The organism is Pseudoflavitalea sp. G-6-1-2, from assembly GCF_012927185.1.
Lineage (GTDB): Bacteria > Bacteroidota > Bacteroidia > Chitinophagales > Chitinophagaceae > Pseudobacter.
Genome location: NZ_JABBGB010000002.1, coordinates 865071 through 922741, shown reverse-complemented (window position 1 = coordinate 922741; position 57671 = coordinate 865071). Strand labels below are relative to the sequence as shown.

The 57671-nt window shown below is 45.1% G+C and carries 45 protein-coding genes (1 of these 45 only partly in view); 30 read left to right on the top strand and 15 right to left on the bottom strand.

Annotation, left to right across the window (positions count from 1 at the left end; all coding sequences use genetic code 11):
• The 9 genes from HHL16_RS13355 to HHL16_RS13315 all read left to right on the top strand — a co-directional run.
• Positions 1 to 1106 carry the 3' end of a SusC/RagA family TonB-linked outer membrane protein gene (locus HHL16_RS13355; RefSeq protein WP_169425697.1) on the top strand. It extends 2296 nt beyond the left edge of the window, so only the last 1106 of its 3402 coding nucleotides appear in the window; the start codon falls outside the window, past its left edge; it ends in the stop codon at positions 1104 to 1106.
• Positions 1107 to 1132: 26 nt separating this feature from the next.
• Positions 1133 to 2605, top strand: coding sequence for a RagB/SusD family nutrient uptake outer membrane protein (locus tag HHL16_RS13350; protein ID WP_169425696.1), 1473 nt, complete (start codon positions 1133 to 1135; stop codon positions 2603 to 2605).
• 18 nt (positions 2606 to 2623) lie between these two features.
• A complete protein-coding gene (locus HHL16_RS13345) occupies positions 2624 to 3325 on the top strand; it encodes a DUF4843 domain-containing protein (RefSeq protein ID WP_169425695.1) in 702 nt (233 codons plus the stop codon).
• Between the two features lie 17 nt (positions 3326 to 3342).
• On the top strand, positions 3343 to 4866 hold the full coding sequence (locus HHL16_RS13340; RefSeq protein WP_169425694.1) for a PKD-like family lipoprotein: 1524 nt from the start codon (positions 3343 to 3345) through the stop codon (positions 4864 to 4866).
• 82 nt (positions 4867 to 4948) lie between these two features.
• On the top strand, positions 4949 to 5878 hold the full coding sequence (locus tag HHL16_RS13335; protein WP_169425693.1) for an ABC transporter ATP-binding protein: 930 nt from the start codon (positions 4949 to 4951) through the stop codon (positions 5876 to 5878).
• Positions 5879 to 5910: 32 nt separating this feature from the next.
• On the top strand, positions 5911 to 8199 hold the full coding sequence (locus tag HHL16_RS13330) for a Gldg family protein (RefSeq protein ID WP_169425692.1): 2289 nt from the start codon (positions 5911 to 5913) through the stop codon (positions 8197 to 8199).
• Positions 8200 to 8217: 18 nt separating this feature from the next.
• On the top strand, positions 8218 to 9567 hold the full coding sequence (locus tag HHL16_RS13325) for a DNA mismatch repair protein (RefSeq protein WP_169425691.1): 1350 nt from the start codon (positions 8218 to 8220) through the stop codon (positions 9565 to 9567).
• Entirely contained in the window at positions 9539 to 10915 is a 1377-nt protein-coding gene (locus HHL16_RS13320; RefSeq protein ID WP_169425690.1) for a DNA mismatch repair protein, read from the top strand. Before HHL16_RS13325 ends, HHL16_RS13320 begins: the two co-directional genes overlap by 29 nt.
• Before the next feature lie 17 nt (positions 10916 to 10932).
• Positions 10933 to 13767, top strand: a complete 2835-nt coding sequence (locus HHL16_RS13315) for a M16 family metallopeptidase (RefSeq protein ID WP_169425689.1) — start codon at positions 10933 to 10935, stop codon at positions 13765 to 13767.
• Between the two features lie 94 nt (positions 13768 to 13861).
• On the opposite strand, the gene HHL16_RS13310 is transcribed toward HHL16_RS13315, so the two are convergent.
• Entirely contained in the window at positions 13862 to 14329 is a 468-nt protein-coding gene (locus tag HHL16_RS13310; RefSeq protein WP_169425688.1) for a DUF2269 family protein, read from the bottom strand.
• Positions 14330 to 14419: 90 nt separating this feature from the next.
• Between HHL16_RS13310 and HHL16_RS13305 the strand changes: the two genes are divergently transcribed.
• The 6 genes from HHL16_RS13305 to HHL16_RS13280 all read left to right on the top strand — a co-directional run bounded on the left by HHL16_RS13305 (position 14420) and on the right by HHL16_RS13280 (position 18947).
• Entirely contained in the window at positions 14420 to 15397 is a 978-nt protein-coding gene (locus HHL16_RS13305; protein WP_169425687.1) for an AraC family transcriptional regulator, read from the top strand.
• A gap of 103 nt (positions 15398 to 15500) precedes the next feature.
• The gene (locus HHL16_RS13300; RefSeq protein ID WP_169425686.1) at positions 15501 to 16037 is read left to right on the top strand and encodes a sigma-70 family RNA polymerase sigma factor; all 537 of its coding nucleotides are present in this window, start codon (positions 15501 to 15503) and stop codon (positions 16035 to 16037) included.
• Between the two features lies 1 nt (position 16038).
• Positions 16039 to 16818 (top strand): anti-sigma factor, encoded by a 780-nt coding sequence (locus HHL16_RS13295; RefSeq protein ID WP_169425685.1) that lies wholly within the window; start codon positions 16039 to 16041, stop codon positions 16816 to 16818.
• 129 nt (positions 16819 to 16947) lie between these two features.
• Positions 16948 to 17664, top strand: coding sequence for a ferritin-like domain-containing protein (locus HHL16_RS13290; protein WP_169425684.1), 717 nt, complete (start codon positions 16948 to 16950; stop codon positions 17662 to 17664).
• Between the two features lie 10 nt (positions 17665 to 17674).
• Positions 17675 to 18514 carry a ferritin-like domain-containing protein gene (locus HHL16_RS13285; protein WP_169425683.1) on the top strand — a complete coding sequence of 280 codons (840 nt, stop codon included), beginning with the start codon at positions 17675 to 17677 and terminating at the stop codon, positions 18512 to 18514.
• Positions 18515 to 18545: 31 nt separating this feature from the next.
• A complete protein-coding gene (locus HHL16_RS13280; RefSeq protein WP_169425682.1) occupies positions 18546 to 18947 on the top strand; it encodes a hypothetical protein in 402 nt (133 codons plus the stop codon).
• A 78-nt stretch (positions 18948 to 19025) separates the two neighbouring features.
• Here the strand turns inward: HHL16_RS13280 and HHL16_RS13275 are convergent, their stop codons facing one another.
• On the bottom strand, positions 19026 to 19778 hold the full coding sequence (locus HHL16_RS13275) for a hypothetical protein (RefSeq protein ID WP_169425681.1): 753 nt from the start codon (positions 19776 to 19778) through the stop codon (positions 19026 to 19028).
• Positions 19779 to 19847: 69 nt separating this feature from the next.
• The gene (locus HHL16_RS13270) at positions 19848 to 20822 is read right to left on the bottom strand and encodes a PD40 domain-containing protein (RefSeq protein ID WP_169425680.1); all 975 of its coding nucleotides are present in this window, start codon (positions 20820 to 20822) and stop codon (positions 19848 to 19850) included.
• Between the two features lie 163 nt (positions 20823 to 20985).
• On the opposite strand from HHL16_RS13270, the gene HHL16_RS13265 reads away from it, so the two are divergent.
• The 3 genes from HHL16_RS13265 to HHL16_RS13255 all read left to right on the top strand — a co-directional run bounded on the left by HHL16_RS13265 (position 20986) and on the right by HHL16_RS13255 (position 24008).
• Positions 20986 to 22980: a sensor histidine kinase gene (locus HHL16_RS13265; RefSeq protein WP_169425679.1), complete on the top strand. Its 1995-nt coding sequence runs from the start codon at positions 20986 to 20988 to the stop codon at positions 22978 to 22980.
• A complete protein-coding gene (locus HHL16_RS13260) occupies positions 22961 to 23602 on the top strand; it encodes a response regulator transcription factor (RefSeq protein WP_169425678.1) in 642 nt (213 codons plus the stop codon). The genes HHL16_RS13265 and HHL16_RS13260 overlap by 20 nt, the downstream gene beginning before the upstream one ends.
• Before the next feature lie 238 nt (positions 23603 to 23840).
• Positions 23841 to 24008 carry a helix-turn-helix domain-containing protein gene (locus HHL16_RS13255; RefSeq protein WP_169425677.1) on the top strand — a complete coding sequence of 56 codons (168 nt, stop codon included), beginning with the start codon at positions 23841 to 23843 and terminating at the stop codon, positions 24006 to 24008.
• 65 nt (positions 24009 to 24073) lie between these two features.
• Here the strand turns inward: HHL16_RS13255 and HHL16_RS13250 are convergent, their stop codons facing one another.
• The 6 genes from HHL16_RS13250 to aqpZ form a co-directional block, all read right to left on the bottom strand.
• Positions 24074 to 24442 carry a hypothetical protein gene (locus tag HHL16_RS13250; RefSeq protein WP_169425676.1) on the bottom strand — a complete coding sequence of 123 codons (369 nt, stop codon included), beginning with the start codon at positions 24440 to 24442 and terminating at the stop codon, positions 24074 to 24076.
• A gap of 165 nt (positions 24443 to 24607) precedes the next feature.
• Positions 24608 to 24958, bottom strand: a complete 351-nt coding sequence (locus tag HHL16_RS13245; RefSeq protein ID WP_169425675.1) for a hypothetical protein — start codon at positions 24956 to 24958, stop codon at positions 24608 to 24610.
• A 105-nt stretch (positions 24959 to 25063) separates the two neighbouring features.
• Positions 25064 to 25432, bottom strand: coding sequence for a hypothetical protein (locus HHL16_RS13240; protein ID WP_169425674.1), 369 nt, complete (start codon positions 25430 to 25432; stop codon positions 25064 to 25066).
• Positions 25419 to 29993 carry a DUF6443 domain-containing protein gene (locus tag HHL16_RS13235; protein WP_169425673.1) on the bottom strand — a complete coding sequence of 1525 codons (4575 nt, stop codon included), beginning with the start codon at positions 29991 to 29993 and terminating at the stop codon, positions 25419 to 25421. Before HHL16_RS13235 ends, HHL16_RS13240 begins: the two co-directional genes overlap by 14 nt.
• Positions 29994 to 30337: 344 nt before the next feature.
• The gene (locus HHL16_RS13230) at positions 30338 to 32119 is read right to left on the bottom strand and encodes an alpha-L-fucosidase (RefSeq protein ID WP_169425672.1); all 1782 of its coding nucleotides are present in this window, start codon (positions 32117 to 32119) and stop codon (positions 30338 to 30340) included.
• 177 nt (positions 32120 to 32296) lie between these two features.
• Positions 32297 to 32998 carry an aquaporin Z gene (gene aqpZ / locus HHL16_RS13225; RefSeq protein ID WP_346766839.1) on the bottom strand — a complete coding sequence of 234 codons (702 nt, stop codon included), beginning with the start codon at positions 32996 to 32998 and terminating at the stop codon, positions 32297 to 32299.
• A 115-nt stretch (positions 32999 to 33113) separates the two neighbouring features.
• Between aqpZ and HHL16_RS13220 the strand changes: the two genes are divergently transcribed.
• The 4 genes from HHL16_RS13220 (at position 33114) to HHL16_RS13205 (ending at position 44883) form a co-directional block, all read left to right on the top strand.
• The gene (locus tag HHL16_RS13220) at positions 33114 to 35012 is read left to right on the top strand and encodes an AAA domain-containing protein (protein ID WP_169425670.1); all 1899 of its coding nucleotides are present in this window, start codon (positions 33114 to 33116) and stop codon (positions 35010 to 35012) included.
• Between the two features lie 279 nt (positions 35013 to 35291).
• Entirely contained in the window at positions 35292 to 38717 is a 3426-nt protein-coding gene (locus HHL16_RS13215) for a hypothetical protein (RefSeq protein ID WP_169425669.1), read from the top strand.
• A 10-nt stretch (positions 38718 to 38727) separates the two neighbouring features.
• Positions 38728 to 44262 carry a DUF6443 domain-containing protein gene (locus HHL16_RS13210; RefSeq protein WP_169425668.1) on the top strand — a complete coding sequence of 1845 codons (5535 nt, stop codon included), beginning with the start codon at positions 38728 to 38730 and terminating at the stop codon, positions 44260 to 44262.
• A gap of 57 nt (positions 44263 to 44319) precedes the next feature.
• Entirely contained in the window at positions 44320 to 44883 is a 564-nt protein-coding gene (locus tag HHL16_RS13205; protein ID WP_169425667.1) for a hypothetical protein, read from the top strand.
• An 89-nt stretch (positions 44884 to 44972) separates the two neighbouring features.
• Here the strand turns inward: HHL16_RS13205 and HHL16_RS13200 are convergent, their stop codons facing one another.
• A complete protein-coding gene (locus HHL16_RS13200; protein ID WP_169425666.1) occupies positions 44973 to 45164 on the bottom strand; it encodes a hypothetical protein in 192 nt (63 codons plus the stop codon).
• Between the two features lie 48 nt (positions 45165 to 45212).
• Between HHL16_RS13200 and HHL16_RS13195 the strand changes: the two genes are divergently transcribed.
• Positions 45213 to 46418, top strand: a complete 1206-nt coding sequence (locus tag HHL16_RS13195) for an NAD(P)-dependent oxidoreductase (protein ID WP_169425665.1) — start codon at positions 45213 to 45215, stop codon at positions 46416 to 46418.
• Positions 46419 to 46483: 65 nt separating this feature from the next.
• On the opposite strand, the gene HHL16_RS13190 is transcribed toward HHL16_RS13195, so the two are convergent.
• The 3 genes from HHL16_RS13190 to HHL16_RS13180 are packed head-to-tail and all read right to left on the bottom strand — an operon-like array spanning position 46484 to position 49526.
• Positions 46484 to 47197: a methyltransferase gene (locus HHL16_RS13190; RefSeq protein WP_169425664.1), complete on the bottom strand. Its 714-nt coding sequence runs from the start codon at positions 47195 to 47197 to the stop codon at positions 46484 to 46486.
• A gap of 25 nt (positions 47198 to 47222) precedes the next feature.
• Positions 47223 to 48227, bottom strand: a complete 1005-nt coding sequence (gene tsaD, locus HHL16_RS13185; RefSeq protein WP_169425663.1) for a tRNA (adenosine(37)-N6)-threonylcarbamoyltransferase complex transferase subunit TsaD — start codon at positions 48225 to 48227, stop codon at positions 47223 to 47225.
• Between the two features lie 45 nt (positions 48228 to 48272).
• On the bottom strand, positions 48273 to 49526 hold the full coding sequence (locus tag HHL16_RS13180; protein ID WP_169425662.1) for an ABC transporter permease: 1254 nt from the start codon (positions 49524 to 49526) through the stop codon (positions 48273 to 48275).
• A gap of 100 nt (positions 49527 to 49626) precedes the next feature.
• On the opposite strand from HHL16_RS13180, the gene HHL16_RS13175 reads away from it, so the two are divergent.
• From HHL16_RS13175 to HHL16_RS13160, 4 genes are all read left to right on the top strand, one after another.
• Positions 49627 to 50496, top strand: coding sequence for an aldose 1-epimerase family protein (locus HHL16_RS13175; protein WP_169425661.1), 870 nt, complete (start codon positions 49627 to 49629; stop codon positions 50494 to 50496).
• 184 nt (positions 50497 to 50680) lie between these two features.
• Entirely contained in the window at positions 50681 to 51058 is a 378-nt protein-coding gene (locus HHL16_RS13170; RefSeq protein WP_169425660.1) for a hypothetical protein, read from the top strand.
• A gap of 178 nt (positions 51059 to 51236) precedes the next feature.
• Positions 51237 to 51488, top strand: coding sequence for a hypothetical protein (locus HHL16_RS13165; RefSeq protein ID WP_169425659.1), 252 nt, complete (start codon positions 51237 to 51239; stop codon positions 51486 to 51488).
• The gene (locus HHL16_RS13160) at positions 51485 to 51787 is read left to right on the top strand and encodes a type II toxin-antitoxin system RelE/ParE family toxin (RefSeq protein ID WP_169425658.1); all 303 of its coding nucleotides are present in this window, start codon (positions 51485 to 51487) and stop codon (positions 51785 to 51787) included. Before HHL16_RS13165 ends, HHL16_RS13160 begins: the two co-directional genes overlap by 4 nt.
• 3 nt (positions 51788 to 51790) lie before the next feature.
• On the opposite strand, the gene HHL16_RS13155 is transcribed toward HHL16_RS13160, so the two are convergent.
• Positions 51791 to 52639: a YitT family protein gene (locus tag HHL16_RS13155; RefSeq protein WP_240966134.1), complete on the bottom strand. Its 849-nt coding sequence runs from the start codon at positions 52637 to 52639 to the stop codon at positions 51791 to 51793.
• A gap of 194 nt (positions 52640 to 52833) precedes the next feature.
• Between HHL16_RS13155 and HHL16_RS13150 the strand changes: the two genes are divergently transcribed.
• A complete protein-coding gene (locus HHL16_RS13150; protein ID WP_169425656.1) occupies positions 52834 to 54429 on the top strand; it encodes a peptide chain release factor 3 in 1596 nt (531 codons plus the stop codon).
• A 190-nt stretch (positions 54430 to 54619) separates the two neighbouring features.
• Positions 54620 to 55240, top strand: coding sequence for a GNAT family N-acetyltransferase (locus HHL16_RS13145; RefSeq protein WP_169425655.1), 621 nt, complete (start codon positions 54620 to 54622; stop codon positions 55238 to 55240).
• On the opposite strand, the gene purB is transcribed toward HHL16_RS13145, so the two are convergent.
• Positions 55213 to 56559, bottom strand: a complete 1347-nt coding sequence (gene purB, locus HHL16_RS13140) for an adenylosuccinate lyase (protein ID WP_169425654.1) — start codon at positions 56557 to 56559, stop codon at positions 55213 to 55215. The genes HHL16_RS13145 and purB overlap by 28 nt on opposite strands.
• A 65-nt stretch (positions 56560 to 56624) precedes the next feature.
• Between purB and HHL16_RS13135 the strand changes: the two genes are divergently transcribed.
• The gene (locus tag HHL16_RS13135) at positions 56625 to 57392 is read left to right on the top strand and encodes a menaquinone biosynthesis protein (RefSeq protein ID WP_240966132.1); all 768 of its coding nucleotides are present in this window, start codon (positions 56625 to 56627) and stop codon (positions 57390 to 57392) included.
• The last annotated feature ends 279 nt before the right edge of the window (positions 57393 to 57671 follow it).

Here is a 57671-nt window from a genome sequence, read left to right as displayed (position 1 = left end):
CCAATTTCCCTCCTTACGCGGCAAAAGGTTTGTTCACTTATCAGGACAAATGGTATGCAACCGGTAACGGCGCTTTCCTTATGGGCATGGAATCTCCCGCGCTGACCTGGGAAAAAACAACCACCTACGACCTGATACTCGATGTAGGGATCTTTAAAGACCTGCTGTCTGTGAACATCGATCTCTACAACAAGATCACCAACAATCTTGTGAACGATGTAGACCTTCCACTTTCTTCCGGCTTTACCAGTTACAAAGACAATATCGGTAAGGTGCGCAACAAAGGTTTCGAAGTATTTGTGAGAGCGAATATCATTCGTGAAAAAGATTTTCAGTTTTCAGTTTATGGGAACTTCGCACACAACAGGAACGAATTACTGGAATTATCCAACTCTCTGAAAAAATACAACGACCTCGTAAATACACAGTACGATGGCTTTACAGGAAACACTCCTACCAGCCCTCAATTCCTCGGTAAATATTCCACGCCGTATACCAAGTATGTAGAAGGAGGATCTCTCACTTCCATTTTCGGAATGCGATCGCTTGGCATTAATCCTATGGACGGTAAGGAAGTGTATGTTCGTCCTGATGGTACCATTACCTACGACTGGGCAGCCTCCGATCAAACTATCATTGGAGATTATTCTCCAAAAGGCCAGGGTTCATTCGGATTCAATATCGGCTATAAAGCTTTTTCACTTTTTGCATCTTTCCTGTATCAGTACGGTGCGCAGGAATACAACAAAACGCTGGTAACTAAAGTGGAAAACGTAGACCTCTACAATAAGAATGGCGATAAAAGGATCTTGCTGCAAAGATGGGTGAAACCGGGCGACATCACTCCCCTGAAAGACATAGCCAGCCGGAGTTTCACCACAAGACCCAGCTCAAGGTTCATACAGGATAACAATTTTGTGCGGTTCAATTCGCTGAGCCTCGCTTACGACCTGGTGTCGAAAAAACTGCAAAGATTCGGCATCTCGCGATTGAAAGTGCAGTTGTCGTCCAATAACCTGGCCACCTGGTCGACCATCATGCAGGAGCGGGGAACTTCTTATCCTTTCGCAAGGAACTATGATTTAACTGTAAAGATCGTATTGTAAGTGGTGCTCGTTTAAAAATCAGAAACATGAATACATTCATTAAACATATAGCAGTAGTACTTTGTGTACTTGTTTTTTCCGGCTGTAATAAATGGTTGGATGTTAAGCCTACGGATCAGATCACACAGGAACGACTTTTCAGTGAAGGCATCGGATTCCGGAATGCATTGAATGGAATATACCAATACATTGCTGAAGGGAACCTGTATGGAAGAAATCTCACATGGGGCCTCAACAGTGCGCTGGCACAGGATTATATCGGCAATGATATTTCACAGGAATACCAAAATGCCGCCACCACTTTCGTTCAGACAGATCCCACTGTGCTCGCACTGGGAACAAGTATCTGGGGCAACGCCTACAAAGCTATTGCCAACAGCAATAAACTGATCACTGAAATAAAGAATAAGGATACCGGGCTGTTCCAGTTTGGCAATGTGGAGAAAAAACTGATCATGGGAGAAGCGATGGCCTTGCGTGCATTGCTTCATTTTGAGTTGGTAAGACTTTTTGCGCCTTCTCCTGCGCTGGACCTGTCGGGAAAATACATCCCTTACGTAGACAAATATCCATCCTATTACACGGCACCATCACCCACTTCCACTGTGCTGCAAAACATTCAGCGCGACCTGGAAGAAGCGAAGAACCTGGTAGCAGAGAACGATACCATTCTCAACAGAGCCTCGCTCAGCGGCAAACTCGCCAGCCGTTTGGTGGGCAGCATTATTCCGGAAGAACGTTTTTTCTCATTCCGCATGATGCGATTGAACCATGTTGCCATCGCAGGTCTGCTGGCTAAAGTAGCATTGTATGCAGGTGATGCGGAGCGCGCATTGAATGAAGCAGCCTATGTGTATAGCTACGGACCTTCAGGCACTAAAAAATGGTGGGAGTTCACTTCTTCTGCCAATGCAGCAGGCGCAAACATCTATACCAAGTTTGCGGATGATGTGTTGTTTGGCTCATTCAACACAGATCTGGTAACCGATATTACCACATACAAAGGCACCACTGTAAGGTATAGGATCAATAAACAAGTATCTGCCTGGTTCCCGTCTTCCGAAAGAGATTACCGGCTCAACCTGCTGATTCCGGATGCTGCAGTATCTACCGATATGGTAAGCCAGAAATGGGTAGCTACCAGTTCAACCGCCACATACAGGCCTCAGCAGAATACCTTCGTTCCTGTGCTTCGCCTGAGTGAGATCTGTTATATCTACAGCGAAGCATTATACCGTAAAGGACTAACCGCAGATGCTCTTGCTATTCTCAATCAGGTGCGTGTAGCAAGAGGTAAGATCAACATTTTCAGCGACCAGTCGGAAACCGGTTTCTATAACGAGTTACTAAATGAATATCGGAGGGAATTCCTGACAGAAGGACAAACCATCTTCGCTTACAAAAGACTGGGAAGAGGAATACAGGCCAGCAGCACCCAGCTGATTCCCATGGATGAAAGGTTCACATTCAAAATTCCGGAAGGAGAAGTCATTTACTAATCATCGAAATCAGCACTCATGAAACAATTGGCAATAATATTATTGGGATTTACCGGGCTCTTTGTACAAAGTTGTTCAAAGAGGGACATCCCTACTTATAAAGGTGATCATTACATACAGTTCACCACTGCTTTTACAGACACTACGCAGTTCTCTTTTTTCTTCCATCCCGGAAAAACTGCAGTGGATCTGGCAATGCCCGTGAAACTGACAGGCACTATGCCTCAAAAAGATCTGAACTATATGATCGAAGTGGTGCAGGATAAGACCAATGCGCCTTCCACTACCTACACGCTGCCCACTGTATTCAGATACAGGGCAGGGTTTACGCAGGATACTGCACATATCGTTTTCAGAAATATTCCTCAGCTGGCCACTGAAGCCGTGCTGCTCACTATCAGAATAAAGGATACGGAAGAAGTGAAAGCCGGGCAGACCAATTATGCCTACCGCGTTTTCAGGATCAGTGATCTCATTGCCAAACCAGGCTGGTGGAATGCAGATATGGACAGGTTCTATTTAGGCATTTATTCGGAAAAAAAATTCAGGGCTTTCATGGATGTTACTGGCGTGGGGGATCTCGATGCATATGATCCCAACGAACAACGCGTGCTGATGCTTCGCTTCAAATATCACCTGATAGAAATGAAGGAAAACGGAACGCCCCTCTTGCTGGAAGATGGATCGGATATGCTGGCCAGTCTTCCCTTAATTGGTTAATCTCTAATCTGAAAACAATGAAAGTACGATCTTCTGTATATGCTGTTGCAGCCACACTGCTCATTTCTTTACCGGGATGTATCAAAGACAGGGGCAATTATTCCTATAAAGACGGAAGCCCCGTTACTATTAGGTTTCAGGCTCCCAATATGGATGCACTCATCGACATGCCGGTCACTATCGATGCTATCAGAGTATATAGCGACCCATCCAAAACAGCAGCGGATTACAATCATGAATGGTATGTGAGTGATCAGCTGGTGGGTACCGATTCCATTCTGGTATTCACAGCAGCGGCGCCCGCAACTTTGCCGGTCAACTATTGCATGGTGGATAAAACAACAAAGGTCAAATACTTCTCTTCAAATCTGATGCTGAAGATGGCCTCTCCCTATCAGAACGGCTACGGGATCCTCTATGAAAAAGATGGAGAATCGGAGCTGGCGCATATTCGTTACGATGCCACTCAAAAACTGTATGTAGACGACCGGGACATCTATAAAAGAAAAAACAATGGGGAATCCCTGGGAAGCAAACCCATAAAGCTGAAGAACTATCCGGTAACAGGTGTATGGAGCCTGGTGGTAATGCAGCAGGGAGGTCAGGGTACAGTGGAACTGGATTCCTACAGCCTGCAGAAGAGGTTGCGGCTCAAAGATGCTTTCGCCGGCAGCGCGCCTGCCAATACCGATGCCGTAAATATGGGCTTCTATCCTAATGCACATCTGCTGGTGAATACCAACGGAGAGGTATATCCCAGATTATTCTCCAATTCGCCTGTACCATTTTCGATGCCCTGGTTGAATTTTCCAATGACCACATTGCATGGAATGAAGATCACCGATCTGTGGAATTCCCACTCCATGGCAACCCTCATGAACTTCATGTATGACTCTTTGAATAACAGGATACTTTTCCTTTCGTTGAACGGCCTTCATTCAACCGGTGGTTATGTGGTTATCGATACATTGCCGAATCCGGCAGCAGCCACACCATATCCTGCAGATCATGTAAACTTCAATCATATGGGAGACTGGCAATATGTATGGGGCGGCTCTTTCAATGAGTCTGGCAGTAGCCTCAGCTCCGATGGAGTGGTGCTGATGAGAAAACCGGGAGAAACGCAGATCTATATGCAGTCGTTTACCATGCGCAATGTGAATCGTGTGATGAGCTTTTCTCCTAAAGCCAGAAAACCATTTACCGGCAGCAGCCTGGTAAATTCTGAATCAAAGTACATTGGCATCAAGAGCAGAAATTTCATTTTCTTCTCCGGCGGCGCTGGTAATACCGATCTGTATTATTATGATATGATCACGGGTAGTGCAGCCAAACTCTTCACTTCTTACGGAAGCAAGATCACTGCCATGTGCCAGTCGGACAATTCCCTTGAACTGGCGGTGGGTCTGGAAGATGGCACCGTTATGCTCTATAATATTTCCGATGCTTCCCTTACATTGCCCGCCCCTGTTGAGTTACATCGTATGACGGGTCTGGGTCGCATTGCAGATATAACCGTTAAAAGCGGTATTATGCGTTAATCCTCCAACTACATAAATGCTATAGGTACAGTCGTCTGAACAGACGATACAGGGTATCATTTTTTAAAAACTTTCAGGATTTATGAGCGAATCTATTGTAAAAGTGGAACAGCTATCCCATCGGTACAGTGTACAATGGGCCATCAAAGACATCAGCTTTGAACTAAAGGAAAAAGGGATCTACGGATTGCTGGGTGCTAACGGAGCAGGGAAGTCCACCATCATGAATATCATGTGCGGCGTATTGAAACAAACAAAAGGCAATGTATACATCAGAGGATACAATCTGGATACACATCCCGTGGAGGCAAAGAAAAAGATCGGATTTCTTCCGCAGATGCCTCCGGTACAGCCTGAGCTGACGGTAGAGGAATATCTTACCTATTGCGCTCACCTGCGCATGATACCCAAAGCAGACATCCCTTCTGCAGTAAAGAATGTAATGGAGTTATGTAATCTTTCGCACTTTAGAAAGAGGCTGATCAAAAACCTTTCAGGAGGATACAAACAAAGGGCAGGCATTGCTCAGGCCATCATTCACAAACCGGAGTTCGTGATCTTCGATGAACCTACAAACGGCCTCGATCCCAATCAGATTCTGGAAGTAAGGAAACTGATCAAAAGCATCGCAGAAGAAAGAACAGTGATCCTGTCTACACATATCCTGCAGGAAGTGCAGGCGCTTTGCGAACATATCTGGATGATCAATGAAGGACAGATGATCTTTTCCGGCCCCATGGAAGATTTCGACACGTATCTCCAGCCCAGCTCACTTTCCGTGAGTCTGGCGCAACTTCCCGGCCTGCAATATTTAACTGCCATCGATGGAGTGGTGGATGCCGTTCATACCGGTGGCATCGACTATACCGTCAACTATGCTGCCGGTTCAAGAGAAGTGATCTCCCGTATCGTAAAAAGCGCTGTGGAGAACAACTGGGAGCTGTTGCATATCTCACAAAACAAAAATTCACTCGACAATATTTTTGCCGAACTCTCAAAGAAAAAGTCCTGATCTTCTAAAGCTGTCAAACAAAAGAACATTCAATGAAAACAACATATAGGATTGCAAAGGCGGAATTGCAGGTTTTGTTTTATTCTCCGGTTGCCTGGCTGGTGCTGGTGATCTTTGCATTGCAGACAGGTATTGTGTACACCAATCTTTATGGTGCTCTTGCGCACAAGGATATTGTGGGACAGGCTACCCGGAATATCACACAGAATATTTTCAATAATCCGATTGATGGCTTCTTTGCCAATATTCAGAGCTATCTCTATTTATACATTCCATTGCTGACGATGGGTGTTATCAGCCGCGAGTTCAACAGCGGATCCATCAAACTCCTGTATTCCTCACCGATCAACAGCTTTCAGATAGTGCTGGGAAAATATCTGGCGCTGATCGTTTTTGCATTTGCACTGATCGGGATATTGGGTATGTTTTGCCTGCATGGCGCATTCACCATTGAGCACTTTGATTATCCCGCTGTACTCTGTGCACTGCTGGGATTGTTTCTGCTGATCTGTGCGTATGCTGCAGTGGGCCTGTTCATGTCGTCCATCACTTCCTATACCGTAGTGGCAGCCATCGGTACACTGGGCATTCTGGCATTGCTCAATCTGATGAAAAGCTGGTGGCAGGAGATCGCATTCGTGAGGGATATAACGTATTGGATCGCTCTCGCCGGAAGAAGCAACACTTTCATTTCAGGTTTGATCACATCGGAAGACCTGCTCTATTTTATCATGGTGATACTGCTCTTTGTTTCATTCACCATCATCAAACTGCAGGTGGAAAGAAAGAAAACGGCTGCCTGGGCTACTTTTTCAAGGTATGCAATAACGCTGATAGTGGTTTGCATGGTAGGTTATGTGAGTGCATTGCCTTCGTGTAAGGTCTACTACGATACCACTTACTCAAAAGTGAATACCATCAGCGAGAACAGCCAGAAAGTGGTTGACATGCTGAAAGGACCATTGACCATTCATACGTACGTGAATATGCTTGACAGGCATTACAGCTATGGCTTGCCGAAATTCTACAAGCGCGAAGCACAGCGGTTTGAGAAATATCTCCGTTTCAAAACCGATCTCACATTAAAACAAACACTGTATTACCATCGTGCCAATTTTCCCTATCTGGAAACCCGGTTCCCGGAACTGTCCGACTCTGAAAGAATGGACTCTCTGAAGATCCTGAACGACTGGTCGTTCGATGTGAAGTCCTATGATGAGATCAGTGATAAAGTAGATCTGTCAGGAGAGGATTACCGTTATGTGCATGTACTGGAAGCAGCGAACGGACAAAAAACATTCCTGCGCATCTTCAATGATATGATGGTGCATCCGAACGAAGCAGAAGTAACGGCAGCTTTTAAACGCCTGGTGATGGAATTGCCCAAAGTGGGTTTTGTGGAAGGCCATGGAGAACGGCAGAGTAATTCCAACCAGGACAGAGGATACAATATGGTGACGCAGGAAAAAACTTTCCGTCATTCCATGCTCAATCAGGGATTTGATTTTACGAATATCTCCCTCTTGTCCGAAGTGCCCAACGATATTCAGATAATGGTGATTGCAGAGCCGAGGAAAATGTATTCACCGGTGGAGCTGCAAAACCTGGAAAAATATATCGCCAGAGGTGGAAACCTCATCATCGCAGGTGAACCGGATGTTGCAGCACAGATGAATGAGATCACCAAAGAGATCGGAGTGAAATTCCTCCCTGGTACGCTGGTGCATGCCAATAAAGATCTTCAACCCGATGTTATTGCGTTGCGTCCATCCGATGAAGCTGCTAAATTTTCCTTTCAACTGGAAGAAATGAAGAAGCAGAATTATTCACTTGCGCTGGCAGGAAGCGCTGTGCTGCAGTTCGATCCGTCGAAAGGATTCGAGGCCACCACACTTTTCAGAACGCCTGCATCAGGCATCTGGATTGAAAAGGACAGTTTCAATACTATCGATAAACTGCCTGTGCTGGATGTTGAAAAAGACGAATCCGAACAGGAGTATCCTGCAGTAATGGCCCTGAGCAGAACGGTGAATGATAAGCAACAGAAAATACTGGTTACAGGTGATGCAGATTGGCTCAGCAACAAAGAACTCGGCATCAACAGACCGAAACTGAGAGCCGCCAATTATTACCTGATCGCGGCCGCATTCTTCTGGTTGAGTGATGGCAAAGCGCCCATCGATATGCGTCTGGCGCCACCCATCGACAATAAACTCAGTTCCGGATCATGGAAGTTGATGGGAGGATTGCTAAAGATCGGATTCCCGCTGGTGCTGGCTTTGGTGGGTGTATTTATTTGGATGAGAAGAAAGGCCAGATAACGCTAAAAAGGAACAGTTATGATCTGGAATACAGATAAACAAACACTGGATGATCTCAACATCTTCGGTAAAAAAGGAAAGGATTCTGTTTATGCTCTCTTTAACCGTACCTGCACAACAGGCGGTGCGGAGAAGCTGGAACATATCTTCCATTATCCCACCACCGGTGCGGATGAGATCAGAGAGCGTACTCAAACCATTCAATTCTTTTGCAGCACTTCGGCCACCTTCCCGCTGGAAGCTGTTTGGATTGAGGTGATGGTAGCTTATTTATCCGATCGCGACAGCAGAACCCTGCTGAGAGCGGATGGTGAAACCATGGAAAGTAAGCTGAACAAATGGTTGAAGGCAGACACACAACTGAACTTCACTCAAAAAGCCCTGAAAGCAATAGGAGAGTGCCTGACGCGATTGAACAGTTTTCTGGAACAAACCAATGAGAATGGACAATCTTCTGCGTTTCAAAAAATGCAGAAAGAGGTAAAGAGCATCCTGAATAATCAGGAGTTCAAAGCCGCCTATTCCTCGTTGGTGGGAACACGTTTGAGTTTTGAACAGATCGCTTCCGGCGACAGATTCTTCCGCTTTACCCATTACGATCAGCTGCAGCATATCTTAGAGTATGTATACTGGTTAGATCTGTATATTTCTGTTGCCACCGTTGCCCGCGAAAGAAAGCTGGCCTTTGCTGAAGTACTGCCCGATGGCGATCAGCAACTGCACATTCAGGGCTTTTACCATCCGCTGGTACCCGGTGCATTGGGGAACAATATAGAAATGAACGCATCACAGCGGGTGTTGTTCCTTACCGGAGCTAATATGGCAGGAAAGTCTACCCTGATGAAATCCTTTGGTATCACGGTTTTTCTGGCGCATATCGGTTTGCCTGTCCCTGCCTTATCTATGAAGTTTACGGTGAGTGATGGCCTGTATACCACTATCAATCTTTCCGATAATATTCAAATGGGGCATAGTCATTTTTATGCCGAAGTATTGCGGGTGAAAAAAGTATCCATGGAACTGGCTGCCGGTAAAAAGCTCATCATCATATTCGATGAATTATTCCGCGGAACCAATGTGAAAGATGCACATGAAGCTACCGTTGCCGTTACTGCACTTTATTCAGAACTGGAGAACAGCCTGATGCTGGTATCAACCCATATTGTGGAAGCTGCGGATGATCTCCGCCATCAGTGCCGGAACATCCGGTATGCTTATATGCCAACCGTGATGAAAGATCATCAACCTGTGTACACCTATGTCTTAACAGAAGGAGTAACGGAGGATCGTCATGGTATGCTGATCATCCAGAACGAAGGCATTCTCGACATATTAGCGAATGGAAAGAAAGAAAAAATCTATGAATAAGGAAGCGAGATCGTTTTGTACCGACAGGCAAACTACGGAAGACCTCAACTTATTGGGTAAGTATAAGACCGATTCAATTTTCTCCCTGTATAACCGTACAAGAACGAAGGGGGGAGAGAAGTTGCTCGAAACGTATTTTCAACATCCACTTACAGAGGCAGCTGCTATAGAAGAAAGGCAGCGCAGCATCAGTTCACTGGTGAGCAAAGCGCTTGCTTTTCCGGTGGAGGAAAAAGAATTGGAGGCGTTGGAACAATATCTCACCAGCTTCGCACCGGTAGGCAAGGTGAAGTTGTTCACAGAGGTACTCAAAAGAAGATCCGTTGCGCTGGCAGGTATGAAAGAAGAACAGGATCATGTGTATACGCTGCTCACTGAAGGTTTAAAAGCATTGCTGAAACTGCGTGACTGGTTCAGGGGCACATTAACGGGTATGGAGTCCGGCTATCTGCAAAAACTAACCGGCCGGTACAGTGCCTTGCTGGAGAACAAATTGCTGGACCAGTTTGAAGCGCATATTGCTGGTGACAGATTATCGGTTATGCAACAAAGTAAATATGAATCATTCCTGCGTGGCGATAACCATGAAACATTCAATTCCCTTCTCCGTGATTGTTATGAGCTGGATGTTTTTCTGGGTGTTGCACAATTGATGGAGGAGAATAATTATTGCTGTCCGGTGATCCTTCATGGAAAGGCGCTGCTGAAGCTGAAAGGAGCGTATCATCCCGGTTTGAAAAAGGCCATTGGAAATGATCTGCAGCTGGATGCCCGGCAAAACATGCTGTTCCTTACAGGAGCTAATATGGCGGGGAAATCCACCTTCATGAAAACCATTGGGATTTGTTGCTACCTCGCTCATTTGGGATTTCCTGTTCCTGCTAAGGAGATGGAAACTTCGGTGTATGATGGTTTGTATTCTTCCATCAATCTGCCCGATAATATCAGTAAAGGTTACAGTCATTTTTACGCTGAAGTATTGCGTGTAAAAGAGGTGGCGAAAGAAGTGGCAGCGGGAAAAAAGTTGCTCATCATTTTTGATGAGTTGTTCAAGGGTACCAATGTAAAAGATGCCTTCGATGCTACTTCCGGAGTGGCCAGAGCCATGCTGGATTATAAGCAGAGCCTGTTTGTGCTTTCAACCCATATTGTTGAAGTTGGCGCTCTGCTGCAAAAGGAAGCAGTTGGCATACAGTATAAATACATGCCCTCTCTGCTGGAAGCCAATGCAACCCGCTACACCTATACGTTGCAGGAGGGTATTTCGGATGATCGCCATGGCATGATGATCATCCGGCAGGAAGGGATCTTCGATCTCTTTCCATCAAAGAAATTGCGTTACAGTTAATCACTTTATTTTTTATTATGAGCATCCTTATAAAAAGAAGAGCAGGCATCTTAGTGTTGTTATTGCTGATCCTCGGCGTAGTGTCCTGCAAAGACGATAAAGTATCCCTCACAGGATTAGAGAAAAAGATCTTACCGAATGACTCAGCTGTTATTACCGGTGAACTGCCGAATGGTTTGAAATATTATATCCGCAGGAACAAGAACCCTGAGAACAGGGCGGTGTTCTACCTGGTGAATAAGATCGGTTCAGTACATGAAACTAATGAACAACGTGGGCTGGCTCACTTTGTTGAGCATATGGCGTTTCGCGGAACCAAAAATTTTCCGGGAAATAATGTGATTGACTTTCTGGAAAAAGCAGGTGTAAAATTCGGGGCCGACCTGAATGCGTATACCAGCTATAATGAAACAGTATACCAGCTTCCCATTCCTACACAGGATAGCAGTTTGCTGGGAACCGGTCTGGCCATTCTGAAAGATTGGGCTCAGAATATCGAGATCACAGAAGCCGGTGTAAATACAGAACGGGGCATTGTTCTGGCGGAAAAGCGCCAGCGGCAGGGATTGGAGCAGCGCATCAGAGAACAAAGCCTGTTCAATCTGTTGAATGGTGCTAAGTATGCAGAGCGCGCACCCATCGGCATCGATTCTGTATTGAAGAATGCAAAGGCTGCCGATCTTCAGAAATTCTACCAGAATTGGTATCGCCCCGATCTGCAGTCGATTATTGCCGTAGGTGATTTCGATGCGGCTGAGATGGAAAAGAAGATCATCGCTCTTTTCAGTGATCTGAAAAAGGAGGCGAATGGTGCACAACCGGAAGAGGTGAAAATACCTCAGATAGAACGGGAACATTATCAGACTGTGTTAGACGAAGAGATCGCCAATGCCACTATTCAGGTGCTGCATAAATATCCAACCAGAGACAAGATAGAATCCGAGCTGGATCTGAGAAATTCGATGATCGCTTCTCTGTTCAATACCATGCTGGCCAACCGGATCAATGATATGCGGAGAGGCGCTGAGATGCCCTTTCTGAGTGCAGCCATAAAAATTGAATCTTTGTTTGCCGGCCTTGGATCAGCTTCCGTAAATGTAACGGTGAACCTGGGTGAATATGAAAAAGGATTCAAGACCATCATGCGTGAGCTACGTAAGATAAAAGAGCAGGGCTTTAATCAGCATGAGCTGGATCGTGCAAAAGCCTCCTTCATAGAGAAAAAAGATTATCAGTTTGGTGAACGGAACAAGGTCACTTCTCAGAATTATGTAACAGTGTATGTGAATGCATTTTTGAAGAATGTGCCTTATCCCGCTGCTGAATTTTACAATGAATTCTACAACCTGCATATCAGGAATATCGGGCTGGAAGAAGTACAGTCCCTCATAGAGAAATTCTACAACAATAAGAACCGCGACGTGTATGTGATGGCTCCGTCCACTGAGCGTGACCAGCTTCCCGGTATAGAAGAACTGGAGAAATGGACAGAAGAAGTAGGAAAAGAGGAACTGGTTGTTCAGGAAGAAAAGAAAGTGAATAAGAAACTGATGAATGAGTTACCAAAGGGAGGCAGCATCGTTTCTGAAACAACCAATCAGGAGATGGGGATCACTACCTGGCAATTAAGCAATGGAGCGAAAGTGATACTCAAACCAACTACTTTCAGAAATGACCAGATTTTGATCTCTGCATTCAGTCCGGGCGGAAGTTCGCTGTATCCTGATAAGGATTATCAGTCTGCGATCGATGCTGTTGGAATACTGTCCAGAGGAGGCGTTGGTGAGCTGGACGCTAAAACATTATCGAGAGTGCTAACGGGCAGGACCATGACAGTAAACCCATTTATCAGTGAGAATTATGAAGGAGTGAATGCAAGCAGCAGTAAGAAAGATCTGGAATCTGCTTTTCAACTGATGCACCTCTATTTTACGCAACCCAGGCTGGATAAGGAATTGGTGGCCGGCATACTCAAAGAGGCCAAAGACCGGGCACAGAAACGATACAGTAAACCGGCGAACGTATTTGCTGACACAATCAATGCTGTAATGTTCAATCACCATTTCCGCAAAAGAGCGGTCCAGGCAGAAAGAGTGGATATGATCAATGCAGATACGGCGCTGAAGATCTATAAGGAAAGATTTGCTGATTTCTCGGATTTCACTTTTGTACTGGTGGGTAGCCTGGATCTCAATACCCTCAAACCTATGGTGCAGCAATACCTGGCCAGTCTTCCCGGCCTGAACAGAAATGAAGGAACAAAATACATTCAGTATACATATCCTGAAGGCGGATTTACCAAATTGATCCAAAAAGGGAAAACCGATAAGTCTACTGTAACGATGATCCTGGATGGAACATATCAGGAAGAACCTAACCTCGCAGGAAATATGACGGCGTTAAGGGATATTGTACAACTAAAAATGACTGAAAGACTTCGCGGAACTGAACATGAAGTGTATTCGCCAGGTATTTCAATGAGCATGCTGGAAAACAGCAAACGGTATGAATTGCGCATAGGATTTACCTGTTCTCCGGGCATGGTAGAAAAATTGACGATGGCTGCCAAAGATGAACTGAACAAACTGGTTACAAACGGTGCCTCTGCCGGGGAGTTGACCAAATTCAAAGCTGAGTTTGCAAAGAGCATGGAAGTGCAGCTGAAGCGCAATGAATACTGGCTTAGCCAGATCTGCGCCAAACTGCAGGTAGGAAAGGATCTTCAAGAGATCACTGAAGTGGCCAGTAAGATGGAGGCCGTAACTGCGCAGAGCTTTAAGGAGACTGCAAAAAAATACCTGCATACAAACAGTTTGAAAATATTTGTATTGTCGCCTGAGAGCGGGCAATAATCTGAGTTGCCATTTTGGTAAGACAATTCATCGACAACGTGCCGGCAATTCCGGCATGTTGTCGATAAATCTTACCTCAATGTCTATAAAATACTCAGTTGATCTTAAGCACACCCAGCGCAAATATGAAAAAGAACAGCACCAGCTGAACAACGAAAAATACCTGCACTCTCGATTTCAACGTAAGGGCCCTTGCAGACAAGGCGCTGCCCTGCGTTTCAGCTAAAGCAATATTCACGCGCTTTTCCAGCGACCGGCCTACAACGGCATTTACGATGGTCAGCAATACCAGTATCATTTTAACTCTGAACCAAAGTTGCTCTGCATATACGCCATGCGTTTGCACCATTAATGTTACACCGGAGCTGATGAGCAACACCATTCCAATTCCGATAACCACGGAGAATTTCTTAGTCAACGCAACTATTCCCAATGCCTGCTGGCCATTATCCGGATAAAGCTTCCAGAACCTGCGATTGGCAATAAAAGCAATCAATGTTGTGCCTGCAACAAGGGTTAATCCAACAATATGCACTAATACAATTAATAAGTAAGGATTCATATTCATTATGTTTTTACAACCCTGCTAAATTCATGAATGCTGCCTGTTTCAACTTATATCTAAAGGAGTTAGATTTGTATAAAGGGGAGTATGTCTTTCGAATTAAGAGAATTGAACAATGATATTTCCATTCACCGGAATGAATTGTCGGTGAAGGATTTCCATCAGAAAAAACTGGTGGAGCTCAGCAGTGAACTGGATACTCCTTATGCTGCTACGAAGATGACCCAATGGAGTTTCGATGGCATACGCCTGATGCATTCCAACTGGCTTTACAAGGGAAACCCTCAACTGGTCTGGAAAACGGATTTTGAAATGGTGCACCTGCAGTTCAATCTGAAAGGATGTATTGCTATTGAACCGGCATCGGGCCATAAGGCACTTGAGTTTGGGGAGAACCAGCACAACATGATCTACACATCGAATGCAACAGGCATTATCCGTAATGCCGGTGCCACTGCTACCCAGTTCATCATGCAACTCGATAAAGACGTATTTCTGCAGCTCACCAATAATGCCAATGAAAATCTGCAGCGATTTGCAGAAAAAATCATGAAAGGAGAGGCGGTGTCGATGGGTGATAACCTGCCCATCGATTTCAAATTGCAGCAGGTAATAGATGCTATACTGAATTGTACTTACGAAAACAGTATGAAGCAGCTGTACTACTTTTCAAAGGCCATTGAAATACTGGTACTTCAGGCAGAAGCATTTAACAATGCGGCCGGCAGAAGCAGATCGGTAATTAAAACGGCTTATGATAAGGAGCGCATCATGTATGCGCGTGAGTACCTGAATGAGCATGTGGATAATCCCCCGAACCTTGCTGCGCTGGCCAAACTGGCGGGCCTGAATGAGTATAAATTGAAATATGGCTTTAAAGAATTATTCAATATAACAGCCTTCGGGTTTGTAGCGGAAAAAAGACTGGAGCTGGCAAAGAGTTATCTGCTCGATGAGCAGAAAACGGTAGGAGAAACGGCCAACCTCCTGGGATACTCGTCCATTCAGCATTTCAGCGCCGCTTTCAAAAAGAAATACGGCATTTCGCCGAATAAGGTGCGGTAAGCATTTCCCCCTATGATCCATCCACTTAAAAAGAAATCTCCGGCAGGTAAAACTTTCCTGACTTTTGAGGCGTATATGATGCACTAATGTTATTCATCTACGATTGAAAGGTGTACATACATATTCCGAGCAGGAGCTCGTAGAAGCGCTGAAACAGCGCGACGGTAAGGCCTTTGGTTATTTATATGATCATTACTCCGCAGCATTGAACGGAGTGATCATGGATATTCTGCAGGATGAGGAATCTTCGATAGATGTTCTTCAGGAGGTATTCATTAAGATATGGAAGCAGATTGAACAGTATGATCCTGTAAGGGGGAGACTGTTCACCTGGATGTTCAACATTGCCCGAAATGCAGCCATCGACGCCACCAGAAAAAAAGAATGGCAGAACCAAAAGAGAAGTTCTTCGGTAAATGATTACACATCACTTGCCGACAGAGCTTTCAACCCCGCAGAAGACACGGGACTGCGGAAAATAGTACAATCGCTCAAAGCCGAACATAAAGTGCTCATTGAACTGTCTTACTTCCAGGGATACACACAGGAAGAAATTGCCGAAATGCTGAAACTGCCATTAGGGACAGTGAAAACAAGGCTCAGAGCGGCTATACTGCAATTAAAAAAACAGATGAGTTAGCATGGATATACATGCATACATACAAAGCGGCATCATAGAAAGCTATCTGTTGGGCATCGCAGGTGAGGAAGAAGAGAAAGAGCTCAACAGCATACGCCGCCAATACCCCGAAGTAGAAGCAGCCATCCAGCGTGCTGAAGAATGGCTCCATGGAGTGGCTTCTTCCTACACTGCACCGGTTCCTTCCAAGGTAAAGGACAGGATTTTCGCCGTAATCAACGAAGATCTCCCGTCGCGTCCGGTTGCTGTAATCAGGCCATTTTACCGATACTTTGCAGCCGCATCGCTGATTCTCCTGATATGCAGTTTGGCGGCAAACCTGATTCTGTACAAAAAATACCTCACTGAAAAGAACAATGCACTGGCATTGCAGCAAAACAATCAGACCCTGCTTGCCAACAATAATCTGATACAGGCTAAAATGAACATTGTCAGCAACGATCTTAAGCTGATGGCTGCTGCCGGTTCTTCAAAAATTATTCTGAATGCCGTTGCAGGCAAAAACCAGTTGCAAACTGTGTTGCTGCTGGATGCTGCAAAGCAGCAACTGCTGATGGTGGGTAATTCTCTCCCCAATGCTCCCACCGGAAAACAATACCAGCTCTGGGCGATCGTTCGCGGAAAACCAGTCAATGCGGGTATGCTTACCGGTTGCGATCCTTACTGCAGATTCAATGCGGTAGCCGGTGCCGAAGCTTATGCGGTTACGCTCGAAAAGGCCGGAGGCAGCGACCAGCCCACACTTGAGCAGATGTATGTATTCGGGAAAGTGAACAGCTGAACCGCTCTCCAAAAAAATATTTACCACAGTGAACTTTATGGCTTTTTGCCACGTACCTATTTAATCCACATCATCCATCGCAACCCCTCTCTGATTTAAATGGACCGCTAACCAATTAAATACATAATCATGAAAAAAGAAAAAATGCAGCTGCCCCAAAAGGGTAGTGAAGAGGCCTTATTGCCCAATCAGGTTGGGCGAAGAAAGTTTCTTACTTACGTTGGACTCACAGCTTCCATTGCAGGCGCTTCTGCTTTTCTTGTCGGGTGCAACAAAGACGATGATAACAATGGAGATAACGGAGGCGTCAATCTCGGAAGCGGAGATATCGGAATTCTCAACTATGCCTACGCGTTAGAGCAGCTGGAAGCCGCATTCTATACCAGGGTGATCGCTTCGCAATATTCCGGCATCACTGCATCAGAACTTGCTTTGCTTACTGATATCCGCGATCACGAAGTGGCGCATCGGGAGTTCTTCAAAAAAGCGCTTGCAGGTAACGCCATTGGTGCATTGGAAGTGAATTTTGCATCCATTGATTTTTCCAGCAGAACCAGTGTGCTGAACACTGCCAAGGCATTTGAAGATCTTGGCGTATCTGCCTACAACGGTGCCGGAAAGCTCATTACAACCAAAGCCTATCTGGAGCTTGCAGGCAAAATTGTATCGGTTGAAGCCCGGCATGCAGGGTATATCCGCGACCTGCTGAGCAATGGCAGCTTTGCCGACAGCACGGTGGTGAATGCACAAGGCCTCGATCTTGCCAAATCTCCTTCAGAAGTATTAAATGTTGCAGGTGCTTTTCTGAAAACGAAAGTAAATGCATCTAATCTTCCCACTTCTTAAAACTATCACTATGAACTTCTTTGAAATATTCAACAAACTGGAAGAAACAGATCCGGAAATATACGACCGGATGGATACCAGAAGAAAGACCATGCAGCAGTTTGCCCGAACAGGCCGTGTACTGGCACTTACAGCACTGCCGCTTGCACTGGGCAGTCTGTTCAAAAAAGCTTACGGACGTGATACTGCAGGTATTGTTGCCGTATTGCAATATGCTCTTACTCTCGAATACCTCGAAGCTGAATTCTACACTAAAGGAGTAGCAATGGCTCCCATTCCGGCGGGTGCGCCAACTGGCGCCATCACCACCATTCGGGATCATGAGAATGCGCATGTAGCATTGTTAAAGTCTGTGATCACGCAGCTTGGCGCTACTCCGGTAAGTAAACCCACTTTCGATTTTTCTGCCGGCAACGGGTCGGGCAATGGTCCCTTCAAAGATGTATTCACCAACTACGCGCTGTTTCTCGCAGTTGCACAAACTTTTGAAGATACCGGTGTACGTGCTTACAAAGGGCAGGCTGGTGAGCTGATGGAAAACAATGATATACTCACCGCTGCATTGCAGATTCATTCGGTAGAAGCAAGGCATGCATCACATATCAGAAGTATGCGCAGGGCGCTGCTCAGCAATAACACCATCAAGCCATGGATCACCGGGAAAGATACAGGTGGCATCGGAGCTGCTGTACAGGCGAGTTACAACGGTGAAGACCTTACTACGCAGGCGGGAATCAACATTGTGAATATCGGAAATTCCGGAGTATCTGTTTCCGCTGCTTCCGAAGCTTTTGATGAACCACTCAGCAAGGCCGATGTGCTGGCGATTGTGGATCCGTTCATCGCATAAATCATTTCTTCAACTTAAATACATGATACATATGAAAAAGTCAATTGTTATGCTGGCATTTTGCCTGCCGGCAGTACTGTTCATGAGCAGCTTTGCAACAAAAAACAGCAAAGAAGTTACTGTAACATCCATCAGCAGTGATTGGATGAAATCCAAATCCGGCACATGGCCCGGCATGAAAGACGGAAAAACATACTGGTACAAAATCGACAAGAATGCCGGCCTCTGGTGGAGCACTGACGGTAAAAAATGGGCAGCGGTAAGCGACGGCGCATGGGCCGATAAATCCGGCAAGTGGCTCAAGATCCATGAAGGCAAGCTGGTATGGAGTGCAGATGGTAGTTCATGGTCTGAAGTGCCTGACTGGACATGGGAAGGCTCCGATGGTAAATGGTATAAGTTCAATAACAAATGGGAGCTTTGGGTGAAATAGAAGCACGGTTTGGCGTTAAAGAAAAAAGCCTGCGGCAGATGCTACAGGCTTCTTTCATTTGCAGGAGTTGAGCATTTATCAGCTCACCTGCAAAAATCCAAAATTGCCGGTACTATGTTGTTGTGCAGTATAACACACAAACAGCACCCGCGATGCTGTTGGTATACTCGCATAAAAAGATGAATCATTACTGCTTCCGTCGAAATTCATCGGATACGCTGCAGCGCTGTTATCCGCAAACGTTACATTGGCCACCACATCGAAATCATCCGGCGACCAGAAACTGTTTGGATTGCCTACTGTTATTTTGCAGCCACACATCATTTTTACCAGCACTGATAATGTTCCTTCTGGTTGTGTTGCCGGATTCGGTTCCAGCAGCAACCCTGCAACCGGAAGTAAAAACGTATAATCCGTTTGCTGCGGCACCAGTACAATCAACTGTTCCACCAGTAGCGTCAATCCCGTTGGCTTGGGAACATACGCTTTTAATGTGGCATTGATATATGGTGCATCGGGTATGCTTACTGAAACTGTTCCGCGTACCGTATTGTCGTCGATCGTAAGATAATTGGTCTGATATCCGCTTGTCGGATTGCCTGAGCCGGATGTCTGCAATGTGAGTATCGGCGATGCATACGGTGATGCATTCGAGAACTGCTGACTGATATTGCCATCATCGATGCCACTTGCAGTTGCATCGTAAACGAGCGGATAGCTTTGCCCTTCCACAATTAAATAAATACTGATATTGTTGTTGCTGTATGCATTCGGCCCTAGGAATTTACCGCCTGCTGCCTGAAGAAATACTGTAATGTTTACCGGATTCATAATAAAGAATAAAGTGAAACAATAGGATATCGGTTCCGGTAATCAATTTACAGTTTCTGATGCACTTGCTTAACGCCAAAGCATGATGCCATCCGAAGCCTGCACACTGGTTTCCCCTTTTGGTACAAACGGAATAACGCGCTTATCTGCATTTGTATTCACATTGTATTTTCCGTAGTCCGCCGGTATGATGGCCATTTTCCAGTACCTGCCCCAGTCTCCGGTTCTTGTAAAATCATAGCCTATCAGCAATCGCTTTGAATCCGGTGAGAATACCGGCATCACTTCAATGTAGTCGCTTTCTGTTATCTGAGTAAGATTGTTCCCATCTGCATTCATCATCCAGGTGTGATTGCCGGCATTCAATGCAATCTTGCTTCCATCCGGACTTACTGCAAAATTTCCCCAACTGGCAAAGTTGAAAGTTTTTACCAGCGTTGCTGCTGTCATTTCTTTGTTGGTTCTGTACAAACTGTTTTCCAGTCTGAACAGCAGGGTGTTGTCTGGCATCCATTCAACTGATTCCGTGAGTTTTTTGCCCTGAAAGGAAATCAGGTTCAGCAGGATTTTTCCCTGAAGATCCAGTATCATGATGCCATCGTCGTCGGTGGGAGGTACAACAATCAGCGTTTTATCGTACGATAATGTGGGGAATGTGTGGTTTGCATAGCCCGAATTCTTTTTGAACCGCGATACGATGGTGTTATCCTTGATATTGGTGATGGTGTAGAGTTCTGCATCATAATCATCCGGATGATCTGTTACTTCGAGCAGCAAAGTGTTATCACGACTGATATCCCAGCCATTTCTCCGGGTATTGTAAATGAGGGCTCTTGCTTTTACTCCGGTATTGAGATCAACTTTGGAAATGCCTTCCGTTGCCCAGTCGAAGTACACCACACCGGTTCCCAGTTGCACGTTTCCGTTTCCCGGGTTTGTACCCGGACCAGGATTGCCGCCATCACCGCCGCCATTGTCGCCCTTGCCTTTGGAGCAGGCGTTCAACATCAATGCCAGTGCTATCCAGAATAAATGCTTGCTCATGTTGGTTAATGATTAATGGTTTGAATTGAGAATTGCCCAACAAAATTCCGATTGCAGGCGTCGCAAGGCAATACTCCCAAAGGAGTAATTTTTAGGAAGAAGCGCCGGAAAGCTATGCTCCAATTGTTTTATCATTATTTTTAGTGCAGGTTCAAACTTGAGTATGCTGAACAAATCATTTTCAATCACCATCTGTTTGTTGCTGCTGTTGTTGTGCATTCGCATGTCTGCAAGTGCACAGCATCTGGTTGATGACCGCAGGTTTCCCGACAGCCTTCAGCAGGTATTGAAAAATGCAACAACCCTGAAAGGCAGGCTGGATGCGCTTTTTCTGCTCTCGGATTACTACAGTGTTAAAGACACTGCCAAAGCACTCGGCTATGCAAATCAAAGCATTGAACTGAGCCGTCAGGATGAATACCTCAATGCCTTGGCGCACTTCTATCTCGCAGGAGTATATTTTGAATTCGATGCCAGCCGCAGTCAGCAACAATATATGTATGCAGAAAAACAACTCAGCAAATTCTCACAACCCGAAGCGCTCATCTTCAGATCGAGAGCATGGAATAATTACGGAGCCCTCGAACAGCGAAAAGATAATATGAGAGGATACCTCCATATCCTCATCAATAAAGCATTGCCGCTTGCGCAGCAGGCGGGCGACAGTACAAGAGTTGCATTGAACTATCACAACATCGGATTGATATTGCTCAATCAGAATGAGTACGAACGCGGGCTGCAATACTTTGCCCGTGCCATATCCATCATGGAAGCCGGCAATACGGTATACGCAGATCTGGCCGATGCTTATGCGTTGTCTGCCCGTGCAAATATTCTGAGCGCACATCCGGAACAGGCTTTGTACTTTCTGCAAAAAGCCAAAAAGGTACTGGAACCGAATCCCGAATCGCCCTACTGGCCATTGTATTATTCAGTGGAGGGAGCGTACTTCAGATATGTAAGATCCTATGCGTTGGCTCATCAAAGTCTCGAACATGGCCTGGTACTGGCAGATAAGCTGAACGATATTTTCGAGAAACGATCCCTGCTTCACGAACAATTCAATGTATACCGGGAAGAAGAAAATTACACTGCTGCACGCAATATGTTGTTGCTGGGATTGGCCATGGAAGCCAGTTTTCCGCTATCCAAAAATAAAAAGCAATTGTTGTACGATCTGGCAGAAACCGAAAAGATCATCGGCAATACAGAAGCCGCTTACAGTCGGCTGATGCAATATGCCGCATTGTCCGACTCCATTTATCAGAACCAAACCAAAACAGAGATCGCTGCACTGGAAACACAATTCAGAACAGCGGAAAAAGAAAAGCAGATTCTGAATCTCGAACACGAAAAGAAGATCGGTGCGCGCGACAGAAAGTATCAGCTCCTGCTGCTGCTCGCTGTAATTGCCGTACTCAGCCTCGTTGCAGTACTTGCCTTCATGCAATTGCGGCATCGCAAAAAGATGGCCGCAAAGCGGGAGGAAGAACACCGAACAGAACTCGACAGTATCGAAAAAGAAAAGCAGCTCTCCAATTACACAGCCCTGATGCATGGGCAGGAGCAGGAGCGTCAGCGAATGGCCCGTGATCTGCACGACGGACTTGGGTGCCGCCTCGCTGCTGTAAAACTAGGCTTGTCTCGCATTCCGGCAGCACATGCTGTGCAGCAGCAATCGCTTCAACAGGTGATGGATCAGTTGGATACCGGCATCAGCGAATTGCGTTGGCTGTCGCGCAATATGATGCCGGAATCGTTGCTTACTCTTGGATTGCAGGATGCCCTTAAAGATCTCTGCTCTTCCGTAATGAATCCGCAGTTGCGCGTAACATACAACGCCTACAATATCGATGAAGCACTGCCATTGGCCACGCAAACCATGATCTATCGCATGATACAGGAGATCATCGGCAATGCAGTGAACCATGCCAATGCATCTGCGCTGATGTTGCAATGCAGTCAGGAGGAAGACAGCTTCTTCATCACAGTAGAAGACAATGGAATTGGTTTCAATACCAATAATCATCATGCGGAAGGAATGGGAATGAAGAATATCAGAAACCGTGTGGAGTATTTCAATGGACAATTCCATATTGAATCATCACCAGAAGGAACCATCATTAATATCGAACTGAATGTTGCCCAATCATCATAAGATCAGCATTGCCATTGTGGATGATCATCCGATAGTTATTCAGGGCTTTAAATCGCTGCTGGAAAATGATCCGGTGTACGAAATCGCAGGTTGTTTCACCACCGGTGGAGACCTGATGCAGTTTCTCAGTCAACAGAAAGTGGATATTCTGTTGCTGGATATCACACTTCCCGATGGGAGTGGTGTTCATTTCTGCAAAGAGATCAGCGAGCGATATCCCGATACGAATGTTGTTGGATTGAGCAACCTGAATGAGCGCAGCATTATTTCACAACTTTTGAAGAATGGTGCCCGCGGCTATCTGCTGAAAAACTTATCAGCCCGGGAATTGCTCGATGCGCTGAATACTGTTATGGAGGGCAAAATAGCGCTCAGTGATGAAGTAAAAGACATTCTGCAGCAACCCGATCTCAATACATTGCAACCCGTACCGGAACTTACCAAAAGAGAAAAACAGATCCTTCATTTGCTGGCAGCAGGGAGAAAGTCTGCAGCGATAGCAGAAGAGTTGTACATCAGTCCGCTTACCGTTAAAACGCATAGAGCTACGTTGCTGCATAAGTTTCAGGTGAATAATATCGTAACCCTCATCAACAGGGCAAAAGAAACCGGTTTGATCTGATGGCATATCATCTTTTAACAGTTCGCAGGGAAAGATTGTGCAGCTGTCTGAACCAGTTTCGGGTAAATTTGTTCTTCAAATAATCTTCATCAAAATTCACTGGCTATGCATCCGGGAAATGCCTTGATTCTGGATAAAGAAATCTGAAAGTGATCATGATCAAATTGGCCAACATCAACGCAGCTGCGCTTACTGGCATCGATAATGCCGATAGTAAGCTCTATCCATCAATGGCCATGTGATTGACGAAGCCAAGCGTGCATTGCAGTTTTCGGCCCGACCCATCAAAGAGATCGCCTATGATCTTTCATTTTCCACTCCTGAGCAATTCAGTCATTTCTTCAAAAAGAATACGCAGATAGCGCCTGTAGACTATCGGAATATGTTCGTCAATATTGGCAGGTGATCGGTATTTTCTGACATTCTTCGCATAGCATGCTCCGCATAATTTTGTGATCAATAAACACAGCATTATGCACACGAATAAATTGAAATCAATAGCAGGTATTGCAATTCCCAAAATAGCTTTGATTGAGGCCCGCCTCTGGGGCAATTACTCATAGAAGGCGCATTGATGATGGATCTCAGCTGACTTTCCTGATTGAAACTGTAGAAGTAAGCCTGATACCTGAACAGGATCTGACGACCATTTTTTGTGATGATCTTCGACAGGTAGAACGTAGCACCATTACTGCTTTCTCTGAGATTGACATCACCATTGTCAGAAGAGCTGCCGCTTTCAGATGCTTCAAAAAAGAATTGGTTGCCTGTAAGGTCTGTAACTTTCCACACTCCACCTGAATTGGTAATCTTCAGATCTGTTCTGGGAGCTACTTCCATTTGCTGATTGCCTTTGTAATAGAAATAGTGGGAGTTGTCGAGCAGGTTCAGGTGGAATAAATCGTATTCGGTATCCTGCTCTTTTCTGAGGATCGATTCGAAGAAAACGGCTTGTTGTTTATATGTTTGGCGACCTGCGTAGTAATCTTCCAGATTGGGATTGCCCTAGTACAATCCATTTTCCACCTGACTAAAATCACTGAGGCCACGAATCTGCCAGTTGATTGTTCCGCCGAATTGCAGGTTCCAGCCATAGCCAACCCATGATGCGATCTCTTTTGGTTTTACACCATTATTGTGATACGATAAGGTAACGGGAATGCTCAGCCCATCGATGTTGATCGTAGTTAGTGGAATGCTTACTTCTGGTACACCTGTACTCAGAGAAACAGGTATTTTTCCATACTTTTCAAAACCGGCAACATTCGGAGATTTTGGGATGATCTGCGGCAAGGCACCCTGATTGGGAACCTGTGCATAAAATTCTGAGGATGATAATCCGAGCAGTAGAATCAAAAGAAGTGTTTGACGGATTGTCCGTCTGAAACATTTAGACATAAAATAGGGTAATAGGGGAATGAAAATCCCAGGCTGTTTTGAAACAACCTGGGATGAGTGAGTTTATTTGCAGTCTGGCAATGTTTTCCAGCCTTCTGCGGGAGCTTTGTCGAAGTCGATACAGTCAGGAACCGATTCGTGAAACAGCACCAGATTTAGCTCGGGGTCTACTTCTGAAATTTTTACAAAGACCAGTTTTCCAATTTCACGGCCCCCAAAGTCCTTAAATTTCATTGTATATTCCTTATTCTTGAAACGGTAAAGACAATAATAAATAGTACTATTAGTCAGATTGTTGAGCGATTGAATTTTTGCCACAACATATACCTTGTTTCTATTGATTTTGTTCTTTTTGTTTTTCCCCCAGAAAAAGAAGGCACAAAAGATTGTCCCAAAAATCAATATGAATGCTATTGCTTTATTTTTTGTCATCCTGTTTAGGTTGAACTGCTTTAACTCCATTTTTGGCTTGATCTATCATGGCATCAAGGCCATTGGCAATACGGGAGTCTGCTTTGAAACTTTCTGCCAGGCTACCTGTTGCTATTTTTGCAATTCCAAAAAGGGCATCGATACCTACAAAATCCCCCCTTTTCGATCCATCAAATACTGTAGTTACACCCGCTTCTGCCTGAACATCGATTGTTGCTCCCAGTGCTTCTCCTGCTATTTTTCCCCCTATTCCAAAAGGAGCCCCAAGCCCACCAATTAAAACATCAAAATAATCTACTTCTGCACCAGGGTTAAGATAGTTGGCTAATGTTTCTTTAGCCAGATTGGTACCCATTTCTGTCAGCATCTTACCTCCGTACTTCACTACAGTAGGGTTGTTGATTAATCTGCTGGCGAGTTGCCCTCCTTTTGATAGAAACTGACTCACTTTTGCGGCGCGGTATGCCCATGCCATGCCTTGAAATACCTTACCAATTGGAACAAATGACGATGCCACGTTAAGTAAGCCATACTGAGCAGCCTTGGTCATTTCAAAGCGTCTATTCTCATACTCCCATACCCTCGTAAGCTGGGATCTGAGGGATTTGCTGTCTGTACTTCTGAACACTAGTGTGCCTCCGCCGTGCGTCAGCCTGTTCAGATACATCTTATAATTTGAAACCTTAGCTGTAACCACTACCGGCGCAAGATTTGTTGTTTTTGTTGTAAGTACTGTATCCAATCCCGTTGGGTCATTCAGCAGAATCGGATTGTTCATGGCAAAAGTGTAAGGAGACCATTCCACAAACTTCTCTGCCATTTCATCCAACTGAATAAACCTGCCCAGTTGCGGGTCATATAGTCTGAACGGTGTTTCGTACAAATGTAGCCCTAATCCTTCATTCAACTCGGTTCCGCCATTAAATTTGCGGGTATTCTCCAGTCTCCCAAAGGCTTTTGAGCTGATCGCAGCAATAGAAAGTCCGAACGGATAATAATGTGTTTCTTCCAGTATCGGCCCGGCATTATGAACTACACTCAGGTCATTAAAATATACATCGTAATTATCTGTCTCATTGCTTACATAAACATAGAGGAAACCATTCTTCCTGATATTCACAGTTCCTGAAGTGAGGGATTCGATCACATCAGCCGTTGAAACCTGCTTCGCATTACTGGATGCTTCTACAAAGTTGAACTGTTCATCAAACAGTATCCAGTTGAGGAATGCTTTCGGCGCACCAGGTGCTGCATTGTTTTTGGAGGTTCTGAACAGATCTACAGCGCCCAGTAAAGGACTGGTTACATCGTTTTCCAATAATGATAAAGCTCCTTTCGATTCTCCGGCTTTACCTACTATCCCTGCCGCCAGAGAGGTCAGTAATTGAGGAACAGAGCTGGTAGGTGAACCTACGGTTCCCTGTGGTCGATAAAAGGATTTTACTCCAATATCCATTTTATCTCCTGACATTACTCGCAAAACAAGTGAGGGCCCGATCTTTTTACCCAGGCCATTCAGTTTGGCCACAAATTCATTGGGATTAGTGGTCATGGCATCGGCAGGATATCCTCCAGGTACATTTGCAGTAGGGAAAGCGGTTTCCGTGATATTGGAGAACAGCGCTTTTTCCTTTTCCCTGTACGCCGTTTCCATAGTGGCGTAATATTTGGAAGTTTCCTGTTGCTCGGTGAGTACCATACGGGTGTTGCCGAGTTGATCTTTCAGGAAATAATCATACACATACTCGTTAACAGTTCCGCCTTGTTCGAGTGTCTTTTGAATTAATCTGATACGGCCTGCTTCAAAACCGATGTATTGTAATTTGTCATCTTCATATGCCATATTTCCGAGGAACTCTGTGATTTTGGGAGCTTTTCCATCCTCTGTCAATATGCGCTTCAATTTATTGCCATTGGCGTCATAGGTATATTCTATTGTGCCCTTGTTGCCGGCAGCTCCTTTGAAAGTAATCAGTACAGGGAGGTTCAGGTAATTGTAGATAATGCCTGTTGTGCCCGCATCGCCAATATCTTTATTGAGGTCTTTGTTGAGATTGCCATTGACATCGTATGAATAATCGGTGGCGCCTGGAGTTTTAGCTCCGCCAAGAGCACTCATATAAGTTTGTGAGCTTCTGAAGTCGCCCAGTTTTGTCAGCGGATCATTTTTAGCATCGATTACGTTTTTCAGCTTATTGGTATAGGCAAAATAATTATACTGAAGCTCATCGATGAGTACACTTGGGGAACCTGCAGCAGTGCCCGGTTTCCATCCGTATTTGTTCATGGTAAGAATGTTCCCATTGAAGTCATAGGTGATATTTCTTACACTGAAGTTGAGATTGGAGTTCTGGTCAATACTGCCATTCTTAAATTGGCCAAATTCAGCAGCAGTAAGCCTGTTCAGGTTATCGTAGCTGTAATCGTATTTTCTCTTTTCTCCGTCTCCCGCACTGCGCCAAACTGTTCCGCTGGCGTTGCCATTGAATTGCGGATTGGCAAAGCTGGTTCCCGCAACAGAGGTTGCTGGCTTATCATATCCTAATTCATATCCGAATTTATGTGTTGAGTTGTCGTTTTTCAGATAATCCCTGTTTGCTCCAAGCACCCATCCCAGAATGTTGTAATCGAATACCACCGACTCATTTACAAGAGGAAATGATTTTGTTTTCAGTTGGCCCAGTGCGTTATATTCCTGCGTAATTATTTCAGTTTCGGGTTTTGAAATTGTTACGCCGCCAATGGTACTGCTGACTGATTTTTTGATACTCATCACTCTTCCATAATCATCATAGTTTGGTTTTGTGATTACCATATGCGTTTGTGGGTTGGTGCCCAGCTTTTGCTGTTGGGCTATTGCCACCAGGGATTGCCCGTTCCACGCGTATTGAGAGGTGGAGACATCCAAGCCATCTGTATAGTTTTGGGTGCGGAGCTGCACCAGTCTGGCATCTTCATCATAAAAATGTACGCTGGTAATATATTTGAGTGGGTTGCTGCCGAGTACAAGCGTTTTACTTCCAGTTACCATGCCCTTTGTATTGTTTGAGGCAACAACTTCCTGTGCATAGGGAGAAGAATTGGTAGCAGCATAGAAATGACTGCTCACTTCAGTTGTGCTGAAAGTTTTTAATGTTGCAGGCAGTGGAGTGGTCCATTGGTAATTGTCATAATAAGTAATAGTATGTGCAATAAAACCTGCTCCGTTGGGAATAGGGTTTCTATTTACCTGCACTCCTTCGATCTCAACTGAGCCGCCCGTACCGCCTCCATTGATAAGTTCAAGGTTGATGTTTGCATTGTTTTCACTTTCAAATCCAGGCTCAAGGCTAATGCTGTTGGTTGCATAATAGGTGCCGGATGGCGTAAGTGTTGACATTACTTTATCGGCCACCACGCCAGAACCCTGTTCGGTGGTTGCTGTTTGAATATCAACCAATCCCTGCAGTTCTGCGCGGGAACCACTGTAATTGATGATTCCAATTATGACCTGCCTGTTCAGTTCATCATACAGATAGGTTAGCCATTGACCTTTCTGGCGCATAGCTTCATCCTGCGTAAATACAAGCCGGTCTGCAACATCATAGATCATGTAGGTTGTTCCTCTGCCGGGATGCTGCTTTGCAGTTATACGCATCCGGTGGTCATATTCGTAACGGAAGCATTGTTCTGCGAGGATGGTTGCATTAGTCAGTTGCCAGTCTGTGCTGATGGCTTTAACTGCTTCGGGTTGAATCACGCAACGAACATTATTGAAGTCGTCATAAACATAATAGGTGTTGACCCAGCCTGTATGGCCTGAACCGTCTCCATTATCCTGCGTGTTACCTACCTGGGTTTTCCTGAGAATTATCTGTCCGCTTTTATCTGTAAATATTATTTGCTGTTTCTGGTGTTCGCTAATGGTGATGTCTTTTGTTAACTGGCCAGCGGGATATACGCCAGTTACCTGATACGATGCATATCCATTGGGTTGTTCGGTAACCTGCCAGATCTTCACATCATCGATGGCGGTGTTGAGCCAGTATTTTGATTCAACTCCCCGTGATTGCCCAACCCAGCTATTTCCCGGAGCCATCATTTTGGTCTGTCTGCTCAACGGCGACGCTTCAAACTCTGTTTTTGAGTAAAAGTAGTTCTCTCCTTCATATTGAGCACCGGCAAAGGTCGCCTGCTGCTGAAATGGATTCAATTTGAAATTGCCATCATTCAAAGTGCCACCCCCCGCTACGGCTGTAGCAGCAAAAGGAAGGTATTGAAGTGGTGTGCGACCGAAGTTATCATATACAACCGGCGTAACAAGGTCAACCTGATTGCCATTTACAACGGCTCCTTTTTTTACTACTGTTTGAATTGGTCTTCCCAATCCGTCGAGATATTCGGTCGATTGCATTACTTCTTTAACCCCTTTGGTCACAAATACTGATGGATCTGTTTCAGGAGTTTTTGCACTCCATGATCTCACGTAATTTACTTTGGTGGTGGCACTGTAAGGAACCGGAAGCGGCTCCGGCGTCTGAGCATTGCTGACAGCGAATGTAAAACATGCTGTCAGGCTCAAAAGGATAAGTTTGGTCAGGTTTGCACTGGTGCTAAAAATCATAAGAATCAGGTGCATGGGGTTATGAAATACAGATTACTATCAGAAACAAGCTCTGATCTGTATCGGGGCTGACAATAACAGATGATTTAACTGGGCTGAAACTATATCAGTTAGGTGCAGAACGAAAAAACAATAGTGTAATTATGGATTGCATTTGGTTAGGGTATTGTTAATGGAGCCAAAAATAGCCAGAATCCGACTCAAAACCAACTCCAATTATTTATTTGCATTAACCGCAGGATTTTATTGGGTTTAACTCTGTAGCAGCCTCATATGGTTATGCTGATAACTGTTGATCTCCATTATTTCACCGGCTCGAGGATAACCGCTTTCAACTTCAACAATTCATTGCCGTTAATCAGTGGCTTTATTTTGATAGTGGCCAGCCCAGGTTTTGCACTCACAGTTCCAATGTTATGCTTTATGAACATCAATGGCGCCGTTTTTTCGAAACTGCCTGTTTTCAATGTGCGAAAGTAAACCGGTTGTTCATTGAAGTAAACAATGCCTTCCTGTTTTGCTGATGCGGGGTCGCAGGCATATTCGAGTATCACTTTGTAGTCTGCGGCATTTGTGATTCTAATCGGAAATGCGATCTCATCTGTACTGTCTTTCAGATCCGTGATGCAGTCGGTATGTTTCCAGTCGCCGTAATAGTGGCTGTAGGTAAGGCTTTTCATAGATGGCTTTCCTTTAAGTGTTGCGCGTACAACTTCCAGTTGATTTTGAGGGTAATGAGCAGAAACTGTAACTGGCGTTTTCAGCGATGGCTCAGGGAGTTTGCCATCATACTCCATCACAATTACTTCATCCGGCGAAGAGGGGAGTGATGCAGGCAGTTGTATGGAAAGATCTGTACCACGCAGTGTAAACTGCAATGGCTGTTTATTTTTCAGGAGGTATATTTTTTTGATGCGAATGTTTTGCTGAAGCGGCACAAATATTTTTCTGTTATCCGGTTGATGCAGCACATGCAGGAACTGTTTGCCGGGAGCTGATGTACTTACGCCCCAGGGCTGATCGGCAATCAGTCCATATGTGCTTCCATAGATCGAGGCACCGTATGTGCGCAGCCACTTGCCGGCTTCTTTCAGGTATCTGATGCTGTATGCTGGTATCTTGCCTGTGCCATCCGGTCCAACATTCAGCAGAAGGTTGCCTCCACGCGATGCAACATGCGCCAGCAATTGTACAATCGCTTCAGGTGTTTTGAAATTGAGATCATGGCGGATAAATCCCCAGGAGTCGTTATGCGTGTACAGCGATTCCCATGCGCCTTTGATGGGAGTGGGAGGCAGTTCCGAATCCCCAAAGTCTTTGTAATCGCCCAGTCCATGGCCAACGCGGCTGCTGAACAGGCATCCCGGCTGAAGCAGGCGAAGTGAATCGATGAACAGTTGTGTTTGTTCTTTGGTCATGCCACCCGGAGTATCGAACCAGAGAATGCCAAGCGGGCCGTATTGCGTGAGCAATTCTTTGATCTGCGGAATGGCTTTCTGCTGATAATAGAGCTGATAGTTTTTCTTAGACTCATTGAAGTCCCAGCTGTTCTTTCCGCCGTTGGGTTCGTACCAGTCCTGAAATTGCGAGTAATAGAATCCAAATTGCAGTCCTCGTTTGCGAACAGCTTCAGATAAGGGTTTCATGGGATCTTTGTGGTAAGCGCTGGCATCAGTAATATCGAAATTGGTGGCTTTTGAATCGTACATGGAAAAGCCTTCGTGATGTTTGGCGGTGATCACCATGTACTTCATTCCGGCATCGGCTGCAAGCTGTGCCCACTCTTCTGCATCGAAGTCAACAGGATTGAATGCTGCTGCCACTTGTTCATATTCTTTCACGGGGATTTTTGCCTGGCTCATCAGCCATTCGCCACTGCCGTAATATTTCTTCCCTTTCCATTCTCCGCCGAGTTTGGAATACAATCCCCAGTGAATGAACATGCCGAATTTGGCGTCTTTGAACCATTTGATATTGGAGTGTTCTTTTCCGGAAGAACGATTGTCCCACATTTCGTCCATGGTTTGTGAGAACAAACTAATCTGAAGCAGGAGCAGAGCGGTAATGGTGGCAAGATTTTTCATATCAGGGCAGCGATGGTTTTGAACCGGTAAGAGAACAAAAAAATCGGCTGCATGCTTGCAGCCGATTGGAAATATAGTGAGCTGAATTGGCTTTCACTTTGAAAACGGGCATCGGTAAGCAACAAAAAGCCCCTGAACAATCAGGGGCTCCGATTTCTATGTAAAGGTTCTGATCAACTACTTCCACAATGCTTTGTACACAATGCCTGCGAGTGCTGCACCCAGTGCAGGAGCAAGCAGGAACAGCCAGAGTTGTGACATTGCCCAGTCGCCCACGAAGAGGGCCTGACTGATGCTTCGTGCGGGGTTTACAGAAGTGTTGGTTACCGGAATGCTGATGAGGTGGATCAGCGTGAGGGTAAGGCCGATGGCCAGCCCTGCAAATTTTCCTGTACCATTTCTGCTGTCGGTTGAGCCAAGGATCACGATCAGGAACATAAATGTCAGCACTGCTTCTGTTACGAAGGCCGACTTCATGTCGTAACCACCGGGCGAATGTGCCCCATAACCATTGGCTGCAAAGTTTCCGATGCTGCTGCCATTACCGGTTACGATCACATACAGCACAGCGGCTGCTACGATACCGCCCAGCACCTGTGCAATGATGTAAGGTACCAGGTCCTTAACAGGCAATCTGCCTCCAATGCATAAGCCAATGGAGACTGCCGGATTGAGGTGAGCCCCTGAAACTCTTCCGAGTGAATAGGCAATAGTGAGCACCGTTAATCCGAATGCAAGCGCCACACCCAGATGGCCAATGCCTGCTCCGGGAAAGGATGCTCCAATCAGGGCGCTGCCGCAACCACCCAACACAAGCCAGAAGGTTCCAAAAAACTCAGCCATGAATTTCTGTACCATAGTTATCGATTTAATGATCATGAATATAATAAAAATAGTTATATGAACTGATAACTAGGGCATTCAGTGCCAGTAAGTTGTTCACCCGAAATGCACCTTTTCCTCAAATGCCGCCCCGTGTGCGTACCTTTGCGCGATGGATTATTTCAAAAAGCTGCTCGATCTGCTCAAAACCGAGCGGCAGGAAGATGAAGCCCTTTACCGTCAGCTCCATACAAAGCTTTCCGTAAACGACCGCCGTTCGGCTGGCCTTAGCTGGTACCCCGTTGCCATCCGCGATACCGAACCCACCAAAGGAGACTATCTAACGGTGGAGCTGGAACGCACTACCAATCAGGATATCCAGCATCAGTTCCGGACCGGCACATCCGCCGCACTTTTCTCCAATCATAACCGTGACGAAGATCGTGTGGAAGGTGTAGTGAATTATGTTGGCGCCAACAAAATCAAAATAACCCTGCGCACCGACGAACTCCCCGAATGGACCCGCAACGGCAAACTCGGTGTGGATCTGCTTTTCGACGATAACAGTTACGACGAAATGCAGCAGGCCATCAAACAGGCCATTGCGCTCAACGAGAAAAAAGAAGAAGGGAAACTGGTACGCATCCTCACCGGGTCTCAGACTCCCGTATTCGAAACATACGCATCACCCGTTGAATTCCCTGCACTGAATGCTTCGCAGGCAGCAGCTGTGAACAAGATACTTTCGGCTGAAGATCTCGCCATTGTGCATGGTCCTCCCGGTACCGGCAAAACCACCACGCTGGTGCAGGCCATCAAAGCGCTGGTGAAAAAAGATAAACAACAGATACTGGTAGTGGCTCCCAGCAATACTGCGGTTGACCTGCTCAGTGAGAAGTTATCCGATGCAGGGCTCAATGTGTTGCGCATAGGCAATCCTGCGCGCGTGAGCGAGCGTTTGCAGATGCTTACCATGGATCATAAAATGGTTGAGCACAATGGCAACAAAGAGATCAAAAAGATGAAGAAACAGGCCAGCGAGTTCAAAGACATGGCCCATAAATACAAACGGAGTTTCGGCAAAGCGGAACGCGATCAGCGCAAAGCGCTCTTCGATGCAGCACGTGACATAATGAAGCAGGTGGAGAAAACCGAACAATACATCGTGGATGATCTGATAGCGAAAGCGAATGTGATCACGGCCACGCTGATCGGCGCCAATCATTATCTCGTGCGCGATAAAAAATTCCATACCGTAGTGATCGATGAAGCCGGACAAGCACTGGAGCCCGCCACCTGGGTGCCTGTGATCAAAGCGCGCAAACTCATTCTTGCAGGCGATCACCTGCAACTGCCGCCCACGGTGAAATCCAATGAAGCAGCAAAGAACGGACTGAGCAATACACTGCTGGAAAAACTTGTAACACTCCATCCGGATTCCGTAGTGATGCTGAACGAACAATACCGCATGAACCAACTGATCATGGGATATTCCGCGGCAACATTTTACGATAACGAACTGAAGGCACATGCAAGTGTTGCCGGCCATACATTGCACAACGATGAACATCCTTTGCAGTTTATCGATACTGCAGGATGCGGCTTCGAAGAAGAGACCACCGGCACTGCTACTTCCAACCCTGAAGAAGCAGCTTTCTGTATTAAGTATCTTCAACAACTGGCAGCTGAAAAGCAGTGGGATAAAGACTTTCCAACGATTGGTATCATCTCTCCCTATCGCAAACAGATCGATGCGCTGAAAGAATTGCTGCAACATTCATCCGTGCTGCAACCGCACGCTGCAAAGATCACGGTGAATACCATCGATAGTTTCCAGGGGCAGGAGCGCGACCTTGTGCTCATTAGCATGACGCGCAGCAACAACGATAACCGTATCGGATTTCTCAGCGAGATCCGCCGTATGAACGTTGCCATGACGCGCGCAAGAAAGAAACTTGTTGTGGTAGGAGACAGCGCTACGCTAAGTCAGCACGAATATTATGCTGGTTTCATCGGCTATGCAGAACAGCACGACGCATACAAAAGCGCCTGGGAGTATATGGGAGAATAAAATGTTGTTGTATAATCTGCCAGCTAAATAAAAAGTTTTACCTTAGGATCACCTAAATCCATTTATGCGAATGAGTGAACGCAACAATTGATCTTTATTCATTGCAGTTTTCTTCTCCTTTGCGTCGACTTTCAGCCCCGGTTTTTTGCAACCACGCATGGCGGTGAATATGCACATAATTTCCGATTTTATTTATTGAATGCTGCGCCAGCGGATGTTCAGGTGATTTATGTCAATCCGGAAATCACGGTGGTTGTGGCTTAATTTACTGTTGAATTTATGAAAAATTTTGTTTTTCTGACATTCTTGTGTCTGACTATAACTGTGTCAGCTCAGGTGAATCTCCCTACTGGTAGCGCTGAAGTTAATATTCCATTGTTTAAGAATACTGATGAAAGAAACCGGTTGAGTGTTGATATCTCAATGAACTACGTATATGGGAACGGTGTTCGGCTAAATGAATATGCATCCAATGTAGGTGCGGGGTGGTCGCTCAATGCAGGTGGTGTTATTTCTCGGGTACAGTATGGTGAACCAGATGATCAGAGTACTTCGAATGAACATGGCCGTAACGACATGTTGATTGTAGGAAAAATTGCAAACGAGTTTTTCCCCGAGGGTTATATGTATTCTCCCATGTCTCCCACGAATTTGCCTCCTGCTGTTGGATCCTATGTACCTACACTTCCTAGTGGTACCTGGCAGGATTACAAGTTAAATATCGATGATAGGGAACAGGATCGCTACCTGTTTCAGTTCGGAGGACGAACGGGACAGTTTATTATTGGAAAGAATAAGGAAGTAAAAATAATCGGCGATGCTAAATTGAATGTGAGCTTCGTTGAGACGAATATGTTGCAGCAAAATGTGAGAACAAAAATATCCTCCTTTACTATTCGGGATGAGCAGGGGATTGAATATAAGTTTGATCAATTGGAGTTATCTACAGTATTTGAATATAGAAAAACAAGCAATCTACAAATGCTCAGTAACCTTACTGCGAAGAGAAATCCTGTAAATTATAGAGATAAGATTGTTACCAAATGGTTTCTTTCCGAAATAAAAAACCCCCTAACCCAAAAGAAGGTAAGCTTCACATATGAACCATATACGATTACAGCGGAAGGGCCTCGGCAAGTGACTGCGCAAACTGTTTATATAGGGAACACACCTAAAAAGTCTATGCAGTTTCTTAAGACTACCATAGAGTCACGTACTCAAAGACTAAAGCGAATCGATATGCCGGATAATAAGTCGGTTACGTTTGATTATGGCATACAAAGAGCTGATTTACCTGGGGAATATGCTCTCCATGTCATAAAGATATTTCAGGGTTACAAGTTGTTGTCTGGGTACAACTTTAGTTATGAGTACATGTCCCGTACAGAATTATGGCCACTAAACCGACAGTTTAATGAATGGGAGTGGCGATGGACAAGATTGTGTCTTAAGCAAATCCAAAAATTCGGAAGCAGTAATGGAACGATTCCGCCTTATAGATTTTCTTACAACATACCATATAATTCTACAGTGGTAAACCTGCCACCGACCATGACTTTTCAAACCGATCATTTTGGATACTGGGGAACTTTAATTACAGATGTTTTTGAGACGAATAATGGAACGGCTTCCTACATAAACGGACAAATCTTCACTGAAAAAGTAATTCATCCGAAGGATGACCAACTGATGCCCAGTCTTGGCATGTTGAATAAGGTCACCTATCCGGAGGGTGGGTCAATTACTTATGAATATGAATTGAACCAGGCTGAGGCGAGCACATATTCAAGCAAATATTCCGGAGGAGTAAGAGTAAAGCGTACTACCATCTATGATGGAGAAGATCATGCTAAAGATATTGTTAAAGAATATCGTTATACTAATACTGACGGAACTTCTTCTGCATTTGGATACGAAAAACCTATTTACGGAGAATCAAAAGTATTTCGACAATATAAGCATAGCAAAGACGGAGGGTACGGCGAAAATGCTAAAGAGTTTACAACCTCACTTGCAATCAATTTGCTCATGAGCAGGGCACAGGCGATGAGTGCGGGTACACTTGGGGGAGCCATGTTCAATGTTACAATGGGTGGAACTATCGAAATGGTGATTGTATATATTGTACTTCGGATTCTTGACGAGATTCTAGGAGACAATTTTCATGATTATGATGTGGCTATGGTTCATTTGGATAATCTTAATTTGGGTAATCCGTTGCCGCAAATGTATTCACGCGTAGAAGTAGTTGACATTGTGCAATCTGGTACATCACCGGTAACCAATGGGAAAGTAGTGTATGAATTTACTTCTGATCAGGAATATCCTTTTAGGAGTGGTGGGCCTATGACTGCACCATACAGCATGGGCAAACAAAGATATGCACCCTGGCTCTATGGTAATATGAAAACAGCAACCTGGTATAATGCAAGCGGCAAAAAAGTAAAAAATATTACCAATGAATATAATAGCATTGCTTATGAGTACCTTGATGCGAATTTTGCATCCCGTGCCTGGGTTCCTAATCGTTATATCATAGGTTTTTATTTACGAGCCTATGATGAAACAGAAGATCAATTTATTACTTCTGAAGTCTATTATCCTCTTCTGGGAAGAATGGAACTGAAAAATTCAACTGTAACACTCTTTAATTCATTAGAGCAACCAGTTCAATCGAATACTACCAACTATACCTACAATCAGGGAAACTACCTGGTACAAACGGTGGCTGTTGCAGACAGTAAAGGAGATATTAGCGGATCTACTACATATTACTCCAGTGATTACAATGTTTCCGGTGTAATCAATGATATGAAGCTTAATAATATTCTGCAAGTTCCATTAAGTGTAAACATCTGGAAGCAGAATGCCGCAGATGGCGAACGAAAACTCATTTCTTCCACTGTAACCGAGTTTGGCCGTATTCCGAATGGTGATTTTCAGCCTGTGAAAACCTTTCAGTCAGAACTGACAATACCCTTGGAAAACAGTATCGCTTCGACAATCAAATTCTCAACCAGCAATCTCACTGGGTATGATTACCTGAAGCCCTCTTCAACCCATATTTATGATGGCAGTGGCCATATGACGGAAGTTGTCACCAATTTTGGTGGTGCCCGGAAGTGCCGGTTATATGATTATAACGGGTTAGAAGTTGTAGCTGAATGTATCAATGCTACTACTTCCGATATCCGGTATACTTCTTTTGAAGCAGATGGAAAAGGAGGATGGGAATATGATCCGCAAAGTATTTTATATGATGAACCCGGACCTACAGGAACAAGAGTCTACAACCTGACCTTCGGAACTGTGAATACAAAAATAGCAACGGGCAATAGAAAATTCATACTGTCTTTCTGGTCCAAGGGCGGCCCCGTTACTGTAAATGCACCTACCCCAAAATCACCGGTCAGAACGAGTGTGCCAATTAGTGGATGGACTTATTATGAATATGAACTGGAAAATATTACGCTACAGGATAATATTGGGTTATCTGGAAATGTAATGCTGGATGAACTCAGGCTTTATCCGGCAAATTCAATCCTTTCAACTTCTACCTGGCTACCTGGTATTGGCAAGGAGTCGGAGTGTGATGTCAATGGTCGTATCACTTATTACGAGTACGATGAATTTGGCAGATTGAAAAAGATAATGGATCAAAACCGCAACCTTCTCAAGGCATTCGAATACAATTACAAAAACTAACTGTTACATTATGCGAATACTTATCGTAGCAATATTATTGCTGACTTGTAACAGCACTTTTTCGCAATTGCTGATTAAAGGGCCTATTGTTGTACCAAAAGGATCACAGATTAGTTATGAAGTTGAAGGAGTTCCGCCAAGCAGCCTGGTATCCTGGGGTGCGTCTCCTACTGTTGAAATTGTAGGTGGACAAAATAGCTGCCAGATTACATGGCCAAATGAATATGCCGTAGCTACCATAGATGTTTTTGAAGATTTATATGGATACAGCGGGTCTATGACAGTACTGGTTGGTGGTCCATTTATCACTCCATTTAACCAATCCATACAATATGGAGAATCTACAGTGGTATTGACTGCTAATTATGGCAACTATCCAGCTACCTTTCTCTGGCAAAAAAAGAGTGCATCCGGTCAGTGGGAAAATATTAATGGAGCTACAAACGATAGCTACCTTCCTGCCTTGCCTGATGGTTACAGGGATACTTATTACAGATGTATAGTAACTATATATGGAGAGAATCATATTACCAATGAAGTATTGGTTGAATACGCTCATTTTGACCCTGGCTCGATTTTACTTAATTCACCTGTATCATTTAAGTCGGCTCCGGCTATTTCTTCAATACCTGCCTCAGGTGGCCTTTGCATTTTCAATCAATATCAGTATGTCTGGGAAGCATCGGTTGATGGCGGGCCATGGGAAGTAATTGGTAATACGCAAGCTTATCCGGCAACTGCTCCTTTGATTATCGGCGATACCAGAATCAGAAGAAAAGCTACCTGTCAGGGCCAGATGCTGATCTCCAATATTCTGGAAATAAATCCCCAATACACTTATGTTGATGCGGAGAACAGGAATTATATCCGTACCTATACCATCCATACAAAAGGAATACAATCTATTTATCAGGCGAATGATCTGGAGATTGGAAAGAAAACACAAAAGACAAACTACCTTGATGGATTGGGAAGAACAATCCAGCAGGTTGATAAGGGTATCAGCTCGTCAAACGGTAGTTGGCTCGATATGGTAACACCGGCTGCTTTCGATAATCAGGGAAGAAGCCCCAAAGGTTATTTGCCATATCCTTCGGCATCTCAACCCGGAACTTTCAAAACAGCGGTTTTCACCGAACAGCAGCAATTTTATGCAACAAATTATAATGAAAGCTCTCCATGGTCTTTAACAGGTTTTGAAAATAACCCGCTCAACCGTATCATTAACCAAATCGACCCCGGTACTAACAAGCAGACAAATAACCTTGGTATTTCTACGGATCTCTCAGATGCAATCGTAAATAAAGCCATCGAAAATGTACATATCTGGAAGGTTGGAGTTGAAGCCGGCGCATTACCTGTAACAACTGCAACTGCTGTTTACGCTGATGGTAAACTGAGGAAAACTGTCCTAAAAGATCAGGAGAAAAAATTAGTGATTCAATACTTTGATCTGAATGGAAACCTGGTAATGAAAAAACAGCAGCTGGCTGATGAGGAAGCTGGCTTGTCAATTGCACATGAAGGTTGGTTGTGCACTTATTATGTGTACGATGATTTCAACCGGGTAAGGTTCATTATATCCCCCAAAGCGGTAAAGTACCTCGACGGAGCCAACTGGGTCATCAACCAAAGTATTGTGGATGAGCTTTGCTTTAGCTATCTGTATGATGGGAGAGGTAGGGTGATATCCAAAAGAATTGCTGGGGGAGGCCTTGAGAAATATGTTTATGATATCAGAAATCGCCTGATTTTTACTCAGTCTGCAAATCAGGCTGCGAAGCAGGTGCCTGAATGGTCATCATTTGTTTTTGACGAATTCAATCGCCAGGTTATGACAGGTATTTATAAATTTTCAGGTTCGCAGGCTGATCTCCAGACAGTGGCAGACAATTCCGCCAATATGGAGATTCACTATACTCAGGGTACTCCGGTTACGGGTCCTTTGACGGTAACAACAAGAACTATTCAGGATGCCCCATCCGTGTACAGGTCAGACGTGAGTATCGATTTTCTTCCTGAATTTGAAAGTTTGACCGGTGATGAGTTTACTGCTGAAATAACTGGTGATGGTGTGCCAGGTGGATATACCGTTTATGCCTTAGGGAGTTACCCAGTTAACGTAAATGATGCCTCAGTGTACACAATTCTCAGTTATCAATACTATGATAAGTACAACTATCCAGGCGTCAAACCTTTTGATAACACCCATACAAATACTCTGGCTTATGCTGTAACAGGTGATATCCTTCCGATCACTCATACCGATCGTACTACGGGAATGGTTACCGGTTCTAAAGTTAGAGTACTTGGTTCATCGCAATTCCTTATCAGCACTATTTATTATGATGAAAACGGGAATATATCTCAGACTATCGGTGAGAATATTAAGAACGGTTCTGATATTGTAACCAGTCAACACAGTTTTGATGGGAAATTGATGAGCGAGTATACCAAACACGGTGCTCCCGGAAGCCCATTCAATGATTTCACATTGCTGAAAAAGAATAGCTATGATAAGATAGGTCAGTTATTAGCCGTTGAACAAAAGCCAGGAAATTCAGGTTTCAAAAAAATTGCATCCTATCAGTATGATGAATTTGCCAGAACAAAAAATAAAGAAATTGGAGAAAAACCGGGCAGTGCAGGCACTGTATTAGAATCTTTACGGTATTCTTACAATGCCATGGGACTGCTTACCGGTATTAATAAAGATTATGCATTAACTGCCTCATCCGGCTCGCAATGGGATAGTTATTTTGGTATTTATCTGGAATCTGAAAACGTAGATAACAGGTTTGCAGCGACCAGGTACGACAATCTGCTGACTGGTGTGATCTGGCGTTCGCAAGGCGACAACACTCCCAGAAAATATGATTTCAAATATGACAATGCTGCCCGCCTCACAGGAGCTGATTTTCATCAGAAGGCGAACCCTGCTGATGCAACCTGGACCAATGCTGCAGTAGACTTTTCCGAAAAGGATATTACTTACGATGAAAACGGAAACCTGAAACAACTTAACAGAATGGGCATAATGCCCGGTACTGCTGCTGCTGTGTTCATTGATAAACTACAGTACACCTACATGCAGGTTAGTGGGGGCGAATGGAGTAATAAATTGCTGAAGGTATTCGACAATAACCCTGGTACAGGAGCTACTGCAAATGGCCTGCAAGGTGATTTTAAAGATGAGAATTTTAATGTGAACGCAAATGATTACACATATGACGCCAACGGTAATATCGTAGTAGACAATAACAAAAAAATCAGAGAAGGCAGTGGCAATGGAATAGTGTTCAATCACCTGAACAAGCCGGAAAAAATCGTTCTTGAAAATAAGAGTATTGTTGACTTTGTATATGATGCTACGGGTAATAAACTTTCTAAAAAGGTCACCAAACAAGGGCAGACACCGGTAACAACCTATTATGCCGGAGACTTTGTTTATGTGGAAAATGAGCTGGAATACTACTTACATGATGAAGGCCGTGTAAGAATAATGACGCCGGTAAGCAGCACCACTCCATTAGGTGCCAGCGCAAAAATTAACACCGGAAACGTACAGTTGAGTACAGATAAATGGGGTGTATATGAGTATTTCGTAAAAGATCATCAGGGTAGTGTACGAATGGTACTTTCAGAAGAGTCCCACAAGGATATTTACTCAGCTTCAATGGAAATAAATGCAGCATCTGAAGAAGAGCGATTGTTTGGTAAAGTAGATAACAATGGTAATCCGATGCACGCAGGGAACGAGTTGTACGATACCAGAATAAGCAAAGATTTGATTCCTTCCTGGAGCTCAAATACATCGGGCTCTGTTGTAAAACTTGTAAGCACAGGAGGTGCAAACGGTAAATGTGTTGGTCCGAATATGTTGCTGAAGGTGATGGGTGGAGATTTTATAAGCGCTTATTCAAAGTATTACTATGATCTTCCTGTAGCTCCTGTAAATAGTCAGAGTATTCTCAATTCAGTTGTTTTTAGTCTACTCGGCGGGTTAAGTGGAAATGGGGTAAATCAACTGGTGAAAAATGGAGCTGATGGTATTCAGGCTGTTTTGCAGGACCCAGTGTTGAGTCCATTGCTGCCGTTCATGCAGAATCGTCCGGCTCCTGATGTAAGCCGCCCCAAAGCTTACCTGAATTACATGTTCTTCGATGAAAACTTCAATTATGTCGGAGAGGCTAGCGGTGCGAAGTTAATAAGTGGCAACTCAAACGATAATGCTGTCAGTGCGCTGAATATCAGGGTGCCAAAAAATGGGTATGCATATGTGTATCTCAGCAATGAAAGTGATTGGCCGGTATATTTTGATGATTTTAAAGTAACCCATGAAAGAAGTGCTATTGTTGAAGAGAAGCATTATTATCCTCATGGAATGAAGATAGCTGCAATCAGCAGCAAAGCTTTCTATCGTCAACAGATCCGATACGGGTTCCAGGCTGAATTCAGTGAAGAGGAAGAAGAATCAGGGTACAATGAATTTGAACTGAGAATGTATGACCCGCAAACTGCAAGATGGACAGGCACTGACCCTTTTGATCAGTTTGCAAGTCCGTATATTGGGATGGGAAATAACCCGGCAAATCTGCTGGATCCTTCAGGAGGGGCAGTTGATGGTTTGTTTGCAGGATTGAGTCTTTTCAAACAAACACTTGTCGGGGCGACAGCTGGTTTCATTGTTGGAGGTACAGTAGGGTTGATGGTAGATGCAAAGCAGCCATGGAATTATGCCATTGGAGGGGCGTTAACGGGAGGCCTGATAGCTTATGCTGCAGGAAGTTTTACTGTTTCAGCACCCTCTGGAGATATTCTCACTGCAACAGCCAATGATCAGGTTTCTCAACAGGTAGGTAAATTAAAGATAGTTATGATCAGAGTACATAAATACGGCAAATTGGTTTATGAACCGATACACGATTCCTATTGGGGTATTATTCAAACAGGTGATAAAATATTAGGCGGGGATGCCAGACTTGGGATTGATATTACACATATTTCGTTTAATGGCCCAGTGTCATATGGGTATTATAGAACGGAAACCTATAGCTCCATAAATTACAAAGCTCCTCAATTTCTTCCCTTACCTAATCCGTCTATACCAGCTGTTCAAAGTAATTTCAGACCATTAAGAGTTGAGACAGGTCAAATGGTTCCAGATCCACTTGAGATTAACTTCAATGGTAATTCAGATCAACTTACACCAACTGGAAATAATGTGGGACTATTGCAGATCAGGATTATCGCTCGAATAATGACAAACAACCTGAACCGCTCCTTGACTCTGACCGGTAATACAGGCCTTGATAATCCACAGGGTCTTCCCTTAAGAGTCATTGGCCCCATTGCTCGCGTAAATGGCCCCGGTGTCCTTAACGGACGACCTTCTACTATTGCTCGTATTGCAAGGGCCAGAGCTGAGACTATTCGAAGGATATTCATCAATCGTTATGGGATTAATGGAAATAGAATAACAACTCAAGCTGGAAATCAGTATAATGATCCGGCAGGCCGTAAAGTTGAGTCTGTTCTACGATGATTTCTGACCGAGATTATCTCGGCATTAATATTCATGGCAAATTAAAAATAAACTACAATGAAATTTTTGTTGCTTATTACAGGTATAATATGCATTCTGATTGTGAATCCCTGGTGTTCAACACAAGGGCAACAAATTACAAGTGCTGCAGAAAAAAGAGAAGATGGGCTCTTATGGTCATCATCTCGTAATCTATCTGTTGCCGATTTTCAGTATGCGGATAGTCTGGCAAAATCTTCTGGACATAACTCAGGTGCTTTTTGTAGTGTTACCTTTATTATGGATCCCAAAATGGTCGATGATAAAGTTGTATTTACTGGAACAGCAATTTTTTACAAGAAGAAATCCTGGATTTCCCGGAATGCTGATCATACTGTCTTAAAGCATGAACAGGGACACTTTGATATTGCAGAAATCTATGCAAGGAAATTTACTGCCGAAATGAAACAGTTCATAGGATATTACGAGCCTGATTTAATGTTAAAAGTTATGAAGGCATATGATAAACTTGTTCTAGAACTTGATAAAGAACAAGCAGAGTATGATAAATATTCTTTAAGTAGTCATGGGCAGAACTTCTATTATGAAAAGATTGCAAAGCTGCTGGCTGTTCAGCAGTAATCATTCTAAACGAGAAAAGGGTACTCAATATGTATTGGGTACCCTTTTCTATGTTAAGGAATTATAAGTATCCATAATAATTTCAGGCTTTAGTCTTCAGTTTCCTCCTCCTCATCTTCATCAGATGAGCTTTGTTGCGAAATCTGCGAAGCCATCATCAGCAAAAGGGGCGAAACATCAGCAGCATTTGCAGAAAAGTCCTGCATCAATGCCGTTACTTGCAACAACTCTTTTTGGGAAAGAATATCTTCCGGATCACCACCCAGAACTTGTTCAACCATGCGGGATAATTCATTGAAATTGTACATTTGCAACGCAAAAATACGAAAATGATTAAAATCGGACTCATCCGCGAAGGCAAGATACCAGCAGACAACCGTGTTGCGCTGACACCGGCACAATGCAAATGGATCCATAAGAACGCACCCGGTGTGCGTGTGATTGCCCAATCTTCGCCCAATCGCTGCTTCTCCGACAGGGAATATCAGATGGCAGGTGTTGATGTTCAGGAAGATATCAGCGAATGCAGCATCCTGCTCGGCATCAAGGAAGTTCCGAAAGATCAGCTCATTGCAGGCAAAACCTATCTCTTCTTTTCTCATACCCGCAAAAAGCAATCTTATAATCAAAAACTGTTTCAGAAGATCATTGCAGATAAGATCACGCTGATCGATTACGAATGCCTGGAGCATGAGGACGGTCAACGTATCCTCGGTTTCGGATTCTTCGCCGGCGTAGTGGGGGCACACAATGGGATGATGAGCTACGGCCATCGCACCGGCGCATACGATCTCGTTCGTGTACACAAGCAACGCAGCTTCCGCGAACTGATCCATACCTATTTCGGATTGCGCATTCCTCCTGTAAAAATTGTTGTAACAGGAAGCGGCCGTGTGGCACATGGCATTCTCGAGATCATGAACCTTATGGGCATTCACGAAGTAGAGCCGGAAGATTACCTGAAGAAACAATATACCTATCCCGTATATACGCAATTGAAAGGTGCAGATCTTTACGAACAGAAATCCGGAGCGCCTTACAACCGCATTCACTTTCACGATCATCCGGAGCAGTACAACTGCAAATTCCTGCCATATGCATTGCAGTCGGATATTCTCATGAATGGCATCTACTGGGATACAGCTATGCCAAGGCTTTTCGAAAACCAGGATGTACAGAATCCTGCATGGCGCATGAATACCATCGCCGATATTACCGATGATGCATTCGGTTCGGTACCTATCAATCTCGGCGATCAGACTATCGAAGATCCCATCTACGGAGTAGATAAAAATACATTTGAAAAAACAACGGCACATCTGCAAAGCAGTGTGGATGTAATGGCTGTGGGTAATCTGCCGAATGAGCTGCCACGCGATGCCAGTCGCTATTTCGGCGAGCAGCTGATAAAGTATGTGCTCGAAGATCTGTTGAAGAATAATCAGTCAGCAGTGATCGAGGGAGCCACGATGGTGAAGGAAGGAAAACTTACTGCGCGTTTCGATTATCTCGCGGATTACGCAGCGGGTAAGTAAGCTGTAAAACTTTTTTGAATCCGGTACTGCTTGTTGTAGTGCCGGATTTTTTTATGGGGATATGATTACAGGTAGAGATAATAATCTTTCAGCAACTCCGTAAACTCTTTCGTATACTCATTATCCGCTCCTTTGATAGTAAGCTCAAACGCCGGATTGAACTGATCGTTCACCCTGCTGTAATGCAATATGCTTCTGAAATAATCATGCTTCGGTGTTTGCTTCACAAGCAGATTTTCTACGAGCGAAAATCCATTTGCTGTTGCCAGCTGATGAAAATATTCCCATCTGTGATAAGGCAGTAATATGCCGAAAGCCCCGTGTGGCTCTAAGTTTCGTGAGATCACTCCAATCAGTTCTTCGAGGGTGAGTTGCTTGCTGTGCTTCGCTAGTTGTTCTCCTTCACTTGCCGATGCAAGATCATTCTCGAAGAAAGGCGGATTGGTGATGATGAAATCGTATTTGATAGGGAAGGAGTAGGAGCGTGCATCGCCGGGGAACACTGTAATGCGGTCTTTCCAGATGCTGCCCTGCACGTTTCCCTTCAATTGCTTGTATGCGCCGAGATCGAGTTCTATGCCGTGGATCTCTGAATTTGATTTCTGCGCAAACATCAGGCTTAACAATCCTGTGCCTGCTCCTATATCGAGTACAGTGGTGTAGTCGGCGGTCTTCGCTGCAAACCATGCTCCGAAAATGCAGGCGTCGGTGCACACTTTCATGGCACACTGATCCTGATTTACCGTAAACTGCTTGAATTGAAAGTAACCGTTTGCCATCGGTTGAATTTGATGTTGGAAATGATTACCACTCTGCTCTTGCGGATGGACTAACCGCTAACGCAGCAGCATCACCTTTAAGATATTTGAAGTAACCGGTGATGGCTATCATCCCCGCATTGTCCGTGCAATACTGAAATGCCGGAATGAAAGTATTCCATCCCTGTGTTTCGCCCATTGTTTTCAGTGCTGACCTCAGTCCGCCGTTGGCCGATACGCCACCTGCAATACAGATGTCTTTGATGCCGGTCTGAATGGATGCTTTCTTCATCTTGTTCATCAGTATGCTGATGATGCGATGCTGAATGGAAGCGCAGAGATCGTCCACATTCTTTTCGATGAATTGAGGATCGGTTTTGGTGTTATCCTGCAACAGATAAAGAATGGCGGTTTTGAGTCCGCTGAAACTGAAGTTCAGTCCGGGTATCTGCGGTTCGGGAAGTTTGAAACGATTGGGATCTCCGTTCTTCGCGTGTTTGTCTATGAGTGGTCCGCCTGGATAGGGAAGTCCCAGCATCTTGGCCGATTTGTCGAATGCTTCGCCTGCGGCATCGTCGATGGTTTCGCCGATGATGCGCATTTCATGCGGACTGTCGCACTGCACAATCTGCGTATGTCCTCCGCTCACAGTGAGGCAAAGGAAGGGGAACGATGGTTTGGGATCATCTATCAGATTGGCCAGCACATGAGCCTGCATATGGTGTACGGCGATGAGCGGAATATTCAGTGCGAGTGCCAGCGATTTGGCGAATTGTGCGCCTACGAGCAGGCTGCCGATGAGGCCGGGAGCCTGTGTAAAAGCAATGGCATTGAGGTCGCTCATGGTAACGCCGGCTTCTTTCAAAGCCTTGTCCACCACCGGAACGATGTTCTGCATATGCGCCCGCGATGCCAGTTCGGGCACCACACCGCCATATTGCTCATGTACCGACTGGCTGGCAATGATATTTGAAAGGATCTTTCCGTCTACGCATACTGCGGCCGAAGTTTCGTCGCAGCTCGATTCTATTGCAAGGATTGTGATGCTCATATTCCCTGCAAATGTACATACAAGAACGATTGTGCGATCAACCGCTTATTTGGTGCGGATAGCTACTACCGGATCCATTCTGGCTGCGATGGAAGCAGGAATGATCCCTGCCAGAATACCCACCACAATACAGATGGTGATGGCCAGCAGAATGATGCCCGGAGCCACAAATACGGTAAATCCGAGAACGGCCGAGAGGATGAAGCTGATGAGCAATACTACCAGCAATCCCAGCATCCCTCCGATAATGCAGAGGAAGGATGATTCAAGGAGAAACTCTGTGAGGATAGTGATCTTCTTCGCGCCGATGGCTTTCTTCAATCCGATCTGTGAAGTGCGTTCACGAACGGTTACGAACATGATATTCGCTACGCCGAACATGCCTACGATCAGTGAAAGAGTGGCGATAGCCCATCCTCCTTTGTTCACACCATCGAAGATGTCGGTGAAGAATCCGCTGAGTGCGTCGATATCGTTGAGTGCGAAATTGTCTTCCTGTGTGGGTTTGAGCTTGCGGATGGAACGCATCGCGCCCTGCAGCTCATCTTTCAGTTGGGCAATGGTGATGCCTTCTTTTCCTACTACCAATATAGATGGACCGGCCCAGTCTTCCCTGGCCAGTTGTTTCAGAAAATTGCGGGTGATGAGTACGTTGTTGTCGTAATCCCATCCGCCGAGCATGCTCTTGCCTTTTTTCTTCAGAATACCTACTACGGACACACGTTGTCCGTCTTTCAGTTTGAGGGTTTTGCCGAGGCCCTTGGTTACATCCGAACCGAAGAGGTTTTCGGCCACCATGTAGCCGAGTACGATGGTGCCTGTGCCCTGATCGAATTCATTCGGCAGAAAATAACGGCCGTATCCTACTTCAATTGGTTGAAGCCGGTTGAAATCTTCCGAGATGCCATAATAATTAAGTCCGCTGAGGATACTGCCGTTGTATTCGAGTGTTCCGTTGATGGCAGCGGTGAAAGCGATGAACCCGATTGCCGGTACTTTTTGTTTCAGCAGTTCCATCTCATCGTATTTGGGAGAAGGACGGTTTACGTATTTCCACCAGGGATAGTCGGCGCCTCCGCCGTATTCCCATTTGTCGATATAAATGCTGTTGGAACCGAGCGACTTCACATCCTGCTGAACAGCATATTCGAGACTGTTCACAGTAGCCAGTACCCCAATGATGCAGAGAATGCCAAAACCAACCCCCGAAAGGGAGAGCAGGGTTCTGAGCTTATGCGATTTAAATTCCTGCCAGGTTAGGTTGAGGCTGCTGCCGAGGATTTCGATGATACGACGCATATTCCAAATTTAGGTGATAGTTCCGGTACATTTGTCGCAGCACCCGCCGATTTATTTCAACGGCAAAAGGCAAGGATCAGGCTTTTTGTTAAATTGCTGCATGTTTACCATCGAAAGCCATCTCCTGAAGGCCACTCTTCACCCCAAAGGCGCAGAATTGCAGAGCCTGGTACAGAAAGAAACCGGTATTGAATATATGTGGAAGGGCGATCCCGCGGTATGGGGCAAACACTCGCCCGTGTTGTTTCCTATTGTAGGCGCACTAAAGGATAACACTTATGTATTCAATGGTGAATTATACAACCTGCCAAGGCATGGATTTGCCCGCGACAACCAGTTTGCAGTGGAGTCGCAGGATTTCGACCGCATCATTTTTCTGCTGAAGCAAAATGAAGCTTCCCTGAAAGCATTTCCATTCAATTTCGATTTCCGCATAGGGTACACCGTTCTCGACAACAGCATTGCCGTTACCTACGAAATAGTGAATACCGGGAAAGAAACGATGTATTGCTCGGTAGGAGGCCATCCGGCATTTGCATTGCCGATTGTTGCGGATAATGTATATGATGATTATTACCTCGAATTTGAGCAGGAAGAAAATGCTGGCCGCTGGCCGATCGCTGACGGCGGATTGCTGAAAACTTCTTCCATTCCTTTTTTGAATGATACGAAGGTGTTGCCGCTGAATAAGGCGCTGTTCGCAACAGATGCGCTGGTGTTCAAGCATCTCAATTCTTCGGCCGTGAGTTTGCGCTCGCATCAGTCTGAACATGGATTGAAAATGGAGTTTCCGGGTTTCCCGTATCTGGGGATCTGGGCAGCGCCCGGCGCCGATTTTCTTTGTATCGAACCCTGGTGCGGCATTGCCGATAGCATAGATTCGATGCAGCTGCTGGAAGAAAAAGAAGGGATCAATAAGCTGGAAGCAGGGGCGAAGTTCACCCGCAGCTGGACGGTTACAGTGTTCTAGATCCAAATAATTCATTTGCCGCCGACGCTGTAGAGCAGGCTGAAAATATTGGCAGGGGTTATCCGACCTCTGCCATTTTTATGAGTGTTGAATAATGGAAAAGTGATGGAGTAGCAAAAATAGACTGACAGAGTTTTTAAAGCAGGCACTTGCAGGATTGACATCAGCATGATAGATTTGAGATATGAAACTCAGGTTCATTACCCCGGAAAACCCCGACCGAAATTTAAGAGCAACCGCTCATAAGAATGGAAAACTCGGATTCAGTACGGCCGCTGCCAGAAAAATGCGGCTTGCAGTTGGCTACAGTGCGGCGGTAGCCATCAATGAAGATGATCCTGCCGATAATCATCTCTATGTAATTGTTTATCCCGGACTTAAAGATGATAATTTTAAGATAAGTAAGGCTGGAGAATACTATTATCTGAATGCCAAACCGCTGTTTGAGCAGCTCAATATCGATTATAAGAACGAGTCTGTGGTGTATGATATTTCTGAAGATATTGTGAACAGGGTGAATGTGTTTAAGTTTTCGAGAAGGCTGAATTCGTCATTGAGTTGATTTAGAAAATAGATGGGAGTGAATAGAAGCGATGATGGAGATTTGATTGAATAATGATGGAGTGCGGCAAGGGAGTGATGGTGGCGATAACGGTAACTGCCGGCCGGATATCGGGCGAAGTTCACTCGTAGTTGGACAGTGAGCGTGTTTTAAGTAAATTTGTTGTAAACCTGAATGTATGAGTGCGGCTACCAAACTGGTTAAAGAAATCAATGATTATCTGACTCAATTAAACGAGAATCAGAAGAAAGCTGTATTGACGGTTGTAAAGACTTTCGCGACTGAAAACGACAATGATGTTTGGGAAGACGAAGAGTTCATCGCAGAACTCGATCGCAGAACAAAAGAGTACGAAACAGGAAATGCAAAAGTACTAACGCTTGAACAACTGGAATCAAAAGTGAGGAAGGCATATAAGGGCAAGAAATGAATTACCAGCTGTTGTTTCATGAAAAAGTGTATGCCGATTATCTTGAAGCCTATGAATGGTATGAAGGTAATAAAGTGGGTTTAGGCGAACGCTTTCTCAAAATGGCGCAGGCTAAACTTGATCAAATCTCCGCAAATCCGGAGTTCTTCAGTCAGAAATCAAAAAAAGGTTACAGGGAAGCTACCCTTGATGTTTTCCCCTATACGATTGCTTACAAAATATACAAGAAAACCAAAACGATACTTGTTATCTCGGTTGTTCATCAAAAAAAGCACCCAAATAAAAGATATCGGAAATAGCCGCTAATGCTTCAGCGGCCGCTTCTTAATCATTCCGCCCCTCGTATCTTTTATGCTATTCATCACTACAAACGCATTCGGATCGATTATCTCTATCTCATGCTTTAGCCTCGATATCTCCAGCCTCGTTATAACCGTGAAGAGTATATGCTGGTCTTCCTGCACCAGTCCCCGTTTCCCGAATCCTCCTGCTCCTTTGTACACGGTAACGCCGCGTCCCAGTTTCTCCGTAATCACTTTTCCGATCTCTTCATTCTTGGGCGAGATGATGGTCACTCCCGTATATTCTTCGATACCCTCGATCAGAAAATCCACGGTCTTCGACGCCGAGAGATAAGTGAGCATAGAATACAGCGCCTTATCGATGCCCAGAAAATAGGCCGCGGCTGCGAATATCAGCACGTTGATCATCATGATCACATCGCCGATAGTAGCGCCCAGTTTCCGGCTGAGATAGATGGCGAGAATTTCGGTTCCATCGAGCACACCGCCTCCGCGTACCGCAAATCCGATTCCGGCGCCGAGAAAGAATCCGCCGAAAACCGCCACCAGCAGTTTGTCTGATGTTACTATCGGATACTCCACCAGCGCCAGGCAGAGTGCCAGCCCGATGATGGCCAGAATCGTTTTCACGGTGAACAGCTTGCCGATCTGCCGGTATCCAATCAATATGAATGGAAGATTGATGAGGATAATGATCACTGATAGCGGCCATCCACTCACTGCGCCGATCAGCAGCGAAATACCCGTTGCGCCTCCATCGATGAATTTCACCGGAAGCAGAAAACTCTTCAGTCCGAAACCCGCCGAAAGTATGCCGATTAGTATCAGCACGGCATCCTTCGAATTCATCAATATGATTCTTCTTAATTTGTAAACCCCTTTGGCTAACTGGTATGTACTGGACGGTTCAGACGGCTTGCGCTGCCGGAGAAAATTATTGGCAATGAATTGACGAAGTCTGTATCGCATGCAGGGTAAAAGTACAAATTGAGGCAGGATTATGTACCTTTGCGAGCGTTTTTCCAAAAAAGTCGAACACAAGCATGAAGTACAATCACGAAATTCAGAAAAGAAGAACTTTTGCGATCATTTCCCACCCGGATGCCGGTAAAACCACCCTTACGGAGAAATTCCTTCTCTTTGGTGGCGCCATTCAAACGGCCGGTGCGGTAAAAAGCAATAAGATCAAGAAGTTTGCGGCTTCCGACTTTATGGAAATCGAACGCCAGCGTGGTATCTCGGTGGCCACTTCGGTGATGAGCTTCGAATACAACGGTATTCTGGTGAACCTGCTGGATACTCCCGGTCACAAAGACTTTGCTGAAGATACTTACCGTACCCTCACTGCTGTGGACAGTGTTATCCTTGTGGTGGACAGTGTGAACGGGGTGGAAGAACAAACCCGCCGCCTCATGGAGGTTTGCCGCATGCGCGACACTCCTGTAATTGTGTTCATCAACAAAATGGACCGCGACGGCAAGAACCGTTTCGACCTGCTCGAAGAGATCGAGGCTGAATTGAAAATACAACTGCATCCCATGACCTGGCCAATCAACAGCGGCAAGGATTTCAAAGGGGTGTACAATCTGCACGATAAGAATCTCGTACTCTTCACTGCCGGTACAAAAGCGGCTGATGAAGACGTAGTTGAGCTTACCGATATTTCTGTTGAACTGCTTGATAATAAGATCGGTGAGAAGGATGCTTCATTATTACGTGAAGATGTGGAGCTGGTAGACGGTGTGCATGGCGAACTCAATGTTACCGACTATCTCGCCGGAAAAGTAGCCCCGGTGTTCTTCGGATCTGCCATCAACAATTTCGGTGTAAAAGAGATGCTCGATACCTTCATCCGCATTGCGCCCATCCCTCGCTGCCGCATGACCAGCGTTCGCGAAGTTTGTCCCGATGAAGAGAAATTCTCTGGTTTCATCTTTAAGATTCACGCTAACCTCGACCCCAAACATCGCGACCGCATCGCTTTCCTACGCGTTTGCTCCGGCAAGTTCGAGCGCAACAAATATTTCCATCACGTGCGTCTCGATAAAGACGTTCGTTTCTCCAACCCATACACTTTCCTTGCCCGCGATAAAGATGTGATCGAAGCAGCTTATCCAGGCGATGTGGTGGGTCTCTTCGATACCGGCAACTTTAAGATCGGCGATACCCTCACCGAAGGCCCCAATTTCTATTTCACCGGAATTCCCAGCTTCTCACCTGAAATATTTAAAGAAGTAGTGAATAAAGACCCAATGAAAACCAAACAATTGGAGAAAGGACTTTTGCAGCTTACCGATGAAGGTGTGGCGCAGCTTTTCACGCAGTTCGGTGGCAACAAAAAGATCATCGGATGTGTGGGAGAACTGCAGTTCGAGGTAATTCAGTATCGACTGTTGCAGGAATATGGCGCCAGCGTGGAGTTCCGCGCGCAGCCTTACTACAAAGCCTGCTGGATCACCAGCGCTGATCACAAAAAGCTGGATGAATTCACCAAGTTCAAATCGAACAATATTGCAGAAGATAAGGATGGTCACCTGGTGTACCTCGCACAGAGCGAATGGTTCCTCAACACGGAAAGAACCAATAACCCGGATATCGAGTTTCACTTTACTTCAGAGATTCATAAGGAGACTGCTTAGTCAGTTTTCTGCAAATAATACCGAACCGGCAGCATGGATAAACCACTGCCGGTTTTTTTATTCGAAGCGGTATGAGAAAATCTGCAGCAACCGGGGCAGGAAACATGGTATAGACTTGCTCAATAATTGCTCAATAATGGCTGGTTACTGGCTGACTTCCCCTTGAAATACGCTGAATATAGGCAGAATAATGGCTGAAAATAGGCTGAAACATTGCAAGGCTTCATGTGATCTGGCTATCTTCACCTATTCTCATCCTACAGGCGTAACTTACACTATGATCCACACGGAAAGGCTACATATCATGCCGCTTTCTGTGGCTGCACTAGAACTCTATCTGCAGGGGAATAATCTTTTTGAACTCAAGTATGGCCTCGCCATCAACGATCGCCTGGTTGCGCCCGAAGTACGCCGTTTCGTACACGCCATCACTCTTCCATGTATGCGCAAATCTCCCGGAGATCATTACCTCTTTTTCACTTTCTGGCTGGTGATTGAACAAAGTACCGGCATAGTCGTAGCCGAACTCGGCTTCAAAGGCGTACCCAATCCGGCCGGAATGGTAGAGATCGGATACGGTACCATGCCCGAAGCACGCAAAAAGGGTTTCATGACGGAAGCCGTTGGCGGGCTCATCAACTGGGCATCCACCCGTGAAGACACAAAAACCATTCTTGCAGAAACCGCGAACTCGAATACTGCTTCGATGCGCGTTTTACAGAAGAATGGTTTTGAACAATTCGATCAGAGAGGTGATATGCTCTGGTGGCGTAAGTCGCTTTCTCAGAACTCAGGATTCACCCCTGTATAATTGTGCGGAGAAATCTTTTTCAATTCTTTACGGATGGTTACCGGAACCTTCAGTTTATCTATGAACTGGTGCAGGGTCTGTTTGTTGATGCCCTGTTTGCCACGTGTAAGCTCCTTCAGTGCCTCATAAGGTTTCGGATAATTCTCACGGCGCAGAATGGTCTGAATGGCTTCTGCCACTACTGCCCAGTTACTGTCGAGATCATCATAGATCTTTCCATCGTTCAGAACCAGCTTGCCCAGTCCTTTTTCGATGGAGCGGGTAGCCAGAATGATATGCGCAAATGGCACACCGATATTGCGGAGTACGGTAGAATCCGTAAGGTCGCGCTGGAGGCGGCTTTGCGGCAGTTTTGCGCTCAGGTGCTCCAGCAATGCACTGGCGATACCGAGATTGCCCTCTGCATTTTCGAAGTCGATAGGATTCACTTTATGAGGCATGGCCGATGAACCGATCTCGCCCTTCTTGGTGCGCTGCTTGAAATAATCCATGGAAATATAGGTCCACATATCGCGGCAGAAATCGATCAGAATGGTATTGATCCTTTTCATCGCATCGAAATGCGCCGCAAGATTATCGTAATGCTCAATCTGTGTGGTGAACTGCTGGCGTTGCAGGCCCAGTGTGCCTTCTACGAAATCGTTGCCCAGTGTAACCCAGTTCTTTTTAGGGAATGCCACTGCATGTGCGTTGAAGTTGCCGGTTGCTCCGCCGAACTTGGCAGAGAAAGGCACTTCTATCAACAGCTGAACCTGATTCTCCAGGCGCTCTACGAACACGCGGATCTCTTTGCCGAGGCGGGTAGGGCTGGCCGGCTGTCCGTGGGTACGGGCCAGCATGGGAATGTCTCTCCATTCGTCGCTCAGCACTTCGAGTTGCTTGTTCAGGTTGAGAATGGCAGGGAGATATTCAAAATCCACGGCCTGTTTCCAGGAGAGCGGAACAGCAGTATTGTTGATGTCCTGCGAAGTCAAACCGAAATGTATCCATTCAGACAGATGTTCTGCTTTCAGGTCTTTCAGCTTTTCTTTCAGAAAATATTCCACGGCTTTCACGTCGTGGTTGGTGATCTTTTCGGTCTCTTTGATCTTTTGGGCGTCTTCGATGCTGAAGTTCTCTGCAGTGGCCTGCAGTCCTCTTCTCACAGCAACAGGAAGGGAGAAGAACTTCTTATCACCCAGAAACAGGAAATATTCTACTTCAACCATTACCCGGTATTTCATCAGGGCATATTCAGAAAAGTATTCATCGAGGTGCTGCACCTGATTGCGATAGCGTCCGTCAATAGGGGAAATGGCCGTGAGTGTGTTCAGTTCCATGTATAAGTTCTGTGTTGATGTTAAAAGTGATATTCCTTTACCTTTGCGCCGTAAAATTAATTCAATTGAATAAGATTAAGGTTGGAATCGTGAATTATCTCAATACGAAGCCATTATTATATGGAATTGAGCATTCACCTGTGATCCATGCTATAGAGCCCGTACCCGAATATCCTGCAAAGATTGCCCGCATGCTGCTGAACGATGAGATCGATATGGGCCTCGTGCCCGTAGCCGTGATCCCGCGCATGAAGCAATATTTCATCAACACCAATTACTGCATCGGCTGCACACAGCCAGTAGCCAGCGTTTGCTTGTTCAGTGACGTACCTGTTGAAGAGATCACCGAAGTGCTGATGGATTATCAGAGCCGCACTTCAGTAACCCTCGCCCGCATTCTGATGCGCGACTACTGGAAAATAAATCCAACACTCACCAATACGCAGGATGATTACCGACCACGCATCAAAGGCACCACAGCCGGCGTTGTGATCGGTGACCGGGCACTCGAACAACGCAAAAAAAGCAGGTATATCTACGATCTCGGAGAAGCATGGATGGCGCATACCGGCCTTCCGTTCGTGTTCGCAGCATGGGTTAGCAATAAACCACTGCCCGAAGATTTCATCGCAGCTTTCGACGAAGCCAACCGGAAAGGTCTCGAACATATCGATGAGGTAGTGGCCGAAAACCCTTACGACGTATACGATCTTCACGAGTACTACACCAAAAACATCAGCTACGAACTCGACGATCAGAAGAGGGCAGGACTCGAAAAATTCCTCTCCCTCATCCGTGAAGATGAATTACTGAAAGCAAGCATTGCTCAATAAACGGATAGCCTGCCACGCGCAGGCTTTTTCTTTGCATAAAATTTCTCATTTCATCTGTTTCTTTAGGCAACGTCGGGAAATTACTGAACTGCTCACGGGCTTTTTGCTTGTCTCCGTGAAGAATGCCTTCCCTTTTTCATCTTCCCGTTCGGCTTTGAATCTGAACTGATTCCAGTCTCTTTTTTCCATAAGCTGTATTCCTGTTATCGTTATACTCAAAATTACCGGATCTGCAATACAAATATCATCCCGTTTTAATCATCACATAACCGGAAAAAA

Excerpts from the sequence above, each read along its gene's own strand:
- HHL16_RS13350 (WP_169425696.1), top strand. The coding sequence starts at position 1,133 with ATGAATACATTCATTAAACATATAGCAGTAGTACTTTGTGTACTTGTT.
- HHL16_RS13345 (WP_169425695.1), top strand. The coding sequence starts at position 2,624 with ATGAAACAATTGGCAATAATATTATTGGGATTTACCGGGCTCTTTGTA.
- HHL16_RS13340 (WP_169425694.1), top strand. The coding sequence starts at position 3,343 with ATGAAAGTACGATCTTCTGTATATGCTGTTGCAGCCACACTGCTCATT.
- HHL16_RS13335 (WP_169425693.1), top strand. The coding sequence starts at position 4,949 with ATGAGCGAATCTATTGTAAAAGTGGAACAGCTATCCCATCGGTACAGT.
- HHL16_RS13330 (WP_169425692.1), top strand. The coding sequence starts at position 5,911 with ATGAAAACAACATATAGGATTGCAAAGGCGGAATTGCAGGTTTTGTTT.
- HHL16_RS13325 (WP_169425691.1), top strand. The coding sequence starts at position 8,218 with ATGATCTGGAATACAGATAAACAAACACTGGATGATCTCAACATCTTC.
- HHL16_RS13320 (WP_169425690.1), top strand. The coding sequence starts at position 9,539 with ATGGAAAGAAAGAAAAAATCTATGAATAAGGAAGCGAGATCGTTTTGT.
- HHL16_RS13315 (WP_169425689.1), top strand. The coding sequence starts at position 10,933 with ATGAGCATCCTTATAAAAAGAAGAGCAGGCATCTTAGTGTTGTTATTG.
- HHL16_RS13310 (WP_169425688.1), bottom strand. The coding sequence starts at position 14,329 with ATGAATCCTTACTTATTAATTGTATTAGTGCATATTGTTGGATTAACC.
- HHL16_RS13305 (WP_169425687.1), top strand. The coding sequence starts at position 14,420 with ATGTCTTTCGAATTAAGAGAATTGAACAATGATATTTCCATTCACCGG.
- HHL16_RS13295 (WP_169425685.1), top strand. The coding sequence starts at position 16,039 with ATGGATATACATGCATACATACAAAGCGGCATCATAGAAAGCTATCTG.
- HHL16_RS13290 (WP_169425684.1), top strand. The coding sequence starts at position 16,948 with ATGAAAAAAGAAAAAATGCAGCTGCCCCAAAAGGGTAGTGAAGAGGCC.
- HHL16_RS13285 (WP_169425683.1), top strand. The coding sequence starts at position 17,675 with ATGAACTTCTTTGAAATATTCAACAAACTGGAAGAAACAGATCCGGAA.
- HHL16_RS13280 (WP_169425682.1), top strand. The coding sequence starts at position 18,546 with ATGAAAAAGTCAATTGTTATGCTGGCATTTTGCCTGCCGGCAGTACTG.
- HHL16_RS13275 (WP_169425681.1), bottom strand. The coding sequence starts at position 19,778 with ATGAATCCGGTAAACATTACAGTATTTCTTCAGGCAGCAGGCGGTAAA.
- HHL16_RS13270 (WP_169425680.1), bottom strand. The coding sequence starts at position 20,822 with ATGAGCAAGCATTTATTCTGGATAGCACTGGCATTGATGTTGAACGCC.
- HHL16_RS13265 (WP_169425679.1), top strand. The coding sequence starts at position 20,986 with ATGCTGAACAAATCATTTTCAATCACCATCTGTTTGTTGCTGCTGTTG.
- HHL16_RS13260 (WP_169425678.1), top strand. The coding sequence starts at position 22,961 with ATGTTGCCCAATCATCATAAGATCAGCATTGCCATTGTGGATGATCAT.
- HHL16_RS13250 (WP_169425676.1), bottom strand. The coding sequence starts at position 24,442 with ATGGAAGTAGCTCCCAGAACAGATCTGAAGATTACCAATTCAGGTGGA.
- HHL16_RS13240 (WP_169425674.1), bottom strand. The coding sequence starts at position 25,432 with ATGACAAAAAATAAAGCAATAGCATTCATATTGATTTTTGGGACAATC.
- HHL16_RS13230 (WP_169425672.1), bottom strand. The coding sequence starts at position 32,119 with ATGAAAAATCTTGCCACCATTACCGCTCTGCTCCTGCTTCAGATTAGT.
- aqpZ (WP_346766839.1), bottom strand. The coding sequence starts at position 32,998 with ATGATCATTAAATCGATAACTATGGTACAGAAATTCATGGCTGAGTTT.
- HHL16_RS13220 (WP_169425670.1), top strand. The coding sequence starts at position 33,114 with ATGGATTATTTCAAAAAGCTGCTCGATCTGCTCAAAACCGAGCGGCAG.
- HHL16_RS13215 (WP_169425669.1), top strand. The coding sequence starts at position 35,292 with ATGAAAAATTTTGTTTTTCTGACATTCTTGTGTCTGACTATAACTGTG.
- HHL16_RS13210 (WP_169425668.1), top strand. The coding sequence starts at position 38,728 with ATGCGAATACTTATCGTAGCAATATTATTGCTGACTTGTAACAGCACT.
- HHL16_RS13205 (WP_169425667.1), top strand. The coding sequence starts at position 44,320 with ATGAAATTTTTGTTGCTTATTACAGGTATAATATGCATTCTGATTGTG.
- HHL16_RS13200 (WP_169425666.1), bottom strand. The coding sequence starts at position 45,164 with ATGGTTGAACAAGTTCTGGGTGGTGATCCGGAAGATATTCTTTCCCAA.
- HHL16_RS13195 (WP_169425665.1), top strand. The coding sequence starts at position 45,213 with ATGATTAAAATCGGACTCATCCGCGAAGGCAAGATACCAGCAGACAAC.
- HHL16_RS13190 (WP_169425664.1), bottom strand. The coding sequence starts at position 47,197 with ATGGCAAACGGTTACTTTCAATTCAAGCAGTTTACGGTAAATCAGGAT.
- tsaD (WP_169425663.1), bottom strand. The coding sequence starts at position 48,227 with ATGAGCATCACAATCCTTGCAATAGAATCGAGCTGCGACGAAACTTCG.
- HHL16_RS13180 (WP_169425662.1), bottom strand. The coding sequence starts at position 49,526 with ATGCGTCGTATCATCGAAATCCTCGGCAGCAGCCTCAACCTAACCTGG.
- HHL16_RS13175 (WP_169425661.1), top strand. The coding sequence starts at position 49,627 with ATGTTTACCATCGAAAGCCATCTCCTGAAGGCCACTCTTCACCCCAAA.
- HHL16_RS13170 (WP_169425660.1), top strand. The coding sequence starts at position 50,681 with ATGAAACTCAGGTTCATTACCCCGGAAAACCCCGACCGAAATTTAAGA.
- HHL16_RS13165 (WP_169425659.1), top strand. The coding sequence starts at position 51,237 with ATGAGTGCGGCTACCAAACTGGTTAAAGAAATCAATGATTATCTGACT.
- HHL16_RS13160 (WP_169425658.1), top strand. The coding sequence starts at position 51,485 with ATGAATTACCAGCTGTTGTTTCATGAAAAAGTGTATGCCGATTATCTT.
- HHL16_RS13155 (WP_240966134.1), bottom strand. The coding sequence starts at position 52,639 with ATGAATTCGAAGGATGCCGTGCTGATACTAATCGGCATACTTTCGGCG.
- HHL16_RS13150 (WP_169425656.1), top strand. The coding sequence starts at position 52,834 with ATGAAGTACAATCACGAAATTCAGAAAAGAAGAACTTTTGCGATCATT.
- HHL16_RS13145 (WP_169425655.1), top strand. The coding sequence starts at position 54,620 with ATGGCTGAAAATAGGCTGAAACATTGCAAGGCTTCATGTGATCTGGCT.
- purB (WP_169425654.1), bottom strand. The coding sequence starts at position 56,559 with ATGGAACTGAACACACTCACGGCCATTTCCCCTATTGACGGACGCTAT.